Source organism: Undibacterium sp. Ji50W (genome assembly GCF_049340445.1).
Classification (GTDB): domain Bacteria; phylum Pseudomonadota; class Gammaproteobacteria; order Burkholderiales; family Burkholderiaceae_D; genus Undibacterium.
Genome location: NZ_JBMPOX010000002.1, coordinates 57672 through 115342 on the forward strand (window position 1 = coordinate 57672; position 57671 = coordinate 115342).

Annotated in this window: 48 protein-coding genes and 1 pseudogene (2 of these 49 cut by a window edge); 25 read left to right on the forward strand and 24 right to left on the reverse strand. The window is 52.3% G+C overall.

Annotation, left to right across the window (positions count from 1 at the left end):
• From ACO0K9_RS05540 to ACO0K9_RS05555, 4 genes are all read left to right on the forward strand, one after another.
• A protein-coding gene (locus ACO0K9_RS05540) for a LytR/AlgR family response regulator transcription factor (RefSeq protein ID WP_422982637.1) crosses the window boundary here: on the forward strand, positions 1–511 show its 3' portion. Its footprint begins 227 nt before the window's first position; the window shows 511 of its 738 coding nt (coding positions 228–738); its start codon lies beyond the left edge, outside the window; it ends in the stop codon at positions 509–511.
• 242 nt (positions 512–753) lie between these two features.
• Positions 754–975, forward strand: a complete 222-nt coding sequence (locus ACO0K9_RS05545) for a hypothetical protein (protein ID WP_422982639.1) — start codon at positions 754–756, stop codon at positions 973–975.
• Positions 976–1257: 282 nt separating this feature from the next.
• The gene (locus tag ACO0K9_RS05550; RefSeq protein ID WP_422982641.1) at positions 1258–2280 is read left to right on the forward strand and encodes an alpha/beta hydrolase; all 1023 of its coding nucleotides are present in this window, start codon (positions 1258–1260) and stop codon (positions 2278–2280) included.
• Between the two features lie 7 nt (positions 2281–2287).
• Positions 2288–2491 (forward strand): hypothetical protein, encoded by a 204-nt coding sequence (locus ACO0K9_RS05555; protein ID WP_422982643.1) that lies wholly within the window; start codon positions 2288–2290, stop codon positions 2489–2491.
• A gap of 219 nt (positions 2492–2710) precedes the next feature.
• Here ACO0K9_RS05555 and ACO0K9_RS05560 read toward each other — a convergent pair whose 3' ends face one another.
• The 3 genes from ACO0K9_RS05560 to tyrS all read right to left on the reverse strand — a co-directional run bounded on the left by ACO0K9_RS05560 (position 2711) and on the right by tyrS (position 5297).
• Positions 2711–3379, reverse strand: coding sequence for a histidine phosphatase family protein (locus ACO0K9_RS05560; protein ID WP_422982645.1), 669 nt, complete (start codon positions 3377–3379; stop codon positions 2711–2713).
• 13 nt (positions 3380–3392) lie between these two features.
• Positions 3393–3833 (reverse strand): D-aminoacyl-tRNA deacylase, encoded by a 441-nt coding sequence (dtd, locus tag ACO0K9_RS05565; protein WP_422982647.1) that lies wholly within the window; start codon positions 3831–3833, stop codon positions 3393–3395.
• A 162-nt stretch (positions 3834–3995) separates the two neighbouring features.
• Positions 3996–5297 (reverse strand): tyrosine--tRNA ligase, encoded by a 1302-nt coding sequence (tyrS, locus tag ACO0K9_RS05570; protein ID WP_422982649.1) that lies wholly within the window; start codon positions 5295–5297, stop codon positions 3996–3998.
• A gap of 346 nt (positions 5298–5643) precedes the next feature.
• Between tyrS and ACO0K9_RS05575 the strand changes: the two genes are divergently transcribed.
• From ACO0K9_RS05575 to ACO0K9_RS05595, 5 genes are all read left to right on the forward strand, one after another.
• Positions 5644–6963, forward strand: a complete 1320-nt coding sequence (locus ACO0K9_RS05575) for a peptidoglycan DD-metalloendopeptidase family protein (RefSeq protein ID WP_422982651.1) — start codon at positions 5644–5646, stop codon at positions 6961–6963.
• Positions 6964–7205: 242 nt separating this feature from the next.
• Entirely contained in the window at positions 7206–8354 is a 1149-nt protein-coding gene (locus ACO0K9_RS05580) for an anhydro-N-acetylmuramic acid kinase (RefSeq protein WP_422982653.1), read from the forward strand.
• 58 nt (positions 8355–8412) lie between these two features.
• Positions 8413–8685, forward strand: a complete 273-nt coding sequence (locus tag ACO0K9_RS05585) for a hypothetical protein (protein ID WP_422982655.1) — start codon at positions 8413–8415, stop codon at positions 8683–8685.
• A 101-nt stretch (positions 8686–8786) separates the two neighbouring features.
• Entirely contained in the window at positions 8787–9719 is a 933-nt protein-coding gene (locus ACO0K9_RS05590) for a lipase family alpha/beta hydrolase (protein WP_422982657.1), read from the forward strand.
• Positions 9720–9876: 157 nt separating this feature from the next.
• On the forward strand, positions 9877–10833 hold the full coding sequence (locus ACO0K9_RS05595) for a lipase secretion chaperone (RefSeq protein ID WP_422982659.1): 957 nt from the start codon (positions 9877–9879) through the stop codon (positions 10831–10833).
• A gap of 95 nt (positions 10834–10928) precedes the next feature.
• Here ACO0K9_RS05595 and ACO0K9_RS05600 read toward each other — a convergent pair whose 3' ends face one another.
• Positions 10929–13244 (reverse strand): DUF1631 family protein, encoded by a 2316-nt coding sequence (locus ACO0K9_RS05600; protein ID WP_422982661.1) that lies wholly within the window; start codon positions 13242–13244, stop codon positions 10929–10931.
• A gap of 503 nt (positions 13245–13747) precedes the next feature.
• On the opposite strand from ACO0K9_RS05600, the gene ACO0K9_RS05605 reads away from it, so the two are divergent.
• The 3 genes from ACO0K9_RS05605 (at position 13748) to dxs (ending at position 17063) form a co-directional block, all read left to right on the forward strand.
• A complete protein-coding gene (locus tag ACO0K9_RS05605; RefSeq protein ID WP_422982663.1) occupies positions 13748–14020 on the forward strand; it encodes an exodeoxyribonuclease VII small subunit in 273 nt (90 codons plus the stop codon).
• Positions 14017–14907, forward strand: a complete 891-nt coding sequence (locus ACO0K9_RS05610) for a polyprenyl synthetase family protein (protein WP_422982665.1) — start codon at positions 14017–14019, stop codon at positions 14905–14907. Before ACO0K9_RS05605 ends, ACO0K9_RS05610 begins: the two co-directional genes overlap by 4 nt.
• A gap of 314 nt (positions 14908–15221) precedes the next feature.
• Positions 15222–17063 (forward strand): 1-deoxy-D-xylulose-5-phosphate synthase, encoded by a 1842-nt coding sequence (gene dxs / locus ACO0K9_RS05615; RefSeq protein WP_422982667.1) that lies wholly within the window; start codon positions 15222–15224, stop codon positions 17061–17063.
• Positions 17064–17142: 79 nt separating this feature from the next.
• Here dxs and ACO0K9_RS05620 read toward each other — a convergent pair whose 3' ends face one another.
• A complete protein-coding gene (locus ACO0K9_RS05620) occupies positions 17143–20085 on the reverse strand; it encodes a hypothetical protein (protein WP_422982669.1) in 2943 nt (980 codons plus the stop codon).
• Between the two features lie 119 nt (positions 20086–20204).
• Complete coding sequence (locus ACO0K9_RS05625; RefSeq protein WP_422982671.1) at positions 20205–21047, reverse strand: alpha/beta hydrolase family protein; 843 nt, start codon at positions 21045–21047, stop codon at positions 20205–20207.
• 220 nt (positions 21048–21267) lie between these two features.
• On the opposite strand from ACO0K9_RS05625, the gene ACO0K9_RS05630 reads away from it, so the two are divergent.
• The gene (locus ACO0K9_RS05630; protein ID WP_422982673.1) at positions 21268–21684 is read left to right on the forward strand and encodes a hypothetical protein; all 417 of its coding nucleotides are present in this window, start codon (positions 21268–21270) and stop codon (positions 21682–21684) included.
• A 579-nt stretch (positions 21685–22263) separates the two neighbouring features.
• On the opposite strand, the gene ACO0K9_RS05635 is transcribed toward ACO0K9_RS05630, so the two are convergent.
• Positions 22264–22815 carry a cob(I)yrinic acid a,c-diamide adenosyltransferase gene (locus ACO0K9_RS05635; RefSeq protein ID WP_422982675.1) on the reverse strand — a complete coding sequence of 184 codons (552 nt, stop codon included), beginning with the start codon at positions 22813–22815 and terminating at the stop codon, positions 22264–22266.
• A 95-nt stretch (positions 22816–22910) separates the two neighbouring features.
• On the opposite strand from ACO0K9_RS05635, the gene ACO0K9_RS05640 reads away from it, so the two are divergent.
• Together ACO0K9_RS05640 and ACO0K9_RS05645 are read left to right on the forward strand one after the other, a co-directional pair.
• Positions 22911–24326 carry an FAD-binding oxidoreductase gene (locus ACO0K9_RS05640; protein WP_422982677.1) on the forward strand — a complete coding sequence of 472 codons (1416 nt, stop codon included), beginning with the start codon at positions 22911–22913 and terminating at the stop codon, positions 24324–24326.
• A gap of 263 nt (positions 24327–24589) precedes the next feature.
• Positions 24590–25477, forward strand: a complete 888-nt coding sequence (locus ACO0K9_RS05645) for a LysR substrate-binding domain-containing protein (protein ID WP_422982679.1) — start codon at positions 24590–24592, stop codon at positions 25475–25477.
• On the opposite strand, the gene ACO0K9_RS05650 is transcribed toward ACO0K9_RS05645, so the two are convergent.
• The 3 genes from ACO0K9_RS05650 to ACO0K9_RS05660 all read right to left on the reverse strand — a co-directional run bounded on the left by ACO0K9_RS05650 (position 25440) and on the right by ACO0K9_RS05660 (position 29785).
• On the reverse strand, positions 25440–27887 hold the full coding sequence (locus ACO0K9_RS05650; RefSeq protein ID WP_422982681.1) for a putative bifunctional diguanylate cyclase/phosphodiesterase: 2448 nt from the start codon (positions 27885–27887) through the stop codon (positions 25440–25442). The two genes, ACO0K9_RS05645 and ACO0K9_RS05650, sit on opposite strands and share 38 nt — an antisense overlap.
• Before the next feature lie 283 nt (positions 27888–28170).
• Positions 28171–29100, reverse strand: coding sequence for an aldo/keto reductase (locus ACO0K9_RS05655; RefSeq protein ID WP_422982683.1), 930 nt, complete (start codon positions 29098–29100; stop codon positions 28171–28173).
• A 34-nt stretch (positions 29101–29134) separates the two neighbouring features.
• A complete protein-coding gene (locus ACO0K9_RS05660) occupies positions 29135–29785 on the reverse strand; it encodes a DsbA family protein (protein WP_422982685.1) in 651 nt (216 codons plus the stop codon).
• A gap of 347 nt (positions 29786–30132) precedes the next feature.
• Here ACO0K9_RS05660 and ACO0K9_RS05665 point away from each other — a divergent pair, with 347 nt between their 5' ends.
• The 3 genes and pseudogenes from ACO0K9_RS05665 to ACO0K9_RS05675 all read left to right on the forward strand — a co-directional run bounded on the left by ACO0K9_RS05665 (position 30133) and on the right by ACO0K9_RS05675 (position 33118).
• Complete coding sequence (locus tag ACO0K9_RS05665) at positions 30133–31233, forward strand: aromatic ring-hydroxylating oxygenase subunit alpha (protein ID WP_422982687.1); 1101 nt, start codon at positions 30133–30135, stop codon at positions 31231–31233.
• Positions 31234–31286: 53 nt separating this feature from the next.
• Positions 31287–32216, forward strand: a pseudogene (locus tag ACO0K9_RS05670) (DMT family transporter).
• Positions 32217–32269: 53 nt separating this feature from the next.
• Complete coding sequence (locus ACO0K9_RS05675) at positions 32270–33118, forward strand: sulfurtransferase (RefSeq protein ID WP_422982689.1); 849 nt, start codon at positions 32270–32272, stop codon at positions 33116–33118.
• Between the two features lie 328 nt (positions 33119–33446).
• Here ACO0K9_RS05675 and ACO0K9_RS05680 read toward each other — a convergent pair whose 3' ends face one another.
• From ACO0K9_RS05680 to ACO0K9_RS05690, 3 genes are all read right to left on the reverse strand, one after another.
• The gene (locus ACO0K9_RS05680; protein ID WP_422983167.1) at positions 33447–34196 is read right to left on the reverse strand and encodes a ZIP family metal transporter; all 750 of its coding nucleotides are present in this window, start codon (positions 34194–34196) and stop codon (positions 33447–33449) included.
• A gap of 108 nt (positions 34197–34304) precedes the next feature.
• Entirely contained in the window at positions 34305–35657 is a 1353-nt protein-coding gene (gene gorA, locus ACO0K9_RS05685; RefSeq protein ID WP_422982691.1) for a glutathione-disulfide reductase, read from the reverse strand.
• Between the two features lie 108 nt (positions 35658–35765).
• A complete protein-coding gene (locus ACO0K9_RS05690; RefSeq protein ID WP_422982693.1) occupies positions 35766–36647 on the reverse strand; it encodes a dienelactone hydrolase family protein in 882 nt (293 codons plus the stop codon).
• A gap of 320 nt (positions 36648–36967) precedes the next feature.
• On the opposite strand from ACO0K9_RS05690, the gene ACO0K9_RS05695 reads away from it, so the two are divergent.
• The 5 genes from ACO0K9_RS05695 (at position 36968) to ACO0K9_RS05715 (ending at position 42937) form a co-directional block, all read left to right on the forward strand.
• Positions 36968–38215 (forward strand): putative Na+/H+ antiporter, encoded by a 1248-nt coding sequence (locus tag ACO0K9_RS05695; protein WP_422982695.1) that lies wholly within the window; start codon positions 36968–36970, stop codon positions 38213–38215.
• A 561-nt stretch (positions 38216–38776) separates the two neighbouring features.
• On the forward strand, positions 38777–39856 hold the full coding sequence (locus ACO0K9_RS05700) for a gamma-glutamyl-gamma-aminobutyrate hydrolase family protein (RefSeq protein WP_422982697.1): 1080 nt from the start codon (positions 38777–38779) through the stop codon (positions 39854–39856).
• A gap of 125 nt (positions 39857–39981) precedes the next feature.
• On the forward strand, positions 39982–41178 hold the full coding sequence (locus tag ACO0K9_RS05705; RefSeq protein ID WP_422982699.1) for a cation:proton antiporter: 1197 nt from the start codon (positions 39982–39984) through the stop codon (positions 41176–41178).
• Between the two features lies 1 nt (position 41179).
• Positions 41180–42313: a YbdK family carboxylate-amine ligase gene (locus ACO0K9_RS05710; RefSeq protein ID WP_422982701.1), complete on the forward strand. Its 1134-nt coding sequence runs from the start codon at positions 41180–41182 to the stop codon at positions 42311–42313.
• A gap of 63 nt (positions 42314–42376) precedes the next feature.
• Positions 42377–42937 (forward strand): HD domain-containing protein, encoded by a 561-nt coding sequence (locus ACO0K9_RS05715; protein WP_422982703.1) that lies wholly within the window; start codon positions 42377–42379, stop codon positions 42935–42937.
• A gap of 96 nt (positions 42938–43033) precedes the next feature.
• On the opposite strand, the gene creD is transcribed toward ACO0K9_RS05715, so the two are convergent.
• From creD to cdd, 4 genes are all read right to left on the reverse strand, one after another.
• Positions 43034–44446, reverse strand: coding sequence for a cell envelope integrity protein CreD (gene creD / locus ACO0K9_RS05720; RefSeq protein ID WP_422982705.1), 1413 nt, complete (start codon positions 44444–44446; stop codon positions 43034–43036).
• Between the two features lie 149 nt (positions 44447–44595).
• Entirely contained in the window at positions 44596–46026 is a 1431-nt protein-coding gene (gene creC, locus ACO0K9_RS05725; protein WP_422982707.1) for a two-component system sensor histidine kinase CreC, read from the reverse strand.
• A complete protein-coding gene (gene creB, locus ACO0K9_RS05730) occupies positions 46023–46748 on the reverse strand; it encodes a two-component system response regulator CreB (RefSeq protein ID WP_422982709.1) in 726 nt (241 codons plus the stop codon). The genes creC and creB overlap by 4 nt, the downstream gene beginning before the upstream one ends.
• Before the next feature lie 110 nt (positions 46749–46858).
• Entirely contained in the window at positions 46859–47260 is a 402-nt protein-coding gene (gene cdd / locus ACO0K9_RS05735; protein ID WP_422982711.1) for a cytidine deaminase, read from the reverse strand.
• 216 nt (positions 47261–47476) lie between these two features.
• Between cdd and ACO0K9_RS05740 the strand changes: the two genes are divergently transcribed.
• Positions 47477–48166, forward strand: coding sequence for a DUF5610 domain-containing protein (locus ACO0K9_RS05740; RefSeq protein WP_422982713.1), 690 nt, complete (start codon positions 47477–47479; stop codon positions 48164–48166).
• A gap of 135 nt (positions 48167–48301) precedes the next feature.
• Here the strand turns inward: ACO0K9_RS05740 and ACO0K9_RS05745 are convergent, their stop codons facing one another.
• The 7 genes from ACO0K9_RS05745 to rbsK all read right to left on the reverse strand — a co-directional run bounded on the left by ACO0K9_RS05745 (position 48302) and on the right by rbsK (position 56776).
• Complete coding sequence (locus ACO0K9_RS05745) at positions 48302–49144, reverse strand: isopenicillin N synthase family dioxygenase (protein WP_422982715.1); 843 nt, start codon at positions 49142–49144, stop codon at positions 48302–48304.
• A gap of 12 nt (positions 49145–49156) precedes the next feature.
• The gene (locus ACO0K9_RS05750) at positions 49157–50164 is read right to left on the reverse strand and encodes a nucleoside hydrolase (RefSeq protein WP_422982717.1); all 1008 of its coding nucleotides are present in this window, start codon (positions 50162–50164) and stop codon (positions 49157–49159) included.
• Positions 50165–50576: 412 nt separating this feature from the next.
• Positions 50577–51548: an ABC transporter permease gene (locus ACO0K9_RS05755; protein ID WP_422982719.1), complete on the reverse strand. Its 972-nt coding sequence runs from the start codon at positions 51546–51548 to the stop codon at positions 50577–50579.
• The gene (locus tag ACO0K9_RS05760; RefSeq protein WP_422982721.1) at positions 51545–52627 is read right to left on the reverse strand and encodes an ABC transporter permease; all 1083 of its coding nucleotides are present in this window, start codon (positions 52625–52627) and stop codon (positions 51545–51547) included. Before ACO0K9_RS05760 ends, ACO0K9_RS05755 begins: the two co-directional genes overlap by 4 nt.
• 106 nt (positions 52628–52733) lie before the next feature.
• Complete coding sequence (locus tag ACO0K9_RS05765) at positions 52734–54263, reverse strand: ABC transporter ATP-binding protein (RefSeq protein ID WP_422982723.1); 1530 nt, start codon at positions 54261–54263, stop codon at positions 52734–52736.
• A gap of 273 nt (positions 54264–54536) precedes the next feature.
• Positions 54537–55541 carry a BMP family lipoprotein gene (locus tag ACO0K9_RS05770; protein ID WP_422982725.1) on the reverse strand — a complete coding sequence of 335 codons (1005 nt, stop codon included), beginning with the start codon at positions 55539–55541 and terminating at the stop codon, positions 54537–54539.
• 305 nt (positions 55542–55846) lie between these two features.
• Positions 55847–56776, reverse strand: coding sequence for a ribokinase (rbsK, locus tag ACO0K9_RS05775; RefSeq protein WP_422982727.1), 930 nt, complete (start codon positions 56774–56776; stop codon positions 55847–55849).
• A gap of 415 nt (positions 56777–57191) precedes the next feature.
• Between rbsK and ACO0K9_RS05780 the strand changes: the two genes are divergently transcribed.
• A protein-coding gene (locus ACO0K9_RS05780; protein WP_422982729.1) for an SRPBCC family protein crosses the window boundary here: on the forward strand, positions 57192–57671 show its 5' portion. It continues 171 nt past the right edge of the window; the window shows 480 of its 651 coding nt (coding positions 1–480); it begins with the start codon at positions 57192–57194; the stop codon falls past the right edge of the window.

Below are 57671 nucleotides of genomic sequence, written 5' to 3' on the forward strand. Positions count from 1 at the left end.
CCCTTGCCACATCGTATTTTTAACTGCCCACAATGATTATGCAGTCGATGCCTTTGATCAGGGGGCCGTTGACTACCTGCTCAAACCGCTCGATGCCGGGCGTCTGGCCTTGGCCGTGCAAAGACTTAAACAACGCCTGTCACAACAGCCTGCCGACCTGTCCGCCCTGCAAGTCAAAAAACCGCAAGAGTCGCTGCGCTGGATACAGGCATCCGTCGGCAACCAGATACGCTTCATCAATGTCAGCGACGTGCTGTGTTTCAGGGCAGATTCCAAATACACCAAGGTCATCACAGCTAAACTCGAAGCCTATATCCGTACCACCATCAAGGATCTGGCAGCGCAACTGGATGCCGATAAATTCTGGCAGATATCACGCAGCAATATTGTCAGTGTGGCGGCGATTGACGCCGTTCAAAGAAATGATGGAGGGCTGGCCTTGCGATTGCAGAAAGGGGATGAATGGCTGGCGGTGTCGCAGGCGTATCAACACCAGTTTCGCCAAATGTAGTTGCTAAGTGCTGATTAAGCTAAGCGCGGCTCAATTTTGAGCCTGCGATGCTCTTCGTACTTGAGTACGAAGCGCTTCTCAACTCAAACTGACATCGCTCGCTACGCTTACTCAGAGACTCCTTGACGGCACGCTGGGATTGATGAACGAACGCTCAAACAAATCTGGCACCTGCTGACATTCTGGTGAATGGTATGTTTACGCGATATACTATGTCACCAATACTACTGAACAATTCAATCATGAAAACCAAAAACTTGTCGCTGATGTGCAGTTTGTCTGGTCTATTCACGTTATTGTGTATCCTTGTTTCAAAGAACAGTGATTTTTCTGTCTTGGGCCTTACGTCAGAGTTTGTATCCGGATTCTTTCTGGGCTTGTCTGTCGTTGCAAGTATTGCGACCATCGTGATTGGCGTCAATGTGGGTGTGGCGGCCAAACGGGTCGATTCCAGACAAGGCTAATTGTCTGAATGCCGGTAATGGCAAGCGGCATCCCGGCAATGTCGTTTGGGCAGACATGTTTTCCTGATCATTCTTCACCACTAAGCTCTTAGGCTTCCCAGTGCTGACGCCCGGTGGAATCCCGCGTGTGTTTGCCTTCGTCTATTTTCCCGGTTCCAGTTCTCACAGGCCTTTCTCATAGAAATCTGCTTGACGCGATATTGTTGATAATGCAGCCTGGTTCATATGTGATAAAAGATGCACGCAACTTTCCCTGACTAACTTCATGAGATTCAGCTTTTTATGATCAACACCAAAATATTTGTTTTCTTGCTGGCTATAGCCGGGCTGGTTCATGCCGGAGAAAAAAGTGAAAACATTGTTGTCGGTACCATAGAAACCATACACTCAAATGCCTTGAACGAGGATAAAAAGATTTGGGTATACGTTCCGAAGCCCGATGCCGGTCGGGGGCCGGAGAAGCCAGTTTATCCGGTTGTCTATTTGCTGGACGGCAGTGATCATTTTCTTTCAATGATGGGTTTGATGGAAAAGAAATGCCGGGGTATTGGCCATTCTTGTCCCGAAATGATTTTGGTTGCTGTTACCCATAATAACCGTCAGCGTGAACTGACACCTACGAAGGCGGGTTCATATGCCCAGCCAGAAAAGACCAATGAAAACTCTGGTGGCGGCGAAGCTTTTTCTACTTATCTGGAAAAAGAACTGATCCCCTACATCAATGCAAAATATCCGGCTGCTCCCTATCGGGTATTGGTTGGCCATTCTTTGGGCGGCTTGACTGTGATGCATAATCTGATCAATCACAGTGCATTGTTCGATGCCTATCTGGCGATAGATCCCAGTATGTGGTGGGATAATGCGCTGCTGGTCAAACAAATGGATGTAGCGCTAAAGGACGGCCGCTTTGCCAGCAAGTCGTTATATTTGGCGGTTGCCAATACGCTCGCTAAAGGCGTGTCAATTGATGATGCCAGATCTGGCAGCGATCAAAAAAACTTGCATATCCGTTCCATACTCAAACTGGTCGATACACTGGATGCCCATCCACAAAGCGGCTTGCGCTGGAAGTGGAAATACTACCCGGAAGAAGGTCATGGCTCTATTCCGATTTTAGCCGAGTATGACGGCTTGAACTTCTTGTTTGATTTTTACAAGCTGGCCGATTTTGTGCGTTTGTATGATGCGAAGATAGATGGTGCAGGTGAAATGAAGCAGCATTTTGAAAAAATCAGCGCATATGGGCTATCAGCTCTTACCCGATCTGGAAACGATGGATGGGCTGGGGCAGCATTTTTTACGTGAGAAAAAATTGAAGAATGCCCATGATTTTTTTAGCGTGAATATGGAAAACTATCCGCGCAATGCTTTGTCCCATGAAGGTATGGGTGACTACTACAGGGCGGTAGGTGATCAGGCCAGGGCGAAGGAGGCATATCAGCAAGCCGTGAATCTGGATGCTAATTCCAAAGCCAGGGGGAAGCTGGATAAATTGAACGGCATCGTGCCTCGTTGATGGCTATTGGCGGAAATTAATTATCTATTCATTGTGCCATGAAAGCCGCGGGATTCCTGCCGTCGCAGGAATGACGATGTGGAAGGTATCGGGATTAGCGGTCTTTTCCGTATGCTCAAGTTTGGTGGCGTTGATTGGTTAGCAGTGCGGTGAGCCAGAGCGCGATTTAGCGATCAGACAGCATTGCACAAGGCCCACCGTATTGTCGTAGCACGTCAATCAATGTTTCTCGATCTTGCTCTGATTAATCTCATCCAGCCCATCCGCATCCAGATGGGCGACATCGCCCCATTGCACCAGCTTGATGTCTTTGCCCGTCACTTCAAAACGATTGATGCTGGCATTATAGATAGTGACTTCGCGTGGTGCGTTCAGTGGCAAATCCTTGGCAGCGCGGTAAGCACATTCAAGTACGCCGCCGTGGGCGACGATGGCGATTTTCTTGCCTTCAAATTGTTTGGCATAGTGCAGCACATGTTCCATCACCCGTTTGTGGAACTGGCGTATGGTTTCACCTTCGTTTTCACCGGGCGGGAATTGGGCATCCGGTTCATGCGCTTGCCAGGCGTTATATTCCTTGCGATACAGGCTGGGTAATTCGCTATACAGCTTGCCTTCAAAGCCGCCAAAGCAGCGTTCACGCAAGCCTTTGTCGATGCGGGTACTGACGCCTTGCAGGCGGGCGATCTCGCCGGCAGTCTGCACGGCGCGTTGCAAGTCACTGGAAACTATGGCATGCAGCTTTTCATTTTGCAAAGCCCAGGCCAGCGCTTTGGCCTGGCGTGTGCCTTCGGCATTCAAGGGGATGTCGAGATGACCTTGCAAGCGGCGTTCTGCATTCCAGGCGGTTTCGCCGTGGCGTATCAATAAAATTTCTGTGGGTTTCATATTCTTGTGTTGCTTATTTTGTTTTTAGCCAGAAGGTCACGGGGCCATCATTGGTCAGTGATACTTTCATGTCTGCACCAAAGCTGCCGGTTTCTACCTGTGCATGTTTGTTGCGTGCCTGGGTGACAAAATAGTCGAACAATTGCTTGCCCAGTTCTGGTGGTGCGGCAGGCGTGAAAGAGGGGCGGGTGCCGGAATTGGTATCAGCTGCGAGTGTGAATTGCGGCACCAGCAGCAAGCCGCCTTGCACGTCGGTGACGCTGCGGTTCATCTTGCCGGCATCGTCGGAGAAAACGCGGTAAGCCAGTAATTTTGTCAGCAGGGCGTCCGCCTGTTTTTCGGTATCGTCACGCTCGGCGCAGACCAGGACCATCAGGCCATTGTTGATGGCACCGATGGTGTTGCCATCGACGACGACTTTGGCTTCGGTGACTCTTTGTAGTAGGGCGATCATGGGGAAATGTATTCGGTGTTTTGATTCCCTCCCTTTCAAGGGGAGGGTTAGGGTGGGGATGGGGTTCGGTTGAATGGCCGAGATGTTAATTGAATCGGTGATTTGCTGAGGAAACCCATCCCCATCCCAACCTTCCCCTTGAAGGGGAAGGAGTTTCCCGCGTTACTCAGGAAGTGGGGCATGCATCAAGCCATCAAGAGCCGTCAAAGTCACCTTTGCAAACTTGCGACGACCAACCTGCACCACAAATGTACCGGCTTCAACTTTCAAACCCTTGTCACTGATAACGACTGAATCAATGCGCACGCCACCCTGTTCCACCATACGCATGCCTTCGCCGGTTGATGCGCACAGATTGGTCTGTTTCAACAACTGGCCTATGCTCATAGGTGCGCCGCTTAAACTGATTTCTTCTACATCATCCGGTATCCCGCCCTTGGAGCGATTCACGAAATCCGCCAAGGCATCTTCTGCGGCCTGCTTGTCATGGAAGCGGGTGACGATTTCCTGCGCGATGGCAACCTTGATATCGCGCGGGTTCTGGCCTTCGGCCACGGCTTTTTTGTAGGCCGCGATCTGTTCCAGCGAGCAGAAAGACAGCAACTCGTAGTAACGCCACATCATGGTGTCCGAGATGCTCATGATCTTGGCAAACATGGTGTTGGCGGGTTCCGTGATGGCGATGTAGTTGTTCTTGGACTTGGACATTTTTTCCACGCCGTCCAGACCTTCCAGCAAAGGCATGGTCAGGATACATTGTGGTTCCTGGCCATAATCCTTTTGCAATTCACGACCGACCAGCAGGTTGAACTTTTGATCGGTACCACCCAGTTCCAGGTCAGATTTCAGGGCGACAGAATCATAACCCTGCATCAGCGGGTACAAGAATTCATGCACCGAAATGGGGGTGCCAGCCTTGAAGCGCTTGGTGAAATCATCACGCTCCATCATGCGGGCCACGGTGTACTTGGATGACAGTTGTATCATGCCGCGCGCACCCAGCGGGTCCGACCATTCCGAGTTGTAACGGATATCGGTCTTGCTGGCATCCAGTACCAAAGCGGCCTGCTTGAAGTAAGTCTGGGCGTTGTCTTCGATCTGCTCACGCGTCAGTGGTGGGCGAGTGGCATTGCGGCCAGACGGGTCACCGATCATGGACGTGAAATCACCAATCAAAAAGATGACGGTATGGCCCAGATCTTGCAACTGACGCATCTTGTTGAGTACCACCGTGTGCCCCAGGTGCAAATCTGGTGCAGTCGGGTCCAGGCCCAGCTTGATGCGCAGGGGTTTGCCGCTTTGCTCGCTGCGTGCCAGTTTTTGCGCGAATTCAGACTCGATTAAAAGTTCATCAACACCGCGTTTGGTCACTGCCAGCGCATGCTGCACCGCGTCAGAAAGAGGCAGGATTTTGCTGGTCTGTTCAGCGTGATCAGTAGAGCTTGAATTTTGTACAGAAGTCATAGTAAAGTTGCATGAAATTTTTTGTAACACCGCTGGTCGAATTCACAAACTGAATCCATAATCAGCGTTTTGCCAAATTCTGGGTGTTGGTTAAATTGCCGGGATTAATCAGAGTCATCAGAAGCCATCGCATACTTGCAATTTTACTTGCTAAGTGATCTTCAGGCGGTTGTTGTGAGTACTTTATAATCCCATCCTTGGCCTTGCAGTCTTGCTATGTTGTGCATCTTGTGTGCACCTTCAAGTCACTACAACAAGCCCGAATTTTCGATAAAAACAGTCAATTTTAACTTATTGCATGCGTCCATCAGATAAATTACTTCGTTTAGCTTCTGGTAGCAGACTGTTGTTCGGCACCACGCGCGCTTCGCGCATCGTCTCTGTTTCCGCTCTATTCTTTGCTGTCTGCGCATTTGGCGCAGTGGGCGTAGCGCCGCTGGCACCTGATGCCTCGGACTTGCCAGTCAAGAGAATCACCGAAGAACTGTCCCTGCCAAAACTGGAAGACCAGGTTGCTGCGCTCGAAGCGAGTGAGCAACAATTCATCAGGGAAGCGACCTTCAAGAGCAGTGAACCATTGAGTACATTCTTGCAACGCATCGGTGTTGACGATGACGAAGCAAGCCAGTTTATCAAGTCAGACAGTATTGCCCGCAGCATGTTGCAGTTCCGGGCGGACAAGACCGTTGCAGTCAAAACGGATGATGAAGGTGAACTGTTGTGGTTGCAGACAACCGTCTCAGATGGCCCCGACAAGCCCGTCAGAAATATCGTCATCAAGCGTGATGCCAATGGTAAATTGGCATCCTCCGACATCACTGCCAGTCTGGAAAGACGGGTGGAAATGGCGACAGCCTATATCCGCACCGCGTTTTACCCGGCAGCCGATGATGCCTTGATTCCTTATAACGTCACCGAACAGGTCAAGACCATGTTCGAAACCAGTGTTGATTATCAGCGCCTGCAAAAGGGTGACTACTTCAACATCGTCTATGAAAGTTTTTGGCAAAACGGTGAACGTGTACGCACTGGCCGTGTGCTGGCCGGCGAATTCAGCAATTCTGGCAAACTGTACCAGGCCGCCTGGTTTGAAGAAACGGGTGGCAAGGGCGGTTATTACACCTTTGACGGCAAATCATTGAAAAAAGCCTTCCTGAAATCACCGATAGAATTTACCCGCGTTTCTTCTGGCTTTTCCATGCGCGTACATCCTATCTCTGGTCAATGGAAAGCCCATAAAGGCGTCGATTTTGCGGCCGCCACTGGCACCCCGATACGTGCTTCTGCTGATGGCGTAGTTGATTCAGCGGCTCCCAGCAATGGTTATGGCAACCTGGTCGTGCTCAAGCACTGGAATAACTACAGCACGGCCTATGCCCATATGAGCCGCTTTGCTGCGGGCATCCACAAGGGCAGCAAGGTTAGCCAGGGTGAGGTCATTGGTTATGTCGGTACGACAGGCTGGTCTACCGGCCCGCATTTGCATTATGAATTCCGCGTCAACAATGAGGCACGCGACCCCATGTCCATCAACATGACGGAAGCCGCACCATTGGCCGCGAATGAAATGAACCGTTTCAAAGGTTTTGCCGGTGATATGAACCACAGGTTCAATCTCTTGCATCCTGAACGCATGACGGAAGTCATGAAACTGGCATCGCGTTAAGCTTGCAATAAGCTTAGCCAACATTTGTCCGTTTCATCCATGCCCGCTTGTTTTGTCACATTCTTGTTGGCAGTATGAGCGGGCATGTTGCGTATACCGTGCGCAAAGCCAGGGTCGCAGATTGCTGGCCGATGCAGGTTAGCATCTTCCAGATGAGTGAAGAGAAAATCGAAAACAGAATTTTTTCCAAAATGCTGTAATCTTCAGGAAACCTCCGTTCCATCTTCAAAGCGAGCACAAGCATGCCAGTCCATCCAGAAAACAGTGCACCCGTCTACCTGGGTCTGATGTCCGGTACCAGTCTGGATGGCGTTGATGGTGTGCTGGTCCGCTTTCCAGAAAGCGCAGATACCAACGATACCGCTGCTGCTATGCAGATTATCGCCAGTGCCTACGTACCTTTTGATGACGCCTTGCGGCAGCAGGCCATGGCCTTGCAACAGCCAGGCGGGAATGAAATTCATCACGAAGCCTTGCTGGCGAATGCACTGGCGCGTTGCTATGCAGCCTGCGTCCATGCCTTGCAGGCCAAATCACCCGCCAGCCCTATTTGCGCCATCGGCGTGCATGGACAAACCATACGCCACCGACCAGAACTGGGCTATACCCGCCAGACCAATAACCCGGCATTGCTGGCCGAGTTGACGGGCGTGGATGTGATTGCCGATTTCCGCAGCCGCGATGTGGCTGCTGGCGGGCAGGGGGCACCGCTGGTGCCGGCTTTCCATCGCGCCGTCTTTGGCAAGCCTGGCAGTTGCCGCGTGGTGGCCAATATTGGTGGCATCAGCAATATCAGCATCCTGGCGAAAGATGGACATACCCTGGGTTTTGATACCGGCCCCGGCAATGTACTGATGGATGCCTGGATACAAAAGCATCACGGCAAAAGCTATGACCAGGATGGCGCCTGGGCTGCCCAGGGGCATGTCATCCCTGCTTTGTTGCAGCAATTGATGTCCGAAGCCTATCTTCAATTGCCCGCCCCTAAAAGCACGGGGCGCGATTTATTCCACATGGCATGGTTGCAAGACAAACTGCAGAATTTTGCGCAGGCACAGGCAGTTGATGTGCAAGCCAGCCTGTGCGAATTGACTGCCCAGACCTTGGCCAATGACATCGTGCGGCACGCGGCGCAGGCCAGTCATGTATATGTCTGCGGTGGCGGTGCCTTCAACCATCACCTGATGCAGCGCCTGCAAAGCTTGCTGGCGGCACAGCGCTGCCCTGCGCACGTGTGCAGCACGGCAGACCTGGGTGTGGCTCCGGAACAGGTGGAAGCACTGGCCTTCGCCTGGCTGGCCAGGCAGTTCAGCTTGCGTCTGCCGGGCAACCTGGCTGATGTCACCGGTGCTGCCGGTGCACGCATTTTGGGTGCGCTGTACCCGGCCTGATATTTCTCTAGCTTTTCCCTGTGGGCAAAACGGCAGTAAGATCGTAAACGCGTTCCAAGTGAAGCCTGGAACCTCTCATTTACATCCGCAAAATGTCGCTTATTGTCATGTTGTGACCACCCGACAATACTTTCCTGTTGAAAAAGCAAGACTTCATTTTAGTGAATTTCGTCTAAAACACGGCACACCTGTTCTGGTGGCAAGCCTCCTTAGAGTGCGTATAAATGATTTAACTCATTTTTATGCCTTTGTTATCGTCGGAATTTTCCAACAACCGGCTTTTTCCCTCTCTTTTTATGTTGCATGGCAACTTGCTAATCCGGGCTGCTGATCCTAGCCTGAGGCTGCCATAACAAATATGCATCAGCTCACAGAGGCTGAGCCATTGGCACCGCTGAGTTTCATTTCAACGATAACAAAGAAAGAGACAAAATGAAAAAAAGCATCATGAAGAAATTGGTAATGTGTGTAGTCGCCCTGATGATGCTACCGGCACCATCGTGGGCATCAGGTTATACGGAAACAAAATATCCTATCGTGCTGGTGCACGGCCTGTTTGGATTCGACAACATCGGTCCTGTCGATTATTGGTATGGGATTCCTTCCGCGTTGCGCAGCGACGGTGCCAGGGTGTATGTCACCCAGGTGGCTGCCGCCAACAGCACTGAAGTCAGGGGTGAGCAATTGCTGACCCAGGTCAAGCAGATACTGGCCGTTACTGGTGCCAGCAAGGTCAATCTGATCGGTCATAGCCATGGTGGGCCTACCACCCGCTACGTGGCCTCCATCAGGCCTGATCTGGTGGCGTCGGTGACGTCGGTGGGCGGTGTGAATCGTGGTTCCAAGGTAGCAGATGTATTGCTGGGTGTTGCACCGGCAGGTTCGTTGTCGAATACCGTACTGGTATCCATCACCAATGGCCTGGCGCAGATCATCAGTTTCTTGTCGGGCCAACCAACGCTGTCGCAGGACTCGCTGGCTGCCGCCAATTCACTGAGCACGGCCGGTTCACTGAAGTTCAATGCCAAGTATCCGGAAGGTATCCCCACCACGACCTGTGGTGAAGGTGCTTATACGGCCAGAGGTGTGGCGTATTTTTCCTGGAGTGGTGCCAAGCCTTATACCAATGTGCTGGACATCATCGATCCGGCACTGGCCCTGACTTCACTGGCCTTTGGATCTGAAAAGAATGATGGCCTGGTTGCCAGTTGCTCTACCCATCTGGGCAAGGTGATTCGTGATGATTATGCGATGAACCATCTGGATGAAGTCAACCAGACCATAGGATTGGTCAACATTTTTGAAACCAATCCGGTTACGATATACAGGCAGCATGCAAATCGTTTGAAAAATCAGGGCCTGTAGTCAACAGGGCTTTGGTACTTTGGCAAACCGGATAATGGTGTAATAGAAATGGTGCAATCATATTGCACCTTATCTGTACCGTATCTACACCGTATCTTTACCTTATCCGGCCCAGGCAGCAAAACAGCTAAATGATATGCACAGGGAGCGGTAGTCAATGAGAACAGGTAATCTTGCATTTGCAGGCGCGACGACATTGTGCGTCGCTGCTTTTTTTATTTTTACTGCTTTTAAAAACGAATCCAATCCAGAACCCATCAAACTGCGCAAGGCAGACCACAGCTTTGACTTTGTCCGCTCGATGGAAGGCACTACGGGTGATGGCAGAGTCAGCCAGGATGCTGCCGGAGATTTACAGGTCAATGCCGAACTGCGCCTGTTGTTTGATTATTACCTGGCCGCCATAGGTGAAAAAAAGCTGGATGAAATCCAGGCAGAAATTGAGCGAGTGCTGACCCAGAAACTCGGCAGCAAGGCCGCCCAGCAAGCCAGGGATTTGCTGGTACGTTATATTCAATACAAGCAGGCATTGCTGGCAGTGGAAAGCAATGCGCAAAATATCAGCCCGGGAAAAACCGGCATGAGTGTTGCAGCAAGGCAGCGCTGGACTGCCATGCAGCAAGTGCGCCAACGCTATTTCAGCGACCGCGAAAACCAGGCCATGTTTGGTTTTGATGATGCCTATGACCAGGATGCCCTGGCAAGAATGGACATCGCAGAAAATAACAGCCTGTCCCTTGAGCAGAAAAAGGCCCAACTGAAAGCACTGGACGATGCCTTGCCCACCGCCTTGAAAGAAGAAAAGAATGCGCCTTACCAGGTCGTGCGACTGGAAGAGCAGGCACAAAATCTGCGCGCCAGCGGTGCCAGCGATGAAGAAGTCTTCCGCATGCGCGCTGCCGCCACCTCGCCCGAAGCAGCCGCCAGGCTGGCACAGGTAGACAAGGAAGAAGCTGCCTGGAAATCACGCATACAACAATACCTGGACCAAAAAAATCGACTGAATACCGAAATGACTTTTCATAGCGAATCAGAAAAGCAGGGTGCCCTGCAGCAGGTGCGCAATCAGTTTTTTAGTGCGGATGAGCAGCGGCGTTTGCCAGCGTATGAATGATGCCGGGTTGATTTGAGACTGAGGTTTGAAAGTGTATGGCGGGAAACATGAACTACATGCACCTCAGTATGTTTCACCAAGGCAGGGAAGGGGGATTAAGCCAGGCTGAGTTCTTCAGCCTGTTCTTCTTCAGGCACGTTTTCCAATGCTTCCATCAAGGCGCGATCGACGACTTTGTCGAGTACCAGGATCTTGGCGCGTTTTTCGCGGAAAGTTTGTTCGAGTTCTTCGGCAGAGACCTGGAAGGTCTTGTCTTTGTCACCCGTGGTGAAGATATACAGGCTGCGCATGGGGCTGACCCAGGCCAGTTTGACTTTGTTGATGCCACCGGATTTTTTGGTGAATTCCAGCCAGACGCCACGTTCCAGTTCGGTAACGGTGTCCACATGTTCGTCAGCAGGTTGCGGTGGTTCTTGTTCGATCTTGCTTTCAGCTTCGGCACGTTTTGCCAAGCGGCGTTCGGCGGCTTGCTGGGCAACTTCAACGGCAATTTCAAGCTGACGTTCTGGCGACAGATCCAGCGGCGCACGCACAATGGACGCATGGCATTCTGCCAGCTCGGCAAAGAATTGTACGCGGTCGGCATCTTCCCACTTGATCAGGCTCAGCCATTTGTTCAGGCGGGCCAGGATGGCGGGCAGGCGGTTCAATAATTCCTGGCGTTGTTGCAGTGTGATCTTGGGCTTGACGCTCCAGATCAGGTCATCCATGGTTTTGATGGCGTCTTCAACTGCGTAAGGTTTTTCTTCCTTGACGCTATAGGCCAGGGTCAGGACCTTGGTCCAGCGGCTCTCCAGGAAGCTTTCTATAAAGGCCACCACTTCACCGGTACCCACCCGCAATGCCACTTCATGCGTGGCGGCCATATTGGCCTGTTTGACTTTTTCTTTTCTCAGCGCCGTGTTGATTGGTGCCTGCAAAGCCTGGGATGCTTCTTCTTCCTCTTTCTTGATGAAAGATTCGAGGTCGTTGACGACTTCATCAAAGAGCGCAATTTCCTGGTCAAACTCTTGCTGTACACGATGCACATTACGCTGCATGGTCTGGAACAGTGGATCTTCCTGACCCTTTTTCTGATCCCATGCCAGGCTGTAACGCGACAATAATTCAATCAGACGACGTGCCGGATGGTCTTCCTGGAAAAAGAATTCCTTGTCCAGCAGTGCTGCTTTCAATACCGGTATTTGTAATACAGAAATCAGTTCCTTGATCTGGGGTGGTATGGCCTGATTACGGAATACGCTATCAAAGACCTGTGACAACAAATCCAGAGTATTTTTTTCTATACCGGTATTCGCCAGTTCCGGCATTTGCTCGCGCATTTGCGACAGGCGCAATACATCTTGCGCACCGGCCATCAATTGCTGCAGCTTGACGTTCTTTTGCAAGTCCGCCAGTTTCTGGAACATCTGGGCGCGTGCTACCAACTGTTGTTCACCACCAGCGGCAAAACCTGAATAAGGTGTTACGTCCTGACCATTGCCAGACGAGCCATCGCCGCCACTACCAGCCATGCCGCCCTGACCACCCATACCACCAGATCCACCACCGTCCATGCCTGAACCGCCTGCACCACCATGGCCACCGCCACCTTGGGCAAACTGAGCACCGTCATTGGCAGCGTTTTGGTTGTTACCAGACAGGAAGCTACGCAGTTTTTGCGACACATCACCAGGTGCTGCCGGCATGGCTTCTTTGCGACGTTCTACACTACTACGGCTGCGGCGTATGCGGAAAGACTCATGCAGATCCGGCAAGATGCCCTTGGCGACCAATGCTTCGTTCAGCGTGTTTAATATGGGTTCAAGGTCGAACAGGATTTCGGCGCGAAGCAAAGGCAATACCAGTTCATGGGTATTGATCTCTGGATCGAATTCACACCAGGCTGCATAGATGGTGTGCAAGAACATTTCGGGACGGAAAGGGTTTTGCGCAATACTTAGCGCTTCATGATCCATCAAATGCGCAAAGCGCATGTTCAGAGCAGCATACTGCTCGGCATTGTTCAGTTCCAGTGTGCGGCCAGAGCGGCTCAGGGCCAGCTTCTTGTCCATTTCTTCATACGTCACCAGGCTCAGGGCGATGTCAACAGGTGAGGCAACCGCACGCACACCCTGCAACAGGGCATCAATCTCTTTGCGGAAGCCTTTTTCAAACCCGGTAGAAGTCAGGAAATAAAAGGCGTAGGAATTTTTCTTTAGTAACTGGCCAGCGTTGAAGCTCAGGTTGGCTTCACGGGGGTCCATGCTGTGTTCAGACAGGGCCAGAAAGGCGTTCGACAAGCGGGCCGTAAAGGCATCCAGTTGTGATACCACCAAATGCGTTGCCAGTGGAATTAAACCGCGCAATACCTCATCCCGGGACTGCAGGGCAGGTCCGGTAGACGTAGGTTTATTGACGGGATTCGACATGGCAGCGATAAAATCAAGGTTATTTTACTAATGCTTGAGATGCAAAACAGTAAAAGCCAGGAAAATTCTGCAATCAGCAGGGCTCCTGGCAAAGTCTGTTGGCCCAGGAAATCAATATGGCAGGCTTGCAGGCTTCAAATGGTTGCACAAAAACTAGGCAGTGCGGGAGAAACATTTTATTACCACCTGATAAAGATTTCAGGCTCATAATTCAGACAGGCATTTTAGAAATGTGCTTCCACTATATACCGATAATTTCCACATGGAAATGTTTGAAACGCAATTTCTGCGATATTTTTAAGTATATCTTGTAGCGCGCTGCTAAAAAAGAATCCTGTTTGAACATAGCCCCTAAAATTGGTTATCAGAAACACACTAAATACATACTTTTCCCAAGTTTGATCTAAAATAGCAGGCTTAGCCGGGTTTACCCTATTTCAAACGCCGTTTTTTACTTTTGGTTTCACTTTATTTCTTTAACGGCGCATGCAAAACATTTCTTTATGACAAAAAAACAAGCAACTACAAATCATTTGGAAACATCCATACCGGCGGGCATGACATTCGAAGCCGCGATGACCGAATTGACGGCACTGGTTGCCAGCATGGAGGCCGGTGAATTGCCGCTTGAAGCTTCTGTAGGCGCTTACCAACGTGGCTCTGAATTGATTAAATACTGTGCAGCCCAGCTTGACAAGGTAGAACAGCAAGTCAAGGTGCTGGAAGCTGGAATGCTCAAACCTTTGAGCATTGATGGCACAGAGGATGCGGCATGAGTGAGGATTTTCGTCACTGGATGCGACAAACCCAAGCCGAATGCGAAACCAGCCTGGCGCGCTTTCTGCCAGACGAAAAAACTATTCCGCAACAATTGCACGCCGCCATGCGCTACGCCACACTGGATGGCGGCAAACGGGTGCGCCCCTTGCTGGTCCATGCCGCCGGGCAGTTGTTTGACGCGCCAGCCGATCTGTTGCGCCGCGCTGCTGCTGCGGTAGAAATGATCCATGCCTATTCGCTGGTACATGACGACATGCCCTGCATGGATGACGATGCCCTGCGCCGTGGCAAGCCCACCGTGCATATCAAATATGACGAAGCAACTGCCTTGCTGGTCGGTGACGCCTTGCAAGCCCAGGCGTTTCTGGTGTTGTCCGAAGGTGTCGATGGCGATGCCACCAACCGGCTGGCCATGATGCGCCTGCTGGCGACGGCTGCCGGCTCGGTCGGCATGTGTGGCGGCCAGGCGATTGATCTGGCCAGTGTCGGCATCGCCCTGGATCGCGAACAATTGGAGCAGATGCACAGGTTGAAAACCGGTGCCTTGCTGCGTGCCGCAGTACTGCTGGGTGCCATGAGCGGTAAAGCCCTGTCACCGCAAGAAAGCAAGGCGCTGGATCAGTATGCTGCCGCCATCGGCCTGGCGTTTCAGGTGGTGGATGACGTACTGGATGCGACTGCCGATTCTGCCACCCTGGGCAAGACCGCAGGCAAGGACGCCGCAGACAACAAACCGACCTTTGTCAGTCTTATGGGGCTGGATGCTTCGCGCGCATTGGCAACGCAATTGTGCCATGATGCGCATGCGGCGCTGGCGGATTTTGGTGAAAATGCCCGGCTCCTGCATGAACTGGCTGACCTGATCGTGCAGCGCCAGGCTTGAAGATAAGCCGTGATACCGTGGGGTGCGCCGTGCGCGTCACAAGCGCGCAGAGCAATCGACCGGTGCGCATGGCGCACCCTACGGGTCTGACAAGAGTTTTAATGTGGCCCGGTGAAGATTGGGATCATCTTGAATCGTGCGTAATTTGCAGTATTGTAGGGTGCGCCATGCGCACCAGATCAACAGTTAGCAGATCGAATAGTGCAAGAGGCGGTTTTGCGTAAGTCCTAAAATAGAAGAATGCGATAACATCCCTGACCATTCTGTGAATTCACAAATGATCAGACTTGTTTAGCCAAGTAACGAAAAGAACAATGACGACTTTATTGAACACCATTAATTCCCCTGCCGATCTGCGTGGCCTGTCGCGCCAGCAACTCAAGCCGCTGGCTGATGAATTGCGCCAGTATGTGCTCGATTCCGTTTCCAGGACGGGCGGCCATTTGTCGTCCAACCTTGGCACGGTGGAATTAACCATCGCCCTGCACTATGTTTTCAATACACCTGAAGACCGGCTGGTGTGGGATGTCGGCCATCAAACCTATCCGCACAAGATACTTACCGGCCGCCGCGACCAGATGCATAGCCTGCGCCAGTTGAATGGCATATCCGGCTTTCCGCGTCGCGTCGAAAGCGAATACGACACCTTTGGTACTGCCCATTCATCTACCTCCATTTCTGCTGCACTGGGTATGGCCGTGGCTGCCCGTACCAAGGGCGAAGACCGCCATGCAGTAGCCATCATCGGTGATGGTTCCATGACCGCCGGCATGGCCTTTGAAGCCATGAACAATGCTGGCGTGAATGAAGACATCAACCTGCTGGTGGTGTTGAATGACAATGACATGTCCATCTCGCCACCCGTGGGCGCACTGAACCGTTACCTGGCGCGCCTGATGTCTGGCAAGTTTTATGCGGCTGCCCGCAATGTCGGCAAATCCGTTTTGCCATCGCCCGTGCTGGAATTGGCCAAGCGTTTTGAAGAACATGCCAAGGGCATGATCGTGCCCGCCACCATGTTTGAAGAATTTGGTTTCAATTACATCGGCCCTATCGATGGCCATGATCTCGATTCTTTGATACCGACACTGCAAAATATCAAGAATCTCAAAGGTCCGCAGTTTTTGCATGTGGTCACAAAAAAAGGCCAGGGTTATAAACTGGCAGAAGCTGACCCGGTCTTGTATCACGGCCCTGGCAAGTTCAATCCGGCAGAAGGCATCAAGCCCACTGGTGCGCCAGCCAAGCAAAGCTATACCCAGGTGTTTGGGCAATGGCTGTGCGACATGGCTGCGGTGGACGACAAGCTGGTCGGCATTACCCCCGCCATGCGCGAAGGTTCTGGCATGGTGGAATTTGAAAAGCAATTCCCCAAACGCTATTACGATGTCGGCATCGCCGAACAGCATTCCGTCACTTTTGCCGGTGGCCTGGCTTGTGAAGGCCTGAAGCCCGTCGTCGCCATTTATTCCACCTTCTTGCAGCGCGCCTACGATCAACTGATCCATGACGTTGCCCTGCAAAACCTTGACGTCACTTTTGCGCTGGACCGTGCTGGCCTGGTCGGTGCCGACGGTGCCACCCATGCCGGTAATTATGACCTGGCGTATCTGCGCTGCATCCCCAATATGATCGTCATGGCTGCGTCAGATGAAAACGAATGCCGCCAGATGTTAAGCACCGCCTACCAATACCCCGGACCTGCCGCAGTACGTTATCCGCGCGGTGCGGGTATAGGTGTGCCGACCGACAAAGACTTGAACACCATCCCACTGGGCAAAGGTGAAATCAAACGCCAGGGCACGCGCATCGCCATCCTGGCCTTTGGCTCACTGGTACACCCGGCGTTAAAAGCGGCAGAACAACTCGACGCCACCCTGGCCAATATGCGCTTCATCAAACCACTGGATGTCGAGCTGGTCAAAGCCCTGGCCACCAGCCATGACATATTGGTGACGGTAGAAGAAGGCTGCACCATGGGCGGCGCAGGCTCTGCCGTGGCAGAAGCCCTGGCCGAAGCAGGCATCACCAAACCCTTGCAGATATTGGGCCTGCCCGACAAGTTTGTCGATCATGGCGACCCGGGTTTGCTACTGGCACAATGCGGGCTGGATGCAGCGGGTATAGAGAAATCAATCCGCGCCAGATTCGCCTGACCACAAAACCAAAATCCTGGCACTGAAGCACAGAAGACTGCTGACCAGCGGTCTTCTTTCACTTCCACCCTTCAATTCCTCACTGCACAAGATACTGTTTGTCTTTTGCCCGTATAGTTGTCTCAATTTCGGTTTTCAATACTGGTTTGGCGTCTTCACCTTCTGGTCCATTATAAGTCGTGATCTTGTGGCGGGCCACCACCTGCAGGTCATGCCAGCCATTTGTTGTGCCAGGTAAGATGACGATATCGCGCTCGACATTATCGGTCACGAAAATTTGACCGCTGTAGGAACATGGTGGCCCATCCACCAGGCTCCAGCTTGACATGTCCATATTTTTTAGTACCGGGCGCAGTTTCTTGCCGTCTTCTATCATCAAGGTTAGGAAGTCGTTACTTCCGCCCTCGGCACATTTTGGGCTATGACCGGTACTCATGCGCACGCCAAGCGCGCGCAGGCCAGGCGCCAGATTATAGCGGGCGGTATCCAGACGAAGGCTGCCACCAAAGATGCGGGTGCTAGCATCCAGTTCAACCTCCTCACGATACACTTGCAGTAGCTGTTGTTTGTCGGTATTTATCACTGCCATGACAAATCCCTTGACGTCTTCACGCACCTCCCCTTTCTTGTCGCGCAAATCGTGGAACAGGGCGACGACGGTACGGTCTTCATACAAGGGATGCGGCTTGCAGACCAGATCGATGAGATCACCATTTTCAGCATTTACCCTGAAGGCGAAATTGATGTGCAATTTGTCTTCCAGCGTATCGCCAATCAGGGCAGCATTGCAGGTCTGGCGCTCAAGTCTCGCCTCTGCTAGATGTGTCACATCATCGACTGCCACTTTTTTGACTGATGGCTGCACAATTGTCTTTATAGCTGCGGCCTTTGGAGAACGGACAAAGTAAGTCAGGCTGTCACCACTGACCTCACCCATGTCAGCCGATGTAGCGCTGCAATCCATGCTACGCTTTCTATCGCTGGCATCACCAGCACAGGTATTGAATGCTTTAGCCCACCACAGTTCAAGATTGCCATCGCCATCCAAATCAGATACTTGCGCAAGCTTGTTCTTGCCCTGTTCACCACGAAAACGCGCAGGCACGGTGAAAGCTTTCATGCCGCTTGTCCCTACAATAAAGAATAAGTGCGTCGCTTCTTTATCGTTCAGGCTTAATTCCAGCATTCTGTTTGCATGCCTGGGGTGACGCCAGACCACCGCGTCCAGCACTTTTACCTGACGTTTTTCGAGATCAGCGGCCAGGACTTGCATGTCACTCAGTGCGGCTCCACTCATACCATCCAGCAATTTAGCTAACCAGCCGGATTGCACTTGAACTCCCTCTTTGACGGCACCATCGGCATCTGCAAGCGGTTGTATGCTGCTCGTCTTGCTGAACTGCTGCGTCTTGTCCAGCACCAGTTTGTTATGCGCAAGTTTCAGCGAGACGGTTTGCGGCTCGGATATCCATTTCTCACATAATTCACGCAACCACACTGCGGGTGCCTGCTTGCTAAAACAGGCGGTTCCGTTTGATGTGAGTTTCTCCAGCATCAAATCACGCATGGCACCGGATTCAGTATGGTTCAGATAATCAATAAAGCGTTCACGCAGTTCAAGCGCCGATTCTGATTTGTCTGCCTGTGCAACGGGCACTTTGTCCTGCTTCAACCATTCCCAGTTTGGGGCCACGCACGGCGAAGCTGGCTTATCCGCCAGATGCAGTAATGCATATTCGCTGCTCATGCCTGCACCTGCATGTGTCAGCCACTGACTGATCAGGCTGCAATCGTCGGTGGAGGGCTTGCCCATGCGCTGCAACTCTGCCAGTACCGCATCCTTGAGTTGTGGTGACTGGTCGATATGCTCTGCCACCACGGTCCAGGGATTAACGGCTTCGTTGCGATAATCAATCTCATACAACTGGTTATTGTGTGCCATGGCCGGGATGGCAACAATGCGCAGCGCCGTCATTTGCTGCAGCGTCATTGCCAGGGCGCTTGCTGGCCAGGCGGACGGCACAGCCAGGACAGACTGGAGTTTGGCTCGCAGATAAGCCGCACGTCGCAACACTTCATCAAATTGGGGTAGCCCGTCTTCTCCGCGTTTGCCAGCTCGTTGTGATGACAGGGATGGCAAGGATGGTGCCATAGGAGCATCCAGCGCCAGCTCGCCCTCCAGCGCTTGCATGGTCTTCGCCAGTGCGGTATCAGTTGGAGCCAGGCTGGCCCACTGGCGCATCACCAGCACGCAATCATCGGGCCCTGTACCGCTGCAACGGCTGCCAGCTAGTAACTGCGTAAATTTTTGTACCAGTACCGGCATCACCTTGTCGGCGACTTTCTTGCCATCTAGCTGTATTCTGGCGACATCAGCATCAGTGAAAGCAGACCGAAAACCGATGCGTTGCTTAACGCATTGGGCAAAGTCATACTCCTGAACCGAAGAGCTGTTAGCTGCGCTTGACATGAACAACAAGTCCTGACCACGGCGGCGCCTAAATGGATTTGCAGCAGGCCCGACCCAGGCGGACTGCGGCGTGCACTTCCATAGCGCGATGAAAGCAGCTGGTTCTGCTTCCCAGTCAGGATATGGCCCGAACAGACGGATCTTCCCGAAGAAACCTGGTTCTTTCATGGCGCGTGTCGCCGTGAATTCATCTGGAAACCATGCTTCCATTTTGGCGAGTACATCGGATGGTTTGTTGAAGCTCAACAGCTTGCCACGACCGGCAAAAATCAAGCCGTTTTCACGAATAATCCTGGTTTGCTGACCTAACTGCGGCGAGTTGTAGAAAAGTTCTATGCGCTCTGGGGTCGCTTCGCGCACTACAAATTCAGAGATTTTATTTTCATTGGTTTTCACCATGGCTTGAATTTCCTTTACCAGTGCCGTGGTACTTGCCTCATCCAGCGGGGCCGAATTTGCCTGCGCTGCAGCCTGAGCGCTGCCAGTGAGCAAGAATAAAGGAACGAGGAAAGATAAGACAAAAATCCAGGAGCGAGTTTGTGTTTGCGTCAACTGATGCATTATAGTGAACCAGAGATAAGTGAAGCATTACAATACATCAAGTCCGGTTCCCGGTATATCTATGGCACCGGCTCTTTACTGGATTATGGTAAAGGAGCGAAAAAACCGGGTTATTTCAAGCAGTTCTTGCTCAAGAACGAAAACACGTCTTCAAACCATATATCACTTCCCCGATAAGAAAAGCTATGACCATCCTTTTCTGATTTGCCAAAGGGTGGGTAGATTTTCATTTCAGCAGTTTTACCCGCCTGCTGCATTTCTGCATAAAGCGTTTTGCTTGGTGCCAGGTCATAATCATTCTCTGCCTGAAAAAAGAATATGGGGGCCTGGGCAGATTTGACAGCAGTCTTCATCACATCCTTCAAGGCCGCTGCCTTGCTCCAGCTCTCGGCCCCGCCAGCGGCATCAACTGCAGCACAATACGGGTAAGCCGCGACACCAAGCACCGTCTGTATTCCACCAAAGGATTGGCCGGCAACGGCAATCTGATTCACTTGTACAAAAGATTGCGCTTTCAGCCATTGCAAGCCGGCCAACTGGTCTTGCAAATGATCAGTGCTGTGCAGGCGCACCAGGGTTGCCACCGCTTCGCTCATGCCGCCACGACGTTGCGCTGCGGCGATTTCATCGCTGATGTATGGGCCAGCTTTTGCGCTTAAACCCTGGCCCCTGCGGTATGGCATGAAGAAGACCCAGCCGCGGCTGGCAAACAAGGGGCCAAGTGCCCTGCTGGCCTCGCTGCTCCACATGCCGGATGCGCTGCCGTGGTTATATAAAACCGCAGGGAAAGGGCCATTGCCAGCAGGTTTGTACAAATCCCCGCCTAGCGTCAGTGTCCGGTTTTCAAAATGAACAATTTCAGGTGCTGTCGCACTGTTGCCCGTATCACGGCCCTGTGCGATGCTGGCAAAAAACAGGCTGGCTATCGCAGCCATGTAGAGTTTGTTTTTCATGAATGCAGTCTCATTTATAAAATGCACTTAATTGCTTGTTGATTCGTGAAACTTGTTCGTTCTGCCTGCAAGCCCGCAAAATTAGGTGGGCAAGTACAAATTTGGCAAGAAAAATTCATCATATCAGGGTAAATAAATTTTCTTGAAAATACAGAAGAAAAACAGCTATTTTGATAGACTTGTGGCCTAGTTCAACCAACCATTCTGAAATGAGAAAAGCATGCGGCTTATCCTTATCATTATTGTCATCATCGTTGCCTTGGGAAAGGTGTTTACTCAGTCAGTGATGAAGACGGTCAAAGACGAAAAGAAGGAACATAGTATTACTGCCGCAGTGGAAAAAGCCAGAAGCGAGCTACCTATGACAGTCGGTGACCGTATTCAGTTCGACAGCATCGAATACGCCAATAATGTAGTAAAAATTTATGGGAAACAGGTAGTCAGGAAAGAGCTGACAGATGAAGAAAAAGATAAACTAAAAAATATAATCAGACAAAGCTATTGCCACGGCAAAATGCAAGGCTGGTTAGAAGCAAAGGTCACCGTAGAATATAACCTGACGACGCAGCCCCGCACGCTGGACGATTTACACACCGAAACCTGGACAGTCGCCGTCAAACCAGAAAACTGTGTTTGATTTAAATTGCTGACGGGAGTTTTGACGCTGGTGTTTGGTTTGATGTATTTGCTAAGATAAAGCTGAAAGTTCGGATTCAACTACAAAACTCTAATATGGTGTTCGTGCATTCCTCGTGCTTTGGTCGTTATGCTGGATCAGTTTTCGTTGGCCGGCTACAGTGTGTCAAGACGATGTTGACCAGCAATACCAGATAAGCGTGTCGCCCGCATTGATTGCTACTTCGCATTCATTCCATTCATCCTGAAACAATAAACTCTCCCGCCATTGTGACGGGTGAGGTAAATCGATGTTTGCAAACCGTTTCAGATTGTGGGCAATTTCAGAATGGTTAGGCCATGACTTGGGAATGCCAATAGCCTTTGAAGTATCCACGTTGCACGCGGTAAGAAACTGCTTCAAATCCCTGTGTTGTGCAGTGGAAGAAATAATGAAATTCAGAGCCGAGCCGTAATCTGCACCGCCAGTTCATGGAAGTCACAAGAAATTCGCCGCATTAGAAATTTGTAAAATGATTATTTGGGCAATTCAAGCTTGATCGCAATTTTTTTTGCTTAAGGTTGGAAATGGGCAGGCAAATTACCTTTCTCTTTCCTTCTCCCACAACACATCACTCCCCCCCGCATACCGGTTCAACACCCGGGACAACACAAACAGCAAATCCGACAAGCGATTCATATACTGTCTAGGTGCGTCATTGATGACCTCGGTATTGCCGACGCTGACGATGGCACGTTCGGCGCGGCGGCAGACGGTGCGGCAGACGTTGGCGATGGCCGCGGCGCGTGATCCGCCGGGCAGGATGAAGTCTTTGAGCGGTGGCAGGTCGGCATTGTATTTTTCTAGCAGGGCATCCAGCCTTGTCACCTGGGCTTCGGTGATCATGGTGTAGCCGGGGATGCAGAGTTCGCCGCCCATGTCGAACAGGTCATGCTGGATGGAAACCAGTTCATGTTTCATCTGCTCGGGCATGTCTTCGCACAGCAAGACGCCGATCTGGGAGTTGAGTTCGTCCACATCGCCCATGGCGTGTACGCGCAGGGCGTCTTTGGCGATGCGGCTGCCATCGCCCAGGCCGGTGGTACCGGCATCGCCGGTGCGTGTTGCAATTTTTGAGAGTCGATTACCCATGGCACATGAAATAAGGAGAGAAGTTGGAAAGGATACGGCAAATTCTGGCCGGACACAGCATAATAGAGCGCATCACGACTAGCCTGGAATGCATTATGAACCATCCTGCCCCTATCGCAAGCGTCAGAGCGCCTTTGCCAGCCAGCTTGTTGCACGCGCTGCAAAACCTGCTGGAAGACCGTTTCAGCACTGCCCAGGCGGTACGTGCGCATCATGGCCGCGACGAATCTTCTTATGACCCAATGCCGCCAGAAGGAGTGGCATTTGCCCAGACCACAGAAGAGGTGGCGGCTATTGTCAAGCTGTGCCATGAACAAGGGGTGCCAGTGATACCGTATGGTGCGGGGTCGTCGCTGGAAGGCCATATTCTGGCATTGCATGGTGGCATCACCATTGATTTATCGCAAATGAACAATATGGTAGCGGTGCACGCCGAAGATTTGACTGCTACTGTACAGGCCGGTGTCACCCGCAAGCAGTTGAATGTGGAGATTCGTGATACCGGCTTGTTTTTTCCAATCGACCCCGGTGCCGACGCCAGCCTGGGTGGTATGGCGGCAACCCGGGCCTCGGGTACCAATGCAGTACGATATGGCACCATGCGTGAAAACGTATTGGCGCTGACGGTGGTGACCGCAGACGGGCGCGTTATCCGCACCGGTTCACGCGCCAAGAAATCGTCTGCCGGTTACGATCTGACACGTATCTTTGTCGGCAGCGAAGGCACGCTGGGCATCATTACCGAAGTGACAGTCAGGCTCTATCCTTTGCCCGAGGCAATTTCGGCAGCGGTATGCAGTTTCCCGGATAATGCCGATGCGGTGAATACGGTGATACAAACCATACAGATGGGGGTGCCAATTGCGCGAGTAGAATTTCTGGATGCGAATGGTGTGCGTGCCATTAATGCGCATGACAAGCTGACCCTGCCTGTCAAGCCTTTGCTGCTGTTTGAATTCCATGGCAGCGAGCATGGCGTCAAGGAACAGGCGGAGCTGGTGCAGGAAATTGCCGCGGCCAATGGCGCCGGTGATTTTGAATGGGCGACCAAACCGGAAGAGCGTTCGCGTTTGTGGGCAGCCAGGCACAATGCCTATTTTGCGCTGTTGCAATTGCGTCCTGGTTCAAGGGCGATTTCCACAGACTGTTGTGTGCCGATTTCACGCCTGGCCGAATGCATCAGCGAAACCCAGATTGATTGTGAAAATCATGGCATCCTGTATTCCATCATTGGCCATGTCGGCGATGGTAATTTCCACGTATTGATGCTGGTTGACCCGGCCAGCAGTGAAGAAATTGCCACAGCCGAAGCCATCAACCAGCGCATGGTCAGCCGCGCCATTGCCATGGACGGTACCTGCACCGGTGAACATGGGGTGGGCATACACAAGATGGCTTTCCTGATCGAAGAACATGGGGCTGATGCCATTCACATGATGCGCATGCTGAAACGGGCTTTTGATCCAAAGAATATATTAAACCCGGGCAAGGTTGTTGCCTGGGATGAATGATTTTCCACACGGCATGCTTATTTGAATTACTTATTTGAACTACTTATCTGAGCTACTTCAGTAGTACTACAGATGCCCGTTTTGGCTGCTTTATTTTATGATGCAAGGCGCAGGGTTTTTTTACATCATGTAGTCGCCTGCATTGCAGCGTCGATTTTATGTCGTGGCAATCTTTTGGGGAATTTTGTGGGGCGGGGCTGGTCCATACAGGACTGCCAGCCCGGTTTGATCTGGTTTACACCCATTATTTATCTGGAATACGAATGGCAACACGTCTACCGCCAGTACATGCGCTTTCGGCTTTTGAAGCTGCGGCCCGCCATAGCTCGTTTGCTGTTGCGGCTGAAGAACTTTGTATTACACCATCTGCCCTGTCCCATCGCATACGTTTGCTGGAAGAGCATTTATGCGAGCGTGTGTTTGTCAGGGAAGGGCGCAGTGTCACCCTGACCGAATTTGGCCGCCGTTACCTGGATGTGGTGCGCGGGGCCTTGCGTACCCTGTCTGATTTCCCCTTGCCGAACAAGATTGCGCAAAACCAGTTACGGGTGAAGGTGACGGTGCCGCCGACGTTTGCGCGTTACATGTTCATGCCCAGGCTGGCCAGTTTTACCAGGCAATACCCGGAAATTGAAATCGAAGTGTTTCTGTTTGTACCGCTGTACGATCTCAGCCTGTCAGAAAGCGATGTCGAAGTGCGTTTCGGCGCTGGTGAATATCCTAACCTGGTGACCCGCAAATTATTTGTGGAACCCAGTTTTGTGGTGGCCAGCCCGGCTTATCTGAAAACCTTACCTGCCATGCAGACACCGGCTGATCTGCGGCATGCCAAATTATTGCGTTCTGCGCTGGAACCCTGGCAGCCCTGGTTTGAAGTGGCGGGGCTGGATTGGCCAGAACCTACAACGGGCCTGCGTGTGGATGACCTGGGGTTGTTGCTGGAAGCGATCAAGCATGGCCACGGCATAGGTCTGACACGCCAGCATTTTGCGCAAGAGATGATACGCCGTGGTGATGTGGTCAGGGTGTTTGAAACCCAGTTGGCAACACCGCCGCATTCGTATTATCTGGTGCATGAGGCACAGGCGAATATCCGCCCAGAAGTGCAGTTGTTTATTGACTGGATGCAAGCCACGTATCAGCAGGTGTAATAGCCGGTGTCATAGTCGGTGTAATATCGGACATCACAGCGGACATCGCATCGGGCATCACACCCTGCAAAGGCTGGCTGGGTGGTTTTTGCATGGCTATCCATTTATCCAGCGGCATGGGGCGGGCAAACAAAAAGCCTTGCATTGACTCACAGCCGTTGGCGATCAGGAAATCGGCCTGTTCCTTGGTTTCCACCCCTTCGGCGACCACGCGCAAGCCCAGGTGCGATGCCATCGACAATATCGACTGCACGATGGCCGTGTCATTGGCATCGTCTGGCGTATCCTGGACAAAGCTCCTGTCGATTTTCAGTTCATACAGAGGCAGTTTTTTCAGGTAAGCCAGGCTGGAATAGCCAGTGCCGAAATCATCAATCGAGAAACGTATGCCCAGCTTGGTCAATTCGACCATGCGGGCGATGGTGTCATGCAGGTTGTCTATGAGCAGGCCTTCGGTCACTTCCAGTATCAGTCTGGCTGGCGGTGCACCGGTGTTTTTCAATACCTGCTTGACCTTCTCTACAAAATCCACCTGGCGGAATTGTTTGGGGCTGACATTGACGGACAGCGGTATGTCCCAGCCTGCCTGTTCCAGTTGCAGCAGCGCCAGGCAACCCTGTTCCATCACCCAGTCGCCCAGGCGCAAGATCATGCCGGATTCTTCTGCCACCGGAATAAAGATGGCGGGTGAGATGGGGCCGCGTTCCGGGTGCGTCCAGCGCATCAGCATTTCGCCGCCAACGGGTTTGCCCATACGGTCAACCTGGGGCTGTATATGCATTTGCAGTTGGCCGCCAGAGATGGCTTCGCTGAGTTCGCGTTCTACCGTCAGTCTTTGTTCCACTTCAGACTGCATGCCGGTTTCGTAGAAGGCAATCTGATTCCTGCCACAGGATTTGGCGCGGAACATGGCTGTATCGGCTTCCCGCAATAAATCATGGGCACCCTGGTTTTCACGCGGCAACAGGGTGATACCTATGCTGCAGGTGACGTTGTACTGCAAGCTATTGATATCAAAAAACTGCGAGATGGTATGACGGATTTTTTCTGCCACCGCCTGCGCCGCATGGGCACCGACGGTCACGTCGTTGGACACATGGCAGAGCAGCACCACAAATTCGTCACCCCCTATATGGGCTACCGTATCGACTTCCCGCAGGGACTGGCTGAGTCTTCCTGCCACCTGTATCAGCAAGGCATCACCGACAGCATGGCCGCGTGCATCATTGATGTATTTGAAGTGATCCAGGTCAATGAACAGTACCGCACTGAACATATTGCTGCGCCTGGCTGTCGCCAGCAGGATGCTCATCCTGTCGAGCAGCAGGCGGCGGTTGGGCAAACCTGTCAGTACATCAAAATAGGCCAGCCTGTGGATATGTTCCTGGGCTTTCTTGCGTTCACTGATATCGCGCCCGGTTGCTACCCAGTGCGTATACTGACCGGCATCGTTGGCCAGGGGCACGACATCGGCTTCCATCCAGAATTCATTGCCATCACGGGTATAGCAGATCAACTCTATATGCACTGATTCGCAGGTGATCAGGGCATGGTTCAGGCGATCCAGTTCTTCTGGCTGGGTGCGCGGGCCCTGCAAAAATACCGGGGATCTGTCGATCACTTCGATGCTGCTAAAGCCAGTCTGATGTACAAAGGCATCATTCACAAAGACAATTTTCAGGCGACGTTTGCCGATGGCATCGGCATCCACATGAATGATCATGACCATATCGTTGAGTCTGGCGACGGCGGCAACGATCAGACGCAATTCTTCATTGGCCATGCGCAGCGACGATTGCCCCAATTGCAGTGATGCGGCGATCACGCGCTGCTGTTCCAGGCTGCCGTCCAGTCTCTGCAGCAGGACGCCGCAAGAGATCGCCATGACGGCGGCAATAAAGGTGAAATTGATGGTGACGATGACCAGCCGCAAAAAGGGATGGGAATCAAAACCGTAGACATGCAGGCTGGGGTCGGCCAGGTAACCAACTACCAACAGGCTGAGTGCAGACAGAAACAGGGCCTGCATGGCATGCCGCAGGTTGAGCAACAGGGATGTCAATACCGGAAAAGCCATCAGGTAAATCAGGCCGGTCAGCCCCACCTTGATCAAAAACCAGACACCCAGCAAATACAGGAACAGCAAAAAGTTCCAGGCGCGCTGGCGGTAGTTCAGAAACGGCAGGCGCCATATGGTGGCCACCCAGATCAGGGCAAAGATATCAACCACCACCACCGACCACAGGTTTTCACTGATGGCCAGGACGATGCTGGGGATGGCAGTAGCAGAGCCCAGGGCCAGTACAAAGAAGAGAATGGCTGACAACACTTGCTCGCGCCACTGATGAGTCTCATTCAGCGACGAAGGGGGGAGCAAATAATAATTACGGATGAATTGAAAAACAGTCATCAATGCTGTCCTTCTGAAATCAGTCCCAGAGCAAGCCACGCTCAGTTTACAGGCCGAATAATAATACTATACCAACTTAGTGTTTAATTCAGGAAATATATGCACTGCACAATTTTCAGATGAGCTTATGTACTTATATGTGTCAAATAGGTCAACACGCCCTGGAAAACATACTAACACTACCTCAAAACAAGCTTGTGATTGAATGGTTACGGCTAATTCAAGGCTTAGCTTTAGAGGCGCCGATATTGCTTGTTGTTAAGAAAACATTTTTATCTTGTCTTTAATCAACGTTTTTGCCAGCGGATGCAGACCATAGCGCAAACCATTGTTCACGACTGAGTTGTACCGCTGTCGCCTGTACGGCTTCGGCCACGGCGGCGATTCTGCCCGAGCCGGTCAATACCATCGGTGACGCTGGATGTTTCAGTACCCATGCTAACGCCACTATGCTGGGTGCTACATCCAGTTCGCCGGCGATGCGCTGCAATACCTGGCTGATGCGCTGGCCCTGTTCGCTCTGTTCATTGGCGGGCAGCATCAATTGTCCGCCACCGAGGGCTGACCAGACCATGGGGGCAATGCGCAGGCGCTGGCATTGATCCAGGCTGCCATCCAGTAGGGGCTGCATATGCAGCAGGGACAACTCTATCTGATTGGTCACCAGCGGGAAGCGTGAGTTCAGCAAATCAAATTGTGCAGGCGTGAAATTCGATACACCAAAATGCTTTACCTTGCCGCTGTCTTGCAACTGGCGAAATGCCCCGGCTATTTCATCCGCATTCATCAGCGGGTCTGGACGATGGATCAGCAGCAGGTCCAACTGGTCTATCTGCATGGCACACAATGATTGCTCGGCAGAGGCAATGATGTTGGTCGCGCTGGTGTCGTAATGCTGGATGCCATGGCTGGGGCGCTGGTCTGATACCAGCTTGATGCCGCATTTGCTGACAAACTGCAACTGCCGACGCAGGTGCGGGGCGAGTGCCAACGCTTCGCCGAGCAGGGTTTCGCTCAGGTAATTGCCATAGATGTCAGCCTGGTCCACGGTAGTGATGCCCAGCGCCAGGGCCTGTTCCAGAAAGCTGACTCTTTGTTCCGCGGACATTTTCCAGTGACCCAGGCGCCACAGGCCAAGCACGATGCGGGAAAATTCAGGGCCGGCCGGTGCAACTTGCTGGCGTGGGCTGATGGTCTTTGTATTGGTCGTCATGGCTGGCCGCTTATTCTTTGATGGTGATGCAGGCTTATGCCTGTTGTAGCTGTTTGAGTGTCGCTATCAGGTCATCGCGGGTGGTATAGCCAGATGCAATCATGTGCAAGGCATCCTGATGCACCAGCAACAAGGCCGGGAAGCCGCGTATACCCCAGCGCTGGCTTTGTTCAAAGTCTTGCCTTGCATCAGCCATGGTCATGGGGGACAGCATGGTTTCGTGAAAGCTGATGGCGTCATAGCTGTCGGCACCTTCGACCGCATTCAGGGCGGTGACAGCAATCCCGGATAGTACGCCTATATCCGTCACGTCTTTGCCTTCGGCATAAAAGGCATGCTGTATGGCATGAAACACTTTCAGGACGGCATCGCTGGATGCTTCATCCACCAGGGTGCGGGCTGCAACCACTGCACGGCAGGCGGGTTCGGTGTCATAGATGAAGCCAGGTTGTGACATGGCATCGCTGGCGAAGGGCAGGCCGCTTCTTTCTTCCACGTGTTTCCAGTGACTCAGGATGGTGGTCCGGGTGGTCTCGTCCAGCACTTGCTGGTTATAGGCGCGCAAGCCACCCAGTACCAGATCAAGCCGGCTGTCGGGTACAGCATCCAGCAAGGCTTGCAATTCGGGGCCAAAGCCATAGCACCATGAACACATGGGGTCGGCAACATAAATAAGGTGTGTCATCACTTGCTCTCATTGGTGGGCATCAGGCGGTTATTGTATAGAAAGTCGTTGCGTCTGACAGCCAGCAAGAATTTTGCTTGTCCCACCATTTTTTTGTTCATTTTTTGTTGATGCAAGAGCTAAGGGTGCAGGCATCCGGGATTGCTGCACTGCCATTTTTTCATGATGGCATGACAAGTAAAGGCATAAATTTTTGCAGTTCAGGTATAATTCCCGGTTCTGTCCAAAATTTCCTCTTCAAGGCGTTTGATCGTTTGAATTTTCGTCGGGATTGAAAGTCCTGCCGAAACAGGTTTTTGTGGATTCTTTCTCTCTTAGGTTGGTGCAAATTAATTTGGGGGGTGGGGATGTCCGATCTGGCTTCTTTGTCTACACTCGCGCGTTCTGACGCGCAACTTCCGGTTTACGTGTATTTTGATGAAACGCTGTTACAGCGCGAAATCAAAGAATTATTCCAGTCTGGTCCGCGTTATGTCGGCCATGAACTGATGGTGCCCCATGTCGGCGACTTTGCTACGCTGGCTTCTGAAAACGAAGGCCGCATGCTGGTACGCAGCGCCCAGGGCATAGAACTGATGTCGAATGTCTGCCGTCACCGGCAGGCATTGATGTTCAATGGCCGTGGCAATACCAATAATATTGTCTGCCCCTTGCATCGCTGGACCTATGACCTGAAAGGCGAGCTGATTGGCGCGCCACATTTTGCCGATACCCCTTGCTTGAATTTGCAACGCACGCCGCTGCAAAACTGGAATGGCCTGCTGTTCGAGCAAAACGGCTATAACGTCATGGAACGCATGGCTAATCTCAGCGTTACCAAAGACCTGGATTTTAGTGATTACATGCTCGACCATGTCGAAGTGCATGAATGTGATTACAACTGGAAGACTTTCATTGAAGTCTATCTGGAAGATTATCACGTCGAACCCTTTCATCCTGGCCTGGGCAGCTTTGTCGCTTGCGATGATCTGCAGTGGGAATTTGGCGAGGATTACAGCGTACAAACCGTGGGCGTCAACAAGGGTTTGCTGAAGTCCGGTTCCGACACTTATCAACGCTGGCAAGAGCAGGTGCTGAAGTTCCGTCATGGCGAGACACCTAAGTACGGCGCGATCTGGCTGACCCTGTACCCGAATATCATGGTTGAATGGTATCCGCATGTGCTGGTGGTATCGACCCTGTGGCCAACAGCAACCGGCAAGACCCGCAATGTAGTCGAATTTTATTATCCGGAAGAAATTGTCCTGTTTGAACGCGAATTTATCGCCGCCGAACGCGCCGCCTACATGGAAACCTGTGTGGAGGATGATGAAATCGCTTTGCGCATGGATGCCGGGCGCAAGATCTTGCTGGATCGCGGTGTCAGTGAAGTCGGGCCGTATCAGTCACCCATGGAAGATGGCATGCAGCACTTCCATGAATGGTATCGAAGAAAAATTGCAGTTTGAAGTATTTCAATAGGGGAGGCGTGTGCCTCCCTTAACTTTTGGAGCAAAGGTATATGCAGTCTTTATGGATGCTGGTTGCCAGCTTTCTGTTTTCCATCATGGGTGTCTGCGTCAAGCTGGCATCGGTTGATTATTCAACCTCTGAAATTGTGGCGTATCGCGGCATGATAGGCATGCTGATGATTGCCATGCTGGTGAGCTGGCAGGGTGGCACCTTGCGTACCCGCATGCCCTATCATCATGTGGGGCGCGGCCTGATTGGTGTCATCGCGCTGTGGATGTGGTTTTATGCCATTGGCAAATTGCCGCTGGCGATGGCGGTGACACTGAATTACATGTCACCCATCTGGATCGCCGCCATGTTGCTGGGGGCAGCCTGGTGGCGCAGGCAACCCGGGCTGACCTGGTAACCGGTAGCGGCCATCCTCATGGGTTTTGTGGGCGTGGTTTTTCTGCTGCGGCCCAGCATTCATGCCGACCAGGTCATCGGCGGTGTCATTGCCCTGATTTCTGGCATGCTGGCGGCCTGGGCTTATATGCAGGTCAGGCAGATGGGCTTGATGGGCGAACCTGAATACCGCGTGGTATTCTATTTTTCCATGACCTGTGCCGTGGCCGGCCTGGCTGGCACGGTGTTCAGCAAATCCATCGGTGCCATGGGCAGCAATGCGCAAAACATCGTCTGGCATCACCTCGATACCAAGGGCATCCTGTTGCTGCTTGCCATCGGCCTGATAGCGGCGATGGCACAGATGGCCATGACACGCGCCTATCGCCTGGGTAATACCCTGGTCACGGCCAATCTGCAATATGTGGGTATTGTGTTTTCCAGTTTGTGGGACGTGCTGATCTGGGAAGAAAGCCTGGCCTGGTTAAGCTGGCTTGGCATTGCTGTGATTTTATGCAGTGGCCTGATCGCCACCTTTTATAATGCGAAGACCAATACCGCCCCTATGCCCAGCGACGCCATCAGTTCGGAATAAAATGCCGGTCTTTCCCCCGTGATGGCGAGCGATTTATTTTTCAGGAGATAAAGATGTACACGACTTTGATCAGTGCAAGCGACCTGGCCCCTCATATTGAACGCAGTAATTGGGTGGTGCTGGATTGCCGCCATGATTTGATGGATACCAATGCCGGGCAGGCTGCCTATGACCTGGGGCATATCCCGGGCGCACAGTTTGTGCATCTTGATCAGCGTCTGTCGGCAGCCAAAATCGGGCCGGACGGTGTTTTTCGTGGCCGCCACCCTTTGCCGGAAAAAGGTGATTTCATCGCCAGCCTGCGTAACCTGGGCGTGAATGATGATAGCCAGGTGGTCGTGTATGACGCGCATGGCGGCATGTTTGCGGCGCGCCTGTGGTGGATGCTGCGTTGGGTCGGACATGCCGACGTTGCCGTGCTGGATGGTGGTTTGCCTGTATGGCAGGCCGCAGGCTTGCCGGTAAGCACTGCGGTGCCAGCTATTGGTGGCTGTGGCAACATCAGTGACAAGCCAGCCCTGGTTGGTTCAGTCGAAGTCAGTCAGGTGTTGGCAAATATCAGCAAGCCCACCAGGACAGTCGTTGACGCCCGTGCCGCTGACCGCTTCCGTGGTGAGAATGAAACCATGGACCCGGTCGGTGGTCATATCCCCGGTGCAAAAAACCGCTTCTTCAAAGACAACCTGCAAGCCGATGGCCGCTTTAAACCAGCCGCACAATTGCGCGAAGAATGGATGGCCATCGTCAGCGATGCCACCCAGGCCATCATGCAATGCGGCTCTGGCGTGACGGCTTGCCATAACCTGCTGGCGCTGGAAGTGGCAGGCATGCACGGCGCGGCTTTGTATCCGGGATCGTGGAGTGAATGGTGTGCAGATGCCTCGCGACCTGTGGAGCGTTGAGTCAAGCCTGAATCGCAAAAAAGAGATAGCCTCAAAATCGTCACTCCTGCGCAGGCATACTGTTGTCAGTAATAACGTGCTTGAAAAAAAATGACTGATAAATCCCCTCCCTTTCAAGGGGAGGGTTAGGGTGGGGATGGGTTTCGGTTGATCAATCCGCAATCGAATTGCACAAGAAACCCATCCCCATCCCAACCTTCCCCTTGAAGGGGAAGGAGTTAAAACAAATTTGCGACAGAAACCTATCTCCATCCCAACCTGTTCACTGCGTAGCTTGCTAGCTGCTTAGATTCTGTCGGCACAATGCAAAAAAAAGGGGAGCAGGGCATCACCGGTGACTGGTCACAAACAACACCAGCACCACGCCCAGTGACACCAGCAGAATCTGCGGTATGGTTTCTTTCAGTGTGGCCCGCCGCTGCATTTGCGGCATCAGATCACTGACGGCAATATAGATAAAGCCGGAAGAGGCAAACACCAGCACATAGGGGATCATGCCGCTGGCGTTTTCCAGTGTGAAATAACCTATCACGCCACCGACTACACCCATCATGCTGCAGATCAGGTTGTATATATAGGCACGGGTGCGGCTGAAACCGGCATTCAGCAAGACAATGAAGTCGCCTATTTCCTGCGGGATTTCATGCGCAATAATGGCCAGACCGGTGACCAGGCCAAGCTTGGGATTCGCCAAAAAGGCAGCCGCAATCAAAATGCCATCGGTGAAATTATGCAGGCCATCTCCCACCAGTATCATCCAGCCGGCACGACCTGCTTCATGCGCATCATGTCCATGCTCATGGTGGTGACCGTCCCCTTCATGATGGTGCGAGTGGCGTAGTATCGCAAACTTTTCCAGCAAAAAGAAAGCCAGCAAGCCGCCCAGCAGGCAGGCAAACAGGGTGCGGGTGTCGGCACCGGATTCAAACGCTTCAGGCAGGGCATGCAGCAAAGAGGTGGATAGCATGATGCCCACCGACAGGCTGACCATGCGCTCTACCACTTTGGACAAGAGAGAAAACGAAAAAATGGCGGCAGCCGTGATGCTTAAAACACCGGCAACGGTGGTGGCAAACAGGATGGATAACAGCGTGGAATGAATTTTAAGCCTCAGGAATTTGCAACCAGGTTGCAAATTAAAGCATATTGTGGGGTTTTCTGCAAATCTGGATTGCTGCAGTACGCCCTACACCACGGCTGTCCGCATGGTTACAAACTCTTCTGCAATCGTCGGATGCACACCTATCGTGGCATCCAGCTGTGCCTTGGTGACACCACATTGCATGGCTACGGCAAAGCCCTGGATGATTTCACCGGCATCTGCACCCACCATGTGCATGCCCAGCACGCGGTCGGTGTCGCCATCGACGACTATCTTCATCAGGCAGCGCTCAGTTGAACCCGACATCGTATGCTTGAGTGCCTTGAATTCGCTTTTGAAGATTTTGACGTGAGCATGTTTTTCCCGCGCCCTGGCTTCAGTCTGACCCAGGGTTGCGACATTCGGGTGGCTGAATACTGCTGTCGGAATATTTTCATACGACATCAGCTTGTGCCCATGCTGGAACAGGTTGGCGGCGACTATCATGCCTTCGGCCAATGCCACCGGGGTCAGGGCCACGCGGTCGATGACATCACCGATCGCATAGATATTGTCGACGTTGGTGGCAAAGTGTTCGTTGACGATGATGGAGTTATTTTCCCGTACCTGCACGCCGGCGTTTTCCAGCCCCAGGCCTTTGACGTTCGGCTGGCGGCCAGTGGCAAACAGCACGCAATCACTATCGAGCGTGCGGCCATCGCTGAGCGCAACGCGCTTGCTGTTGCCGTTGGCTGTGATGGACAGGATTTTGGTGTCGAGTGCTATCTCCACGCCCTTTTTGTGCATTTCATTGATCAGGAAATAGCCCAGATCACTATCCATGGTACGCAATATCTGGTTGCCACGCTGCACCAGCGTCACCTTGCAACCGAGGCCATTCAAGATGGATGCCAGTTCTACCGCGATATAGCCACCACCTTGTACCACCGCATGCCGTGGCAAGGCAGGCAAGTGAAAGAAGTCATCCGAGGTGATGCCCAGTTCGCTGCCCGGCAATGCTGGCCGCACAGGGTGGCCACCGGTGGCGATCAGGATATGGTGGGCGCGATAGCTTTGTCCATTGACGACGACGGTATGCGCATCCAGTATCTGCGCATGGCCGGCGATGACATGTACTTTGGCCGTTGCCAGAATCTGGCTGTAGATGGTGTTGAGCCTGGCGATTTCCCTGTCCTTGTTGGCGATCAGGGTGGGCCAGTCGAAGCGCTGTTCTCCAAGGCTCCAGCCGAAACCGGCAGCCTCTTCAAAATCGGCGTGGAAATGCGCCGCATAAGACATCAATTTTTTGGGGATGCAACCGGCGTTCACGCAAGTGCCACCCAGCGGACCTGCCTCTGCCAATGCCACCCGCGCACCATACTGCGCTGCAAAGCGGCTGGCACGCACACCACCAGAACCGCCGCCTATCGTGAATAAATCATAGTCGTACGTATGCATGGTGGTCCTTGAGTTGCGGTGATGGTGTCAGGCAGATTCCTTATGCATATCAATGGAACCCGCCTGAGATTGGCTACACGGTATGGCTGTTGTAGCGAGGGATTAAAATCAAACGACGCCATTCGCCTTGAACCAGGCCAGGCAACGGTTCCAGCCGTCTTTGGCATCGGCTTCATTGTAGCTGGGGCGATAGTCGGCATTAAAGGCGTGGCCAGAATTTTCATACACCTTGAATTCTGATTTGCTGTTACCTTTTTTGAGTTCGACTTCCATCTTGAAGACGGATTCAACCGGGATGCCCTGATCTTTGGCACCATACAGACCCAGCACCGGTGTTTTCAGTCCGGCAGCGATATCGATAGGGTGTTTCGGTGTCAATGCAGTGGCATCACCCAGCAATTTGCCATACCAGGCGACGCCGGCTTTGACGTTGGGGTTATGCGCAGAATACATCCAGGTAATGCGGCCACCCCAGCAAAAGCCGGTGATACCCAGGCGCTTGGTGTCGCCGCCATTGCTGCCAGCCCAGGCGACTGCGGCATCCAGGTCACCCATGACTTGCGCATCCGGCACTTTGGAAATAATTTCCTTGATCAATACGGCGACGCTTTCAGCATTCTTGGCATCGCCCTGGCGCACAAACAATTCAGGCGCAATCGCCAGATAACCCTGCTTGGCAAAACGGCGCGCGACATCGGCGATATGTTCATGCACACCAAAAATCTCGGAGATCACCAGCACTACCGGCAAATTGCTCTTGCCTTCAGGTTTGACAAAATACATGGGCACATCTGCGCCAGCCACGCTCAATTTGGTCACGCCATCGGTCAAACCGGTACGGTCGGTCTTGATCATGGTTTGTGCACATACCGGCGCTACCGCTGCGGCAAAGCCTACCCCCACTGCTGTTTGCATGAAACTGCGGCGGTTGACCGTGGTGTTGTCTTCGCTGCTACCAACCAGGCTATTAAAATCTTCGCGATACTGCATGGTGTTCTCCTATATGTATTCGTTGATACAGTTAAGTATATGAAACCCCGGACAAAACAGGAATGAATTGTACAACTGATTCAGAGAACTTACCTGTAAGGGGCGGTATTGCCGCTATTGCTTATGAACGTTGCTTACGAACATTGCTTACGGTTCTGGCAAAACCGATGGCAAGCAGCCAGCTACACAGCAGCTTCTTTTGATCATGGTTTGGCATCGCACAGGGTGGGTTATATCGGTGGATACTGCACCGGTTTTTATCGTAGCCAGAGATAAGCTCGTGTAAGATAGGTATCCATATCTATGCAAAGAAAACAGCAATGACTTTAATGGACACCCTGGGTGCCGTGATCTTTGGCCTGGCCTTGCTGCACACCTTCAGCGCCAAGTTTTTTGAAGTGCTGGCGCATCGCCATGCCCGCCATGCAGGACTGTTTCATTTATTGGGCGAGGTGGAAGTCGTATTCGGTTTTTGGGCTTTTGTGCTGGTCGTCGTCATGGCGCTGGTATCTGGTAGCAGCGCTGCGGTGACTTATGCCGAGTCACGTCAATATACAGAACCGCTGTTTGTATTCGTTGTGATGGTGGTGGCTGCATCACGTCCCGTACTTGAGATAATGGGGCGTGTACTGCGGGGTATGGCCAGTTTCGTTCCCTTGCCGGATGCGCTTGCCATGGTCTGGTTTGGTCTGGCCGTCGTTCCCTTGCTGGGTTCCCTGGTTACTGAGCCGGCGGCGATGACCCTGGCGGCACTGATACTGGCCCCCAGGATATTTCGCCAGGGCATATCTGAATGGCTGAAATATGCAGCGCTGGGGGTATTGTTTGTTAATGTTTCCATTGGTGGCACGCTGACCTCGTATGCCGCGCCGCCGGTGCTGATGGTGGCATCGGCCTGGCAGTGGGACAGTGCTTTCATGCTGGCGAGTTTCGGCTGGAAAGCCGCTGTTGCCGTACTGTTCAATGCCACTGTCGTGACACGGTTATTGCGCAAGCAGATCACTGGCGATGACAGTACAGATGAAAAGCACAATCAACCAGTACCGCTGATCGTCAGCCTGATACACCTGACCTTTCTGGCGGGTGTGATCTTGTTTGCGCATCACCCTGTATTTTTCCTTGGATTATTTCTGTTCTTCATGGGGTATACCCAGGCCTATGAACGCCATCAGAATCCCTTGATTTTGAAAGAGGGTTTGCTGGTAGGTTTTTTTCTTGCGGGCCTGGTGGTGTTGGGAGGCATGCAGCAATGGTGGTTGCAGCCCATCGTATCCAGCCTGAAACCACACACCCTGTTTTTTGCTGCACTTGGCCTGACGGCGATTACCGACAATGCTGCGCTGACCTACCTGGGATCTTTGATCGCAGGTCTGAGTGAACAAGCCAAATACCTGTTGGTCGCCGGCGCCGTCGCCGGTGGCGGCCTGACCGTCATTGCCAATGCTCCCAATCCGGCAGGTGTGGCTTTATTGAAGCGTGGTTTCAACGACGAATCCATCAGTGCATTGGGTTTGCTGCTGGGTGCCTTGCCGCCGACTGCGGTCGCTGCATTGATGTTTTTAATCTGATTCGCATTGACTGTTTCTTATAAATTTGTTGAAATTTTTTATGCGTTCCAAAGTCATGCAGGGTAGATAGATTTCACAAAACGTGTTTTCACCTACACTGAAAATGTGAGATACACAGGGCAAGTTCAGTTGTAGGCGTTGTCTGACAGACGCAGTCCCGCAATACCGCTACAATACATAAAGTGTGTATGACACAAGTAATCCACACATGATGCATATGCACTTGCATGATTTATGCAAGACGGCAATAAATCAGACCCAATGCAGGGCACGATTCGGTGCCAGTCAAGTGAAAACCGTCTTTTTGATGGAAACCGCGTAGCGGTTTTTTGGCGACAATAATGAACTCAAAGAGAGAAATGGCATATCAGTGTCAGGCAGGACATCGCGCTTTTTTTTCGCCAATGCCAGGACGTATCCTGTCACTCTGATGATTGAAGAAGCAGAGTATCTGTGATTTGTCGTGCTCCCTGATTAGCGAGAAAGATTTTTTCCGTATTGCGTATTTTTACCTTGATTTGCACGTAATGCTTTTGGTTTTATCAGATATGGATGAATGCCATGCCAGACGAAAAAAACAAGCCGGAATCAGTCGGTGCCGAGGCCGCAGATGCCGCACAAACCAGGGTGGTTGACACTGCTGCGGTGGCAAACCAGTCGCAGGGGCCAACTGCCAGTGATGCGGTGGTACAAGCACCAATACCAACTTCAAATTCAGCTGTAGGCCAGCAAGATCACCAGGCGGGTTATAAGACGGGTGATCAGGCTGCTTATCAGAATGGTGAATCACCCTGGCGCACTCTTGTGCGGGTTGTTTCTGCCCGCTTGCGCGCAACGTCCTTGCGTACCGCAAAAGGTATTACCCATCGTACGTTGAAAATCGGCGTATCCGCCCGGATATTTCATCCCCAGGCCGGTGCCAAAGGTTTGTCCAGCAAGACCTTGCAGTATCTCGAAGAGTCGATTGCACAATGGGTAATGGCGCGCGATGTCATGGTGTTCATGATTCCTTCGGTCAATACCAATGGCCTGATACGTCCCAGTAATATACGCCTGCGTGACTATGCCAGGCATCTCGATGGCCTGGTCTTGCAGGGTGGAGCCGATGTTGCGCCACAGACTTACTCGCAACAATCAACACGTCCGGAATGGAGTGGTGACCGTACCCGTGACATGTATGAGCTCGAACTTTTGCATGAATTTATCGAAGCCGATAAACCTTTGCTGGGTATCTGCCGTGGTTGTCAGTTACTGAATGTGGCCTTTGGTGGCAGCCTGTATCAAGACATCGCCACCGAGGTGCCGAATGCCATCGCCCATGTGAATGATCTGTACGACCAGCATGGGCATGAATTACAGTTCACCGCGCAATCCACACTAGCGCAATTGTTCCCGCCATTACTCACTGCCAAGGTCAATTCCATACATCATCAATCCATCAAAAATCTGGGCCGGGATATCAGGATAGAAGCGATCTCTCCCGCAGATAATATCGTTGAAGCAATACGGTATCAAAAAGCGAAATTTGTCGTAGGCCTGCAATGGCATCCAGAATTTCATCTGACAGGGCAGAGTGATTTACTGGATTGCACACCCATACTAGACAGTTTTCTGCGTGCAGCCAGAGAAACACGATTTTAAAAATTGAACTGGTGCGCTGATGCAGATAAAAAGGAGAAATGCAGCAGCATCACAGATGATTGCATTTTTCATGTTATCCACATCAGTATCAGCATTAGCATCAGGCACCCGTGACAGGAGTCAGCATGACAGAATTTTCCATCAACATCAGTGAAATGGCCTGGCCTTGCATCATTGCGCTGGCCTGGCTGTTGGGGGATATGGGGCATCGCTGGCTACACCTGCCGCGCATCAGTATCTATGCGCTGACGGGTTTTGCACTGGTCAACCTGTTCCCGACTTATCTGTCGCCGCTGGATAACCATAGCCTTGTGTTGTTGGCCAATATCGCTTTCGGCCTGATCCTGTTTGAATTTGCTTATCGCATCAATCTGCGCTGGCTCAGTCTCAATCCCTGGGTCGCCATGACAGGGCTGGTGGAAGCTGGCGTCACTTTTGCGGCAGTGTATTTCGTGGCGCTATGGCATGGCAGTTCACAATTGATGTCCCTGCTGCTGGCGGCACTGGCGATGTCATCTTCACCGACCGCGGTATTGCGTATCATTAATGAGCAGCGCAGTTCAGGCCAGGTCAGTGAACGCATCCTGCACCTGACTGCCATCAATTCCGTGCTGGCGGTATTTGCTTTCAAGATCATCCTGATGTATTGGGTGATGCAGACATCGGGCGACTTGTTGCAGGCTTCTGCCCAAAGCCTGCATGTCATGATGGCCGCTTTGGCGTCGCTGATAGCAGGGATCGTATTTGGTATCTTGCTGCCTATCGTGTTGAGCTGGCGCGGTCGCCAGGCAGAAGATGCAACGCTTGGCTTTGCCTTTGCAGTGATTGTGCTGGTGTCGCTCAGCTATGCCAGTGGCTTGTCGCCGGTATTGACCACCCTGGCTTTTGGACTGGTAGCAAGGCACCGGCGCATCAGCCTGGGTCGTACACAAAGAAATTTCGGTGTGCTGGGCGAGTTGTTGACGGTGGTGCTGTTCGTATTCGCAGCATCCACGCTGGCGTGGCAGCATGTCTGGGCAGGTGCGCTTCTGGGCGTGGTATTGCTGGTCATGCGTCTGGGTAGCAAGATACTGGTTACTACCGCCCTGGCACCGGTCAGTGGCATCTCTTTGCGCAAGGGTTTGCTCAGTGGAGTTGGTCTGGCACCAGTCTCAGTGTTCCTGTTGCTCAGCCTGGAACAGCCACGTAACTTCGGCATGGTCATGACCGAAGAATGGTTTGCCCTGATTGCCATGACGCTGATGCTGGAAGTTGTTGGCCCCGTCCTGACCCAATTGGCCTTGTTCGCTGCCAAAGAAACACCGGAAGAAAGGGAACAATAATATGCCACTAGAAGCATTCACCAATTCGAATGCCCTCTCCATGGGGGTGGAACTGGAATTGCAACTCGTCAGCCTGTCTGATTTCGACCTTGCCGCTGCCAGCCCCGATCTGTTGCATCTGTTGGCGAAACGCCCTTTCCCCGGTAATGTGACGCCGGAAATTACCCAGAGCATGATAGAAATCTGTACCGATGTACAAACCAGGTATCAGGGCGTACTGGGACAATTGCAGGAGATTCGCGATACCCTGGTGCATGGTGCCGACGTATTGAATATAGGTATCTGTGGTGGCGGGACCCATCCCTTCCAGAAATGGACGGACCGCAAGATATTTTCCAAACCGCGCTTCAAGGAAGTGTCTGCACTATACGGTTATCTGGCAAAACAGTTCACCATCTTTGGCCAGCATGTACACATAGGTTGCACGTCTGGCGATGACGCCATGTTCTTGCTGCATTCCCTCAGTCGCTATGTGCCGCACTTTATTGCCCTGTCTGCTTCTTCACCTTATGTGCAGGGTGGTGATACCTTGTTCAATTCTGCCCGGCTAAATTCTGTGTTTGCTTTTCCCCTGTCGGGGCGCGCACCATTTTTGTTGAACTGGGATGCGTTTGCCAATGACTATTTCAGAAAAATGGAAAAAACCGGTGTCGTCAAAAGCATGAAGGATTTTTATTGGGACATTCGCCCCAAGCCCGAATACGGCACCATAGAGTTACGCGTCTGTGACACGCCGCTGACTGTGGAAAGAGCGGCCGCCCTGGCCGCTTACCTGCAAGTCTTGTGCGCCTACCTGCTGGAACGGCGTGAAGCGCCACCATCAGAAGATGATTACCTCGTGTATAACTATAACCGCTTCCAGGCTTGCCGCTTTGGTCTGGACGGTGTTACCGTGCATCCAAAAACCTATGAAAGCACGGTCTTGCGCGACGACATACTGGCCAGCTTCGACAGACTAAAACCGTATGCCGAAAACCTGGATGCCTTAGCCGCATTCAGCCACTTGCGATTCGCGGTCCAGACAGGTAATGATGCGCAATACCTGCGCCAGCAATACCAGGAAAGCGGCAGTCCGGAAGGGATGGTGAATGCTGCCTTGCATACTTTCCGTGACAGAAGACGCAGCGACAGATGACCTGCCATAGTGGCATGGTGCTTGTCTTTGCCGGGTAAGCAATTTTATAGAGAGGAAGGCAAGATGAATAAATGGACACCCGATATCTACGCAAAAGCCTGGGATTTTTCATCACGTCAGCATAACGGACAAACATATGGTGGCAAAGTGGAAGGTGAAAAGGTAGAGTACATCAACCATATCGCCAGCGTCGCCATGGAAGTGATATGGGCCTTGCAATTCAATGCAACTGCGAATGGTGCGCTGGCGGTGCAATGTGCCTTATTGCATGACACCCTGGAAGATACCGGTGCCAGCTATGATTTTCTGAAAAATGAGTTTGGTCAGGCCGTGGCTGACGGTGTGCAGGCGCTGTCAAAAAATACGGCGTTACCTGACAAGGCTGCGCAAATGCGCGATAGCCTGGATCGTATCTTGCAGCAGCCGCAAGAAATCTGGATGGTCAAGATGGCAGACCGGATCAGTAATTTATATCACCCACCGCATTACTGGGGCAATGAAAAAATACTTGCCTACCGTCATGAAGCGCAAATGATTCATGATGAATTGCATACTGCCGATGCCAGGCTTGCAGAGCGTCTGCAAGCGAAGATACAGGCTTATCCTCAATTCTTGCGTAAATAATAGGGATTGTAATTGTCTGTAATGGACTTTCTATATGACAAAGCGGGGTGGATTTGATTTTTTCAAATCCACCCCGCTTCAGTCAGGCAAGCTGTTTCAGCTTGCAATCGCCGGTGCAGTCTTACCCAGTTGATACCAGTCTACCTTGCGTGTGATGACCATGATGGCGGACAGTACGGCGAACAGCAGCAGGCTACCCATGACCAGGGCATTGCTTTCTGATTGCAGCAAGCCAAACAATATTCCATACAATACGGTCAGCGCGCAGCCAAAGCCGAAACCACGTTTCCAGTTGCGCAAGGCATACGACAGATAAAAACCTATCAGCAGAATACAGGCAACACTGGCCAGCAGATACGCCAGGATGAAACTGATTTTTTCCGACAGACTGACCAGCAACAGAAAGAACAAGGCCAATGCCAGCCCCACCAGCGTATATTGAATCGGGTGAATAGGCAGTTGCTTCAATACTTCAAACAGGAAAAAGGCAGCAAAGGTCAGCGCAACAAACATCAGGCCATATTTGACAGCGCGATCCGCCTGGGAATAAATATTGACCGGCTCGATAAACGCGACGCTGAACACATCGATTGGTGTCGAGGCTGCAGTGCTTTCTTCCGGTGTTCTTGTTGCCTGGGCTGCAATCACCGGGCTACCGGCATTTTCCAGATTGCTCAATTGTTGTTGCGCATTGCTCGACAGGGCAGAAATGTTCCAGTTGGCGCTAAAGCCATTGTCATTGCGTATCCTTCCTTTTGGTGACGGCAGGAAGCGCCCGCCATATTGCGGGTGTGGCCAGCTCGATGACAGGGTGACCTGGTTGTTTTTGGCAATCGGTGCAAAGCTCAGACGTTCCACGCCGTCGAGTATCAGGTCCATCTTGAATTTAACCTGGCCGGCGCTTGCCATTTGCATGCCATCCAGGCGAGCGTGGATACCACGCTGGAAGGCATTTAACTTGCTGCCCTGCCTGAATTCAAAGCTTTGCTCACCCCATTGCAGTTTGGGGAAGTTTTGCAGGCCACGGGTATCGCTCAAGCCTATCGACACATAGGGTGCTTCCTGCACACTGATGCTGGCTTTGGTTTTATCTTTGGATGCGAGGCTGGCCATGTCGGGCAGCACAAAGTCACCGGAAATCTGATGGTTGCCGGTATATACCAGCACCTTATGGATGCCGCGATAGCGCTGGTCGGTATCGATCGTGCCTTTTACCGTCAGATCATTCGGATACACATAATGCTTGTGGTTATTCGAGACCAGGCGCTTGGTGACTTTTTGAGTCGCGGTGTCTACGGTTTCTTCTTCCCAGGTTTCGACATACGGTATCACCAGGACCGGCCCTATGACCACCTGTTCACTGACAGAATCAGCGGTAATACTGCGCACGGCTTCGTCCCGGTAGCGCATGCGTTCCCAGATGGTGGATTGAATCATCATCAGGGGAATGTAGATAACTATCGCCAGCAGGCCGATGATAATGGTTTTGAACAGCAAACTCTTTTGCATGACAGACTCCGTAGATAAGGAGCCACCAATGTAAATAATTTGTGTGCGTTGTTGATGTGTTTTGTGTGAAGTGACGCATCAGCTTGTGACGCATCAGCTTGTGATGCATCAGCTCGTGATGCATCTGCCTGTGACGTGCCTGCTTGTGACTACAGAGGCAGATTCAGGCAGGCACGGGTGCCACCCTGGGGCAGGTTGCTGACGCTGATGCTGCCCTGATGCAGCAGAGCGACTTCACGCACGAAGGGCAAGCCCAATCCCGTGCTTTTGGCGGTAGTTGGCCTGGGCAGGGAATAAAAGCGGTCAAAGATTTTATCTTGTGCATAATCGGGTATACCTGGCCCCTGATCCTGTATGCCGATTTGCAGTTGTTGTGCCGATTCTTTTGCTTGCATGTGTATCGTGCTGCCGATGGGGGCAAAGTCTATGGCATTGTCCAGTAGATTGCCGATGGCCTGGCGCAAGAGCAGTACATCACCCATGATGCCAGGGTTGGCAACGATGCCAGTAGCATCAATCTCCAGGTTCAGGTTTTTGGCCGACAGGGCAGCTTGCACATCCTGTGCGCATTGCTGTAGCAACGCTGGTACTTGTATGGCTTCGGCATGCTCCAGGCTTTGCTGTTTTTCCAGTTTAACCAGGGCCAGCAGTTTGTCTATCAATTGTTTCTGACGCTGGTTTTGTTCGAGTATGTTTTGCAGGAAGCGTTGCCTGTCTGCCGTTGGCATGTCTTCATGCATCAGTTCGGCAGAACCCTGTATGGCTGCAATCGGGCTTTTCAACTCATGTGCCAGGGTATGCATCAGTTGCTCTACATATTGCTTGCCTTCCAGCCGGTTACGCATGGATTCCAGTGCCCGGCCCAGCATGCCAATTTCATTATTGCCCAGGGCAGGCAGGGTTGCCTTTTCACCTTTTTCCACACTGCTGGCGTAAAGCTGCAATTTGCGCAAGGCCTGGTTCAGCCACCATGAAAACGCAATGCCTATCAGCAGGGAACCCAATAACATCCATGCACTGCGCTGGAGTATCTTGCGCTGACTGCGTTGTACAAAAGGATTGATGGTTGAAATTGCTTTGGCGACAGTCAATGAGCCGATGATATGGCCATGGTCCATAATCGGGGCCGCCACATGCATGATACTGCTGGCATCATCACCCGGGTCGGCGCGGGTGCTGCGTGCACCATATTGACCTTGCAGGGTTTTGTAGACATCATTCCAGCGCGAATAATCCTTGCCGACGTCCTTGCCATCACTATCAAAGATGACCAGGCCTTTGTCATTGGTGATATACACGCGGTAGTCGAGACTGTTCTTGCGTATGCCGCTGATGTTGACATCGACGCTGCGCTGCGCATAGTTTTGCAGGCGCTTCATTAAAGTGCTGTCGGAAGTATTGCCGCCTGCCACATCTTCCGCCACCAGCGTTGCCAGCATTTGGGCGGTATCGATCAGGGTATCTTCCAGCGTGGCACGTACCCCCGGTTTTATTTCTTCCACCACCACATTCAATACCAGCCAGGCCGTCAGACCCAGTATCAAAAAATATCCCAGCAGTATGCGCAGGCCTATCTTCATGCGAGGCTCAGGCTGTAACCCATGCCGCGATGCGTCTGTATGCCTTCGTCACTGCTGTCTGTCAGTTGTGCATCCGCTGCATCGTGGCTGCCCAGCCGTGTCTGTCGCAGTTTGGCACGCAATGATTTGATATGCGCATCGACGGTACGTTCCAGTGTCTCGGGCGCGTTGGTCCAGACTATTTCCATCAGTTGTGCTCGTGAGAATAAATGCCCGGGACGTTCCACCAGGGTTTTGAGCAACAGATATTCATAGCGGGTCAGGTTCAGGGCATATCCGTAATACAGAATGCGCGCTTCATCCTGACGCAATTCAAAGCGTTTGGCTGGGCCCATGCCTGTCTGCGGATTGCCTTGCTGGCGCCGTAAAATGGCGCGTATGCGGGCCACCACTTCACGTGGTGAAAATGGCTTGGTCACATAATCATCGGCACCGATTTCCAGGCCGACGATACGGTCAATTTCATCATTGCGTGCGGTCAGAAAAAGTACCGGCGTATCTGAAAACTGGCGTAACTGCCGGCAGACATCAAAGCCATTGATATCTGGCAGGCCGATATCCAGTACGATTAGGGCAGGTGTGATACTGGCCTGACGCAGCATGCTCAGCGCTTGCTGCCCCAGACTGACATGGGTAGGCATGAATCCGTCTGTGCCCAGTGCATACGCAAGGTTTTCTGCGATGCTGATTTCATCTTCGATAATCAGTATGGATTTGGACATGCAGGTGGATTGGCTCAGAAATGGGAAAAGAAGAGAAACAGGTCGATTAAGCCAGAACGTGGCCGTAACATGGACTGAGCCGACCGGCCCAGTCCTGATCCATTACCAGTTTATTCAGGCTTGAGGTAAAACGCATCAGGCAATTGGGCACCGGCTGTGGTGGTTTTCACGTCACCTTTCAGATTCGTCAGCAGCACCGGCAAATCCGGACCGCCGAGTTCAATGATGACCTGGCGGCAGGCACCGCAAGGGGCGATTGGGCCCTCGGTGTCACCGGTGACGGCAATCGCGGCAAAATCACCAGGGCGATAACCGCTGGCAACCGCGCTGAAGAGGGCAGTACGTTCGGCGCAATTGCATAAACCATAAGAGGCATTTTCTACATTGCAACCAAGGAAAACTTTGCCGTCCTTGGTCAGTACGGCAGCGCCGACCTTGAATTTGGAATAGGGCGCATACGCAGACTCGCGTGCAGTATTGGCAGCTTGCAATAATTGGTCTTGATTGAGCATGGTGTTCTTTCGTTGGGATAGGCGTTATTGTAGTATTAAACCAAGGCAGCTAGTGTATTTACCGTCAAGCAGAGAGGTAAATCAGGTAGCGATGAATAACCAAGGTGGGGATATTATTTCCAGCGATGATTTTCTTTTATCATTGTAATTTCCAGGTTTTTGGTCCATAACGAAGGAATCAAGATGCGTTTCTGACCTTTACCAGAGGGCAATAAAATGAGTATCAGTATTTTTACCCAGGACCTGTATGTCCGCACTTACCAGACTGCGCAGACCAATACACCGAAAACTGCCGACGCCAGCGACGAAACCGGTACTGCAGATGGCACGACAAACAGCACGACAAACAGTACGACTAACAGCACGGCAGGTAGCACGACGGTCAGCCTGCAAAGTGGCAACAGCGATACCGTGGTGTATGCCGACCCGCGCCTGAACAAGACTGCAGCACCAGATTTGCAGGCCCTGCTGGAAGAGTCAGATCGCAGGGCGCAGGAAATTGTCAATCTGATCAAGCCACTGGTTCAGCAACAGGGATTGGATTTATCCAAGGTGGTCAGTGGTGAGCAGAAAATTTCAGCCAGCCCCGAAGCCATCAAGGCTGCGCAGGCCGCGATTGCCGACGGTGGTGAATTCAGCGTACAAAAAACGGCTGAGCGCATACTGAGTTTTGCCAAGGCGGCGATTGGTGATGACCCGACCAAGCTGGACAAGATCACTGCTGCAGTCGAGCAGGGTTTCAAGGAAGCTGCAGATATCCTGGGTGGCAGCCTGCCCGATATCAGCAAACAAACCCTGGAAGCCATACGCACAGAATTTTCGCGTTGGAAATCTGAGGGTATACCTTCCGGTGATACCGTCAGTCTGGCCAAACCTACGACATCAGCGACCCAAAAGGCAGCTTGATTACATAGTAGGGTGCGCCATGCGCACCGCTCTTGTATTTTCAATTATGGTAAATGGTGCGCATGGCGCACCCTACAAAAAAAGCGCATCAGGAAACTGATGCGCTTTTTTATTCGTAGACCTTGGATAAAAACCTTACTTCTTCACACCAAGTTCACGCAAGCGTTCTTGCAGGTAGCTACCCGAAGTATGACGCTCGGACAGCACCACGTCAGCACGTGGATGCAAGAACAGTGGCAGCGAGATACGTGATTTTTTCGCTTCTTCACCGGTAGGGTTCAACACGCGGTGGATAGTCGATGGATAGTAGCCTCCAGAAGCTTCATCCAGCATGTCGCCGATGTTCACGATCAGCATGCCAAAGTCGCAGGGTACATCATGCCAGGAATCATCCTTGCCCTGTACTTGCAAGCCAGCCTGTGTAGCGGCTGGCAGCAGGGTCAGCAGATTGATGTCGCCATGGGCGGCGGCACGCACTGCATCGGGTTCTTCATCACCACGCAGGGGGGGATAGTGCAAAACGCGCAGCAGAGTCAAGTCGCTGTCGGTGATCATGTCTGACAGGGGCATGGAATACTTGGCCTTGATGTCAGCCGGTGAGTGATCTTCTACCCATTGCAACAACTCTGCGGCCAGCCTGGCACCATCGTCGTAATACTTGCGTGCTGCATCCGACACTTCAGATGGATAACGGCCACCAGGGTAGATATGATAAAACTCTTTCAGGTCACGCTTGGTCTGGCCCTTGGCGGTTTCGGAAACTTTTGGCGAAAAATAACCATCCATTTTCTCAGGATTAAAGTCATACTTGTTCTTTGCATCCGTCTGGAAAAAATCATACCATTCCTTGTAGATGGTTTCCAGTGTGCTTTGTGACAGAGGATGATTGGTCAGGACACCAAAGCCGGTGCGGTGCAGGCTTTCGGTGAATTTTTTCGCGGCATCGGGGGCGCGATAATCAACTGGTTCGATAAACATGATGGTCTCTCCTTATTTTGTCACTGGAGCCAGCGGTGCCTGCAACCAGCCTGACGACAAGGTCGCATCAATCAATTGTTTGCATGCTTCGGCATCGACTTTCATGCAAACGCGGGTTTCCGGTTTGCTGGCTTCCCAACCGGCTTGTGGATAAGGGATAGGCAGTTTTGCCATCATGGTCTGGCCATTGCCTATACCTTCTTTGGCAACGCGTACGCGGCCAGAATTGGTCTCGAAAATCTGTGGTGCCACCAGCCAGACAAACGCCAGCACATCATGGCCATAGCAGGCATGACCCAGATCAGGGCGTATGCTTTGGTAGAAATTGGCATAGAAGTTCACTGCATGCGACAGGGTATCCATGGCCACATGTTTATGCTGCTCTGCCAGACGAGCAAAGAAAGTCGAAGGCAAGACCACGCGATGGGTGACATCCAGGCCGACCATGGTCAGGTCCCAACCGGCGGTAAAGACCAGGTCAGCGGCATCTGGGTCATTCCAGACATTGGCTTCTGCCACGGGTGAGACATTGCCCGGTTCATCGACGGTACCGGCCATCAGGACCACTTGCTTCAACAGCTTGGGCAGTTGTGGTTCCATCTTCAGGGCCAGACCCAGGTTACCCAGTGGGCCAACCGCGACCAGGGTGATTTCACCCGGGTGCTGACGTGCCATCTTGACGATGAATTCTGCTGCGCTTTCTACCTCTGCCTTGCCACCGACTTCAATACGGCTGTTCAGGTTACCCAAACCGTCAGCACCGTGGATGAAATCTGGCGGCATGCCAGGCGCTTTGGCGAAAGGTACTGGTACACCCTGTGCCACCGGGATGGAACGACCAGCAATGCGCGTCAGGTACAGCGCGTTAGTGGTTGCCTGTTCAACGTGGACGTTACCAAAGGTCGTGGTAATGCCGACCACGTCGATATCAGGATGTGCCAGGGCAAAGTACAAGGCCATGGCATCGTCCACACCTGGATCGGTATCAAAGATGACTTTGTGTTTCATTGTTGCTGACATGTGGATGCTCTCCAAAATTACACCGGCTGGCCATTGGGCAGAACCCAGTCGCGATGTGAATTGTTGCAGTTGACCCGGTTCAAGGAGGTCGAAATTATGTTGTGTAGTGCAAGACCGAAAAGATCACCACAGAGACACGGAGTCACAGAGGGGGCACAGAGAAGAGCATGAGGAAAAGCCGAAACGTTGGCTTATTCGTAGGTTGGGCCGGGCCACGATTGGCTACGGTTTACCAGCCCAACACTCGGCGTTTCAAATACGTACTCGTCGATTGTAGGCTAAGTGTTGGGCTGATGAAGCGTAGCCAATCGTGGCCCGGCCCAACCTACAAACCTGTCAACCTTCTCGGCTCTTTCTCTGTGCTCCTCTGTGTCTCCGTGCCTCTGTGTTGCGAGGTCTTATGTTTTTCAAATTAACGTGACTTCACAAACGGCTGGCCTATCGCTTTCGGGGCGACGGACTTTGCCATCAAGCCTGCCAGAACGATTACGGTCACGATGTAAGGAATCATTTGTATCAAGGAGCCAGGTACCTTGCCTATGCCAGGGAAGACCACGCCTTCTATCTGTACCTGCAATGCGGCGAAGAAGCCGAACATCAGGCAGCCCAGGGCTGTGTGCAAAGGCCGCCAGTTACCAAATACCAGTGCCGTCAAGGCCAGGTAACCGTTACCGGCTGACATATCGCGCAAGAAAAAACCGCTTTGTACGATGGACAAATAAGCACCAGAGAAAGAACACAATACGCCAGCACACAACATGGCCATAAAGCGGGTGCGTTCTACATTGATACCTGCCGCATCGGCAGCGTGCGGATTTTCACCGACGGCGCGCAGGCGCAGGCCAAAGCTGGTGTGGTACAAGACCCAGTGGACCAGGGGGATCAGGGCAAACGCCAGGTAGACCAGGGCGCTATGGCCACCGATGAGCTTGGTATACACCCAACCCAGGAAAGGGATGCCGGCAACGGCCTCAGAGCCTGGAAAAACGATATCAAACAGACGGGCGTCACCCAGGTCAGGCGTGCGGCCACCCTGCTGGAACAGGTATTGGGCGATCACAAAGGTCAGACCACTGAGGGTAATATTGATGGCAATACCCGCGACTAGCTGATTACCTTTTTGCGTGATGCTGACAAACCCCTGCAATAGTGCAATGGCGACCGAAATGCCTATGCCTGCCAGGATACCCAGCCAGGGGCTCTTGGTGGCAAAGGCCACAGCCGCCGAGACAAAGGCTGCAGCCAGCATCTTGCCTTCCAGTGCCAGATCGACCACGCCGCTGCGTTCTGCAAACAGGCCAGCCATGGCGGCAAACATCAGTACCGGGGCATTGCGTATGGTCGATACCAGGATGCTGGAAAATTGAAAATCATCAAACATCATTTTTCCTTACGCTTGAGCAGGGCAGACAGGGCGGGGGCATACAGGTTTTCCATGGCACCGCAGAACAGGATGATCAAACCCTGGATAAAGATAAATGTCTCTGGCGGGATATTGGCTTTTTCCAGCGACAAGTCAAAGCCACCCTGTATCAGCGCGCCAAACAAAACCGACGACAGCAAGATACCAAGCGGATGCTGACGCCCCATCAGGGCAATCGCGATACCGATAAAACCGGCACCAGCAGGGAAATTCAGGTTCAGGTAATGGGTAGAACCCATGACAGAATTGACCGCAGCCAAACCTGCCAGCGCACCGGATATCATCATGGTGATGATGATGGTCTTGCTGATGGAGATACCTGCATAATGCGCCGCATGCTGGTTCAGGCCAGTGGCACGCAACTGGTAACCCCAGGTGGTACGCCAGACGACAACGCCATAAATCACCAGCGCCAGCAGCGCCAGCACAAAGCTGATATTCAATGGTGTCTCACCCAGCACCGGCAAAATGCTATTCAGTTTAGGCAACCAGGCGGCATCGGCAAATACGCGGCTGGCAGTATTTTGCTGGCCAACAGGGATAAGGAAACTGACGATCACATAATTCATCAAACTGGCAGCGATGAAGTTGAACATGATGGTCGTCACCACCACATGGCTGCCGCGTTTGGCTTGCAGATAACCCGGCAAGAACGCCCAGGCCGCACCAAAGGCAGCACTGCCCAGCATGGCCAGCGGTATCAGCAACCAGCCTGGCAGGGAAGAGTCCAGCCACAGCAAGACCAGGGTCAGGCCCAGGCCGCCGACATACATCTGGCCTTCGCTACCGATATTGAACAAACCGGCCTGCATCGCTACCGATACTGACAAACCGGTGAAGATAAAAGTCGCTGCATAAAACAGGGTGTAACCCAGGCCTTCAGGATTCAGCACCGCAGCGTTGATCAGGATACCCAGGCATTCTACTGGGCTTTCGCCCAGCAGATAAATCACACCCGCCGCGACCAGTAAGGCGGAGAACAGGTTTAACAGCGGCAGGGCAAATGCGGTGGCCCAGCGTGGGAGGTCGGCTTGATTCATCTTTGTTTGGTCGCTTGTCTGTATTCGCTTTGTTTCTTACATGTGCCAGCTAAGGCGCAATCGAGAGTTTATCGCTTGCTATATTGTCTGCTTCAATGTGTCTGCTTCAATGTGTATGTATGCCACCCATGAGGCAGCCTATCTCGGTTGCATCAAATTCTTCCGCCTTCAATTCACCGGTGATGGCACCGCCAGAGATGACCAGGATGCGGTCAGCCAGGGCGCGTACTTCTTCCAGTTCAACTGATACCAGCAAGATCGCAATGCCGGCATCACGCATCGCCAGCAGGCGGGTATGCAAGCTTTCTATCGTACCTATATCAACGCCACGGGTAGGCTGGCCCACCAGCATCAGCTTGGGGTTGGCGGCGATTTCACGTGCCATCACCACTTTTTGCTGATTACCGCCAGACAGCAGGGCGATGCGCAAATGCGGATCAGCCGGGCGCACATCAAACCTGGCCAGCAAGTCGGTGCAATTCTTTAATATGCTTTTGTAATCGAGCAAGCCAAAAGACTTGCCCAGCTTTTTCTGGTAACCCAGGAAGCTGTTCATCATCACCGAGAAATTCTTGATGACGGCATCGCGCAAACGGTCTTCCGGCACGTGGCCTATGCCCAGTTCACGGAAAGTCGCTGGCAAACCATCGGCATCCTTGCGACCGGCAAAGGGTAAATCCTTGCCCTGCATTTGCAGTTTGCCACTGGTGGGCAGGCGCATGCCGCTCAAGATTTCCAGCAATTCACTCTGGCCATTGCCCGACACACCGGCAATCGCCACGATTTCACCAGCACGGATATTGAAATTGACATTCTTCAGCAGGCTGACTTTTTGCGAATTCACCAGATTGAGGTCTTTGACGTCCAGCACCATCTCGCCCGGCGCATAGGCAGCACGTGGCAAGTGGGTGACGATGGGTCTGCCCACCATCATCTCGGCCAACTGGACAGTAGTGGTGTCAGCCGTGGCGACAGAGCCGATAACGGCACCCGCACGCATGACCGTGACCTGGTCTGTGATTTCCAGAATCTCTTGCAGCTTGTGGGTAATCAGGATGATGGTCTTGCCCTGTTCCTTGAACAGGCGCAGCACTTCAAACAGCGAAGCGGTTTCCTGTACCGTCAGTACGGCCGTGGGTTCATCCAGGATCAGGATATTCGCGCTGCGATAAATCTGCTTGAGGATTTCTACCCTTTGTTGCACGCCGACGGACAAGTCCTGTATTGTCGCCAGCGGGTCGACATCCAGCGAATAGCGTTTGCAAATTTCACGCAGTTTGGCTTCGACTTCATGACGTTGCGGTTTCAGCCGAAAGCCGCCTTCCATACCCAGCATGACATTGTCGAGCACGGTCATATTTTCCACCAGCATGAAATGCTGATGCACCATGCCTATGCCCAGCTTGATGGCTTCCTGGCTGTTGCGGATGTGGTGTTCTGCGCCATTGATGAGCAGCTTGCCACTGTCGGCGCGGTAATAGCCATACAGTATGCTCATCAGCGTGGATTTGCCGGCGCCGTTTTCACCGATCACGCCATGGATGGAACCCGGTGCAATGGAAAAGCTCACATCACGATTGGCCTGTACCGCGCCAAAGCGTTTGGAGATCTGTTGAAATTCGACTGCTGGCTGCATACTTTAGCGTTTCTTTAAAATACGATGTGCGACAGATGGGGGCGAAGAACGTGTTTACGATCTGTAGCGAGCGAGCGTCAGCGGGGTGAAGAGCAGCGCAAAAAGCGGAATGTACTTAAGTACATGAGCATTTTGAGCAGCGCATGAGCCCCGATCACGCTCGCGCAGTAAGATCGTAAACACGTTCTAAACATCAATCAGGGCGCAAAGCATCTGTAAAAGATACTGCGCCCCTCATACATTAGCTGTTACCTACTACCTGGCTACCTGGCATCAGACCGGGCACTTATTACCTTCACGGAAATCAACCACCTTGATCTTGCCGCTGATGATGTCTTGCTTGGCGGCGTTCACGCGTTTTTCCATATCGGCGCTGACGACGCTGCGGTTGTCCTTGTCCAGTGCCCAGTCGACGCCACCTTCTTTCAGGCCCTTGTACTGGGTACCATTTTTCCAGTTGCCGTTTTTCAGTTGCATGAAGCTGTCATAAATGGCTTGATCCACGCGCTTGACCATGGACGTCAGCATATTGCCTGGGTGCATATAGTTCTGGTTGGAATCCACGCCGATGCCCAGCTTGCCTTTTTCTTTAACTGCTTGCAAAGTTCCCAGGCCACTACCGCCGGCAGCGGCAAAAATTACGTCCACGCCGCGTTCAAACTGTGCCCTTGCCAACTCGCCACCTTTGGAAGGATCGTTCCATGCAGCGGTGGTGGTGCCGACCATGTTTTGAACGACTTCAATCTTGGCTTCTGTGGCTTTCGCCCCTTGCGCATAACCGCAAGAAAAGTTGCGTATCAGCGGAATATCCATGCCGCCGACAAAGCCGACCTTTTTGGTTTTGCTGGCAATGGCTGCTGCCACGCCGACCAGGTACGAGCCTTCCTGTTCCTTGAACAGGACTGAGCTGACATTGTCACCAGTAGCAATACCGTCGATGAGGACGAACTTTGTTTTTGGGAATTCTTTGGCGATGTTTTGTACGGCCTGTGCCTGACCAAAACCGATAGCGGCGATCAGGTCCACATTTTTACGGGCCAGATTACGCAAGACCTGTTCAGTCTGGGTGTCGCTGGCAACCTGCACTTCAAAGAAATTGAGTTTGGTTTCTTTCTTGAAGCGCTCTGCACCTTCGGAAGCTGACTGGTTGAAGGATTTGTCAAACTTGCCGCCCGCATCGTAGATCACTGCAAATTTAAGATCTGCAGCATACCCGCTGGCCGCACCACCGAACGCCATCAGGGTTGCCAGGGACAGGCAGATTTGCTTGAGTTTCATGAAATTTCCTTATTCAGATGTCATAGTGCCGACGTGCTTGAAGCTATGCGCATGCGGTACCCAAATTAAAAACCATGTTTCGCTAGCGCCAGGCTGACTATCCTTGCTACGGAGCCAGCCTGGAAAGCCTGTGCAAGCCTAACATGGTGCAGACATTTCGTTTCAGCCACGAGGGCAAAATTTTATCAAAAACAGTGTTGCTGCTGGCAGCAGGGCATCAATAGGGCATTAACAGGGAATTAATCCAGCGTTATTTGCTGCACGCGCCCACTTTTGGTGCCAAATTTTGTATCTACTTCAGACATTCAGGCGGCTTTGCTGACCGCCATGAACTCCAGCACTTGCTGGCGTTGTGGTATCGATGTTTGTGCACCCAGCTTGGTGACCGTCAAAGCCGCGGTGTATTGCGCTTCGCGGCTGGCATCAACCAGGCTCAGGCCATTCGCAATACCCACGGCGAAGGCACCGACAAACGTATCACCGGCGGCAGTCGTGTCCACCACGTCCACTTTCACGGCCGGAATGAACTGGCTGCCTGTGCTATCGGTAATCAGGGCACCATGTTCACCCATGGTCAGCAAGACGGTCGCTGTGCCACGTTGCAAGATTTGTTCCGAGGCAGCTTTGGCGCTGGCCTGATCGACCACCGTGACGCCACTCAGTTGCGAGGCTTCGGTTTCGTTCAAAATCAGATAATCAACCTGGGCCAGCAAGGCATCGCTCAGGTCTTGTGCGGGGGCGGGATTCAGGATGACTTTGACCCCTTTGCTGCGGGCAATTTCTATCGCACGGGTGACGGTTGCCAGTGGAGTTTCAAGCTGGCATACCAGCAGTTGCGCACCGGCGATGGCGGCGGTGGCCGCTTCCACCTGGGCGCTGGTCAGGGTGGCATTGGCACCGGCCGCCAGCACGATGCTGTTGTTGCCATGATCATCGACCAGGATACCGGCAACACCGGTGGCCACGCCTGCCACTTTGGCCAGGTGGCTTAATTCCATCCCTTCGGCGGCCAGGCAGTCATGAGAAAAACAGCCAAAACCATCATCACCCACGGCACCGATGAAGCTCACCTGTGCACCCTGACGGGCCGCGGCAACAGCCTGATTGGCACCTTTGCCACCAGGTATCTGTCTGAATTCATGCCCATGCAGGGTTTCACCCACGGCTGGCATGCGTGGCGTGCGAAAAACCAAATCCATATTGACACTGCCGACTACAGTTATGCGTGGCTTCATGATGCTTTTTTCTCGATAAAAAAGTGTCGCGCAATCGTTTGCGCAATCGATTTCGTATTTAACTATGGGGGCTGTTTAACGTCAAGCGCAATCTCGATTTTTGGTCAAAAAATGTGCAAAGACGCGGCTAGCTGGCAACCCTGTAGTTGGCATTATTTTCAGTCGTTGATCTGGGCGTGCTGACCACTCTTTTAGGCAAGCATTCCCCCCATAGGGAATGGGTCCAAAACTTCGTCTGGCGTTGTTGTGCGTCGCTCACTTGGATCACCAAGCAGCGCTCCGCACGCCTAGCCAGGCAAGGTTTCAAACCTATTTGCTTGCCTAAAAGATAGTCAACACGCCCTGGGCAGGTTAAGGGCAGAATTTTGTTGCGCTGCACCAGTGTCAAGCGTCCATGAAGTTATGACAGTTGCAAGTGCAAATTGTTCTGCGATTTCGCCAAAGCGGGCTGATTGTGGGGCTGCTAAGGATGGATGTCAAATTCGATATTCCCACCATGCCAGTTTGTGAGCATTTACTTATTTTAATTGTTATTATGGTATTTATTGTGGATGCTTGCCTTGACTCGGCGCATAATCATATTCAGCACACTAAAATTTCAGGACTGGTGAACTCACGGAAACAAGCGGCCATGACTACATTCAATACATCTCGTGAAATCCCGGCAGGCGTAGAGCAGGTCTTTGCCGCAATCAGCGATCCGGAACGTCTTGCACTGTGGTGGGGTCCTGCTGGTTTCACCAATACCTTCACTGCCTGCGAATTCAGGACTGGTGGACGCTGGTCTTTCATCATGCATGGACCAGATGGTAAAAATTATCCAAACGAAAACGTGTTTGCCAATATAGAAGCGCCAGTGAAGCTGGTTGTTCAGCACGTATCCGAGCCGAAATTT

Coding starts and splice junctions, on each gene's coding strand:
- ACO0K9_RS05760 (WP_422982721.1), bottom strand. CDS start 52,627: ATGAATCAAGCCGACCTCCCACGCTGGGCCACCGCATTTGCCCTGCCG.
- ACO0K9_RS05635 (WP_422982675.1), bottom strand. CDS start 22,815: ATGGGTAATCGACTCTCAAAAATTGCAACACGCACCGGCGATGCCGGT.
- creB (WP_422982709.1), bottom strand. CDS start 46,748: ATGTCCAAATCCATACTGATTATCGAAGATGAAATCAGCATCGCAGAA.
- dxs (WP_422982667.1), top strand. CDS start 15,222: ATGACGACTTTATTGAACACCATTAATTCCCCTGCCGATCTGCGTGGC.
- creD (WP_422982705.1), bottom strand. CDS start 44,446: ATGCAAAAGAGTTTGCTGTTCAAAACCATTATCATCGGCCTGCTGGCG.
- ACO0K9_RS05675 (WP_422982689.1), top strand. CDS start 32,270: ATGTACACGACTTTGATCAGTGCAAGCGACCTGGCCCCTCATATTGAA.
- dtd (WP_422982647.1), bottom strand. CDS start 3,833: ATGATCGCCCTACTACAAAGAGTCACCGAAGCCAAAGTCGTCGTCGAT.
- ACO0K9_RS05625 (WP_422982671.1), bottom strand. CDS start 21,047: ATGAAAAACAAACTCTACATGGCTGCGATAGCCAGCCTGTTTTTTGCC.
- gorA (WP_422982691.1), bottom strand. CDS start 35,657: ATGCATACGTACGACTATGATTTATTCACGATAGGCGGCGGTTCTGGT.
- ACO0K9_RS05715 (WP_422982703.1), top strand. CDS start 42,377: ATGAATAAATGGACACCCGATATCTACGCAAAAGCCTGGGATTTTTCA.
- ACO0K9_RS05610 (WP_422982665.1), top strand. CDS start 14,017: ATGAGTGAGGATTTTCGTCACTGGATGCGACAAACCCAAGCCGAATGC.
- ACO0K9_RS05655 (WP_422982683.1), bottom strand. CDS start 29,100: ATGACGACCAATACAAAGACCATCAGCCCACGCCAGCAAGTTGCACCG.
- ACO0K9_RS05770 (WP_422982725.1), bottom strand. CDS start 55,541: ATGAAACTCAAGCAAATCTGCCTGTCCCTGGCAACCCTGATGGCGTTC.
- ACO0K9_RS05595 (WP_422982659.1), top strand. CDS start 9,877: ATGAGAACAGGTAATCTTGCATTTGCAGGCGCGACGACATTGTGCGTC.
- rbsK (WP_422982727.1), bottom strand. CDS start 56,776: ATGAAGCCACGCATAACTGTAGTCGGCAGTGTCAATATGGATTTGGTT.
- ACO0K9_RS05580 (WP_422982653.1), top strand. CDS start 7,206: ATGCCAGTCCATCCAGAAAACAGTGCACCCGTCTACCTGGGTCTGATG.
- ACO0K9_RS05600 (WP_422982661.1), bottom strand. CDS start 13,244: ATGTCGAATCCCGTCAATAAACCTACGTCTACCGGACCTGCCCTGCAG.
- ACO0K9_RS05665 (WP_422982687.1), top strand. CDS start 30,133: ATGTCCGATCTGGCTTCTTTGTCTACACTCGCGCGTTCTGACGCGCAA.
- ACO0K9_RS05545 (WP_422982639.1), top strand. CDS start 754: ATGAAAACCAAAAACTTGTCGCTGATGTGCAGTTTGTCTGGTCTATTC.
- ACO0K9_RS05560 (WP_422982645.1), bottom strand. CDS start 3,379: ATGAAACCCACAGAAATTTTATTGATACGCCACGGCGAAACCGCCTGG.
- ACO0K9_RS05700 (WP_422982697.1), top strand. CDS start 38,777: ATGCCAGACGAAAAAAACAAGCCGGAATCAGTCGGTGCCGAGGCCGCA.
- ACO0K9_RS05710 (WP_422982701.1), top strand. CDS start 41,180: ATGCCACTAGAAGCATTCACCAATTCGAATGCCCTCTCCATGGGGGTG.
- ACO0K9_RS05550 (WP_422982641.1), top strand. CDS start 1,258: ATGATCAACACCAAAATATTTGTTTTCTTGCTGGCTATAGCCGGGCTG.
- ACO0K9_RS05640 (WP_422982677.1), top strand. CDS start 22,911: ATGAACCATCCTGCCCCTATCGCAAGCGTCAGAGCGCCTTTGCCAGCC.
- ACO0K9_RS05755 (WP_422982719.1), bottom strand. CDS start 51,548: ATGATGTTTGATGATTTTCAATTTTCCAGCATCCTGGTATCGACCATA.
- tyrS (WP_422982649.1), bottom strand. CDS start 5,297: ATGACTTCTGTACAAAATTCAAGCTCTACTGATCACGCTGAACAGACC.
- ACO0K9_RS05695 (WP_422982695.1), top strand. CDS start 36,968: ATGACTTTAATGGACACCCTGGGTGCCGTGATCTTTGGCCTGGCCTTG.
- ACO0K9_RS05605 (WP_422982663.1), top strand. CDS start 13,748: ATGACAAAAAAACAAGCAACTACAAATCATTTGGAAACATCCATACCG.
- ACO0K9_RS05630 (WP_422982673.1), top strand. CDS start 21,268: ATGCGGCTTATCCTTATCATTATTGTCATCATCGTTGCCTTGGGAAAG.
- creC (WP_422982707.1), bottom strand. CDS start 46,026: ATGAAGATAGGCCTGCGCATACTGCTGGGATATTTTTTGATACTGGGT.
- cdd (WP_422982711.1), bottom strand. CDS start 47,260: ATGCTCAATCAAGACCAATTATTGCAAGCTGCCAATACTGCACGCGAG.
- ACO0K9_RS05660 (WP_422982685.1), bottom strand. CDS start 29,785: ATGACACACCTTATTTATGTTGCCGACCCCATGTGTTCATGGTGCTAT.
- ACO0K9_RS05590 (WP_422982657.1), top strand. CDS start 8,787: ATGAAAAAAAGCATCATGAAGAAATTGGTAATGTGTGTAGTCGCCCTG.
- ACO0K9_RS05745 (WP_422982715.1), bottom strand. CDS start 49,144: ATGTTTATCGAACCAGTTGATTATCGCGCCCCCGATGCCGCGAAAAAA.
- ACO0K9_RS05750 (WP_422982717.1), bottom strand. CDS start 50,164: ATGTCAGCAACAATGAAACACAAAGTCATCTTTGATACCGATCCAGGT.
- ACO0K9_RS05765 (WP_422982723.1), bottom strand. CDS start 54,263: ATGCAGCCAGCAGTCGAATTTCAACAGATCTCCAAACGCTTTGGCGCG.
- ACO0K9_RS05645 (WP_422982679.1), top strand. CDS start 24,590: ATGGCAACACGTCTACCGCCAGTACATGCGCTTTCGGCTTTTGAAGCT.
- ACO0K9_RS05705 (WP_422982699.1), top strand. CDS start 39,982: ATGACAGAATTTTCCATCAACATCAGTGAAATGGCCTGGCCTTGCATC.
- ACO0K9_RS05690 (WP_422982693.1), bottom strand. CDS start 36,647: ATGCAGTATCGCGAAGATTTTAATAGCCTGGTTGGTAGCAGCGAAGAC.
- ACO0K9_RS05740 (WP_422982713.1), top strand. CDS start 47,477: ATGAGTATCAGTATTTTTACCCAGGACCTGTATGTCCGCACTTACCAG.
- ACO0K9_RS05650 (WP_422982681.1), bottom strand. CDS start 27,887: ATGACTGTTTTTCAATTCATCCGTAATTATTATTTGCTCCCCCCTTCG.